This is a genomic window from Pyxidicoccus sp. MSG2 (assembly GCF_026626705.1).
Lineage (GTDB): Bacteria > Myxococcota > Myxococcia > Myxococcales > Myxococcaceae > Myxococcus.
In genome coordinates, this window is the sequence record NZ_JAPNKC010000001.1 from 452,779 (window position 1) to 509,788 (window position 57,010).

45 protein-coding genes (2 of these 45 running past the window's edge) are annotated in these 57,010 nt (G+C 70.0%); 24 read left to right on the forward strand and 21 right to left on the reverse strand.

Translation table 11 applies throughout. The annotated features are described in order from the left end of the window. On the reverse strand, nt 1-175 hold the 5' end (the start) of the coding sequence (locus tag OV427_RS01965) for an amidase (RefSeq protein ID WP_267854409.1). Its footprint begins 977 nt before the window's first position; the window shows 175 of its 1,152 coding nt (coding positions 1-175); it begins with the start codon at nt 173-175; its stop codon lies off the left edge, out of view. A gap of 602 nt (nt 176-777) precedes the next feature. After that, nucleotides 778-1,884: a hypothetical protein gene (locus tag OV427_RS01970; protein WP_267854410.1), complete on the reverse strand. Its 1,107-nt coding sequence runs from the start codon at nt 1,882-1,884 to the stop codon at nt 778-780. 353 nt (nt 1,885-2,237) lie between these two features. Here OV427_RS01970 and OV427_RS01975 point away from each other — a divergent pair, with 353 nt between their 5' ends. The 3 genes from OV427_RS01975 to OV427_RS01985 all read left to right on the forward strand — a co-directional run bounded on the left by OV427_RS01975 (nt 2,238) and on the right by OV427_RS01985 (nt 6,201). Beyond that, nucleotides 2,238-4,070, forward strand: coding sequence for a tetratricopeptide repeat protein (locus OV427_RS01975; RefSeq protein WP_267854411.1), 1,833 nt, complete (start codon nt 2,238-2,240; stop codon nt 4,068-4,070). Between the two features lie 415 nt (nt 4,071-4,485). Then, a complete protein-coding gene (locus OV427_RS01980) occupies nt 4,486-5,637 on the forward strand; it encodes a hypothetical protein (RefSeq protein WP_267854412.1) in 1,152 nt (383 codons plus the stop codon). A 102-nt stretch (nt 5,638-5,739) separates the two neighbouring features. After that, the gene (locus OV427_RS01985) at nt 5,740-6,201 is read left to right on the forward strand and encodes a hypothetical protein (protein WP_267854413.1); all 462 of its coding nucleotides are present in this window, start codon (nt 5,740-5,742) and stop codon (nt 6,199-6,201) included. 16 nt (nt 6,202-6,217) lie between these two features. Here the strand turns inward: OV427_RS01985 and OV427_RS01990 are convergent, their stop codons facing one another. Then, nucleotides 6,218-6,613, reverse strand: coding sequence for a type II toxin-antitoxin system PemK/MazF family toxin (locus OV427_RS01990; protein ID WP_267854414.1), 396 nt, complete (start codon nt 6,611-6,613; stop codon nt 6,218-6,220). Between the two features lie 467 nt (nt 6,614-7,080). On the opposite strand from OV427_RS01990, the gene OV427_RS01995 reads away from it, so the two are divergent. Both OV427_RS01995 and OV427_RS02000 read left to right on the forward strand, forming a co-directional pair. Then, the gene (locus OV427_RS01995; RefSeq protein WP_267854415.1) at nt 7,081-8,271 is read left to right on the forward strand and encodes a two-component regulator propeller domain-containing protein; all 1,191 of its coding nucleotides are present in this window, start codon (nt 7,081-7,083) and stop codon (nt 8,269-8,271) included. 193 nt (nt 8,272-8,464) lie between these two features. Then, nucleotides 8,465-9,397: an FG-GAP repeat domain-containing protein gene (locus OV427_RS02000; RefSeq protein WP_267854416.1), complete on the forward strand. Its 933-nt coding sequence runs from the start codon at nt 8,465-8,467 to the stop codon at nt 9,395-9,397. 70 nt (nt 9,398-9,467) lie between these two features. Here the strand turns inward: OV427_RS02000 and OV427_RS02005 are convergent, their stop codons facing one another. After that, complete coding sequence (locus tag OV427_RS02005; RefSeq protein WP_267854417.1) at nt 9,468-9,647, reverse strand: hypothetical protein; 180 nt, start codon at nt 9,645-9,647, stop codon at nt 9,468-9,470. A gap of 160 nt (nt 9,648-9,807) precedes the next feature. Here OV427_RS02005 and OV427_RS02010 point away from each other — a divergent pair, with 160 nt between their 5' ends. The 3 genes from OV427_RS02010 to OV427_RS02020 all read left to right on the forward strand — a co-directional run bounded on the left by OV427_RS02010 (nt 9,808) and on the right by OV427_RS02020 (nt 14,858). Then, complete coding sequence (locus tag OV427_RS02010; RefSeq protein ID WP_267854418.1) at nt 9,808-10,815, forward strand: CPBP family intramembrane glutamic endopeptidase; 1,008 nt, start codon at nt 9,808-9,810, stop codon at nt 10,813-10,815. Nucleotides 10,816-10,947: 132 nt separating this feature from the next. Further along, nucleotides 10,948-11,628: a MotA/TolQ/ExbB proton channel family protein gene (locus tag OV427_RS02015; protein WP_267854419.1), complete on the forward strand. Its 681-nt coding sequence runs from the start codon at nt 10,948-10,950 to the stop codon at nt 11,626-11,628. A gap of 116 nt (nt 11,629-11,744) precedes the next feature. Then, the gene (locus OV427_RS02020) at nt 11,745-14,858 is read left to right on the forward strand and encodes a PAS domain S-box protein (RefSeq protein ID WP_267854420.1); all 3,114 of its coding nucleotides are present in this window, start codon (nt 11,745-11,747) and stop codon (nt 14,856-14,858) included. 70 nt (nt 14,859-14,928) lie between these two features. On the opposite strand, the gene OV427_RS02025 is transcribed toward OV427_RS02020, so the two are convergent. From OV427_RS02025 to OV427_RS02035, 3 genes are all read right to left on the reverse strand, one after another. Next, nucleotides 14,929-16,866: a glycoside hydrolase family 15 protein gene (locus OV427_RS02025; RefSeq protein WP_267854421.1), complete on the reverse strand. Its 1,938-nt coding sequence runs from the start codon at nt 16,864-16,866 to the stop codon at nt 14,929-14,931. A gap of 92 nt (nt 16,867-16,958) precedes the next feature. Continuing rightward, on the reverse strand, nt 16,959-18,236 hold the full coding sequence (locus OV427_RS02030; protein ID WP_267854422.1) for a glycosyltransferase: 1,278 nt from the start codon (nt 18,234-18,236) through the stop codon (nt 16,959-16,961). A 266-nt stretch (nt 18,237-18,502) separates the two neighbouring features. Then, the gene (locus OV427_RS02035) at nt 18,503-19,648 is read right to left on the reverse strand and encodes an ATPase, T2SS/T4P/T4SS family (RefSeq protein WP_267854423.1); all 1,146 of its coding nucleotides are present in this window, start codon (nt 19,646-19,648) and stop codon (nt 18,503-18,505) included. A gap of 175 nt (nt 19,649-19,823) precedes the next feature. Here OV427_RS02035 and OV427_RS02040 point away from each other — a divergent pair, with 175 nt between their 5' ends. From OV427_RS02040 to OV427_RS02050, 3 genes are all read left to right on the forward strand, one after another. Beyond that, a complete protein-coding gene (locus OV427_RS02040) occupies nt 19,824-20,216 on the forward strand; it encodes a hypothetical protein (RefSeq protein ID WP_267854424.1) in 393 nt (130 codons plus the stop codon). An 85-nt stretch (nt 20,217-20,301) separates the two neighbouring features. Further along, nucleotides 20,302-21,069: a polysaccharide lyase gene (locus tag OV427_RS02045; RefSeq protein WP_267854425.1), complete on the forward strand. Its 768-nt coding sequence runs from the start codon at nt 20,302-20,304 to the stop codon at nt 21,067-21,069. Between the two features lie 157 nt (nt 21,070-21,226). Next, nucleotides 21,227-21,646, forward strand: a complete 420-nt coding sequence (locus OV427_RS02050; RefSeq protein ID WP_267854426.1) for a carbohydrate-binding protein — start codon at nt 21,227-21,229, stop codon at nt 21,644-21,646. Between the two features lie 24 nt (nt 21,647-21,670). On the opposite strand, the gene OV427_RS02055 is transcribed toward OV427_RS02050, so the two are convergent. Continuing rightward, complete coding sequence (locus OV427_RS02055) at nt 21,671-22,408, reverse strand: SDR family oxidoreductase (RefSeq protein ID WP_267854427.1); 738 nt, start codon at nt 22,406-22,408, stop codon at nt 21,671-21,673. A 115-nt stretch (nt 22,409-22,523) separates the two neighbouring features. Here OV427_RS02055 and OV427_RS02060 point away from each other — a divergent pair, with 115 nt between their 5' ends. Then, nucleotides 22,524-23,117, forward strand: a complete 594-nt coding sequence (locus OV427_RS02060) for a TetR/AcrR family transcriptional regulator (RefSeq protein ID WP_267854428.1) — start codon at nt 22,524-22,526, stop codon at nt 23,115-23,117. A gap of 145 nt (nt 23,118-23,262) precedes the next feature. On the opposite strand, the gene OV427_RS02065 is transcribed toward OV427_RS02060, so the two are convergent. Beyond that, nucleotides 23,263-25,344, reverse strand: a complete 2,082-nt coding sequence (locus tag OV427_RS02065) for a M36 family metallopeptidase (protein ID WP_267854429.1) — start codon at nt 25,342-25,344, stop codon at nt 23,263-23,265. Nucleotides 25,345-25,606: 262 nt separating this feature from the next. Between OV427_RS02065 and OV427_RS02070 the strand changes: the two genes are divergently transcribed. Further along, nucleotides 25,607-26,923 (forward strand): DUF418 domain-containing protein, encoded by a 1,317-nt coding sequence (locus OV427_RS02070; RefSeq protein ID WP_267854430.1) that lies wholly within the window; start codon nt 25,607-25,609, stop codon nt 26,921-26,923. Nucleotides 26,924-26,999: 76 nt separating this feature from the next. Here OV427_RS02070 and OV427_RS02075 read toward each other — a convergent pair whose 3' ends face one another. Beyond that, on the reverse strand, nt 27,000-27,356 hold the full coding sequence (locus tag OV427_RS02075) for a hypothetical protein (RefSeq protein ID WP_267854431.1): 357 nt from the start codon (nt 27,354-27,356) through the stop codon (nt 27,000-27,002). A gap of 123 nt (nt 27,357-27,479) precedes the next feature. On the opposite strand from OV427_RS02075, the gene OV427_RS02080 reads away from it, so the two are divergent. Together OV427_RS02080 and OV427_RS02085 are read left to right on the forward strand one after the other, a co-directional pair. Next, a complete protein-coding gene (locus OV427_RS02080) occupies nt 27,480-28,217 on the forward strand; it encodes a hypothetical protein (RefSeq protein WP_267854432.1) in 738 nt (245 codons plus the stop codon). Between the two features lie 511 nt (nt 28,218-28,728). After that, a complete protein-coding gene (locus OV427_RS02085) occupies nt 28,729-29,922 on the forward strand; it encodes a hypothetical protein (RefSeq protein WP_267854433.1) in 1,194 nt (397 codons plus the stop codon). On the opposite strand, the gene OV427_RS02090 is transcribed toward OV427_RS02085, so the two are convergent. After that, on the reverse strand, nt 29,919-32,999 hold the full coding sequence (locus OV427_RS02090) for an ATP-binding protein (RefSeq protein ID WP_267854434.1): 3,081 nt from the start codon (nt 32,997-32,999) through the stop codon (nt 29,919-29,921). The genes OV427_RS02085 and OV427_RS02090 overlap by 4 nt on opposite strands. 344 nt (nt 33,000-33,343) lie before the next feature. Between OV427_RS02090 and OV427_RS02095 the strand changes: the two genes are divergently transcribed. Beyond that, entirely contained in the window at nt 33,344-35,002 is a 1,659-nt protein-coding gene (locus OV427_RS02095; RefSeq protein ID WP_267854435.1) for a M14 family zinc carboxypeptidase, read from the forward strand. Nucleotides 35,003-35,069: 67 nt separating this feature from the next. On the opposite strand, the gene OV427_RS02100 is transcribed toward OV427_RS02095, so the two are convergent. Beyond that, nucleotides 35,070-36,017, reverse strand: coding sequence for a D-2-hydroxyacid dehydrogenase family protein (locus tag OV427_RS02100; RefSeq protein WP_267854436.1), 948 nt, complete (start codon nt 36,015-36,017; stop codon nt 35,070-35,072). A 97-nt stretch (nt 36,018-36,114) separates the two neighbouring features. Here OV427_RS02100 and OV427_RS02105 point away from each other — a divergent pair, with 97 nt between their 5' ends. Further along, on the forward strand, nt 36,115-37,764 hold the full coding sequence (locus OV427_RS02105; protein WP_267854437.1) for a serine/threonine-protein kinase: 1,650 nt from the start codon (nt 36,115-36,117) through the stop codon (nt 37,762-37,764). 15 nt (nt 37,765-37,779) lie between these two features. On the opposite strand, the gene OV427_RS02110 is transcribed toward OV427_RS02105, so the two are convergent. The 5 genes from OV427_RS02110 to OV427_RS02130 form a co-directional block, all read right to left on the reverse strand. Then, the gene (locus OV427_RS02110) at nt 37,780-38,361 is read right to left on the reverse strand and encodes a HupE/UreJ family protein (RefSeq protein ID WP_267854438.1); all 582 of its coding nucleotides are present in this window, start codon (nt 38,359-38,361) and stop codon (nt 37,780-37,782) included. Nucleotides 38,362-38,510: 149 nt separating this feature from the next. Next, nucleotides 38,511-39,566, reverse strand: coding sequence for an MBL fold metallo-hydrolase (locus OV427_RS02115; protein WP_267854439.1), 1,056 nt, complete (start codon nt 39,564-39,566; stop codon nt 38,511-38,513). A gap of 58 nt (nt 39,567-39,624) precedes the next feature. Then, on the reverse strand, nt 39,625-39,795 hold the full coding sequence (locus OV427_RS02120) for a hypothetical protein (RefSeq protein WP_267854440.1): 171 nt from the start codon (nt 39,793-39,795) through the stop codon (nt 39,625-39,627). A 133-nt stretch (nt 39,796-39,928) separates the two neighbouring features. Continuing rightward, nucleotides 39,929-42,298, reverse strand: coding sequence for an arylsulfatase (locus OV427_RS02125; RefSeq protein WP_267854441.1), 2,370 nt, complete (start codon nt 42,296-42,298; stop codon nt 39,929-39,931). 148 nt (nt 42,299-42,446) lie between these two features. After that, nucleotides 42,447-43,076 (reverse strand): peptidylprolyl isomerase, encoded by a 630-nt coding sequence (locus tag OV427_RS02130; RefSeq protein ID WP_267854442.1) that lies wholly within the window; start codon nt 43,074-43,076, stop codon nt 42,447-42,449. Between the two features lie 180 nt (nt 43,077-43,256). Between OV427_RS02130 and OV427_RS02135 the strand changes: the two genes are divergently transcribed. Further along, nucleotides 43,257-43,724, forward strand: a complete 468-nt coding sequence (locus OV427_RS02135) for a carbonic anhydrase (RefSeq protein ID WP_267854443.1) — start codon at nt 43,257-43,259, stop codon at nt 43,722-43,724. An 8-nt stretch (nt 43,725-43,732) separates the two neighbouring features. On the opposite strand, the gene OV427_RS02140 is transcribed toward OV427_RS02135, so the two are convergent. The 3 genes from OV427_RS02140 to OV427_RS02150 form a co-directional block, all read right to left on the reverse strand. Further along, nucleotides 43,733-45,214, reverse strand: coding sequence for an amino acid permease (locus OV427_RS02140; protein WP_267854444.1), 1,482 nt, complete (start codon nt 45,212-45,214; stop codon nt 43,733-43,735). 100 nt (nt 45,215-45,314) lie between these two features. Further along, the gene (locus OV427_RS02145; RefSeq protein WP_267854445.1) at nt 45,315-46,019 is read right to left on the reverse strand and encodes a hypothetical protein; all 705 of its coding nucleotides are present in this window, start codon (nt 46,017-46,019) and stop codon (nt 45,315-45,317) included. Nucleotides 46,020-46,238: 219 nt separating this feature from the next. Further along, the gene (locus tag OV427_RS02150; protein ID WP_267854446.1) at nt 46,239-48,611 is read right to left on the reverse strand and encodes a WD40/YVTN/BNR-like repeat-containing protein; all 2,373 of its coding nucleotides are present in this window, start codon (nt 48,609-48,611) and stop codon (nt 46,239-46,241) included. 179 nt (nt 48,612-48,790) lie between these two features. On the opposite strand from OV427_RS02150, the gene OV427_RS02155 reads away from it, so the two are divergent. Genes OV427_RS02155 through OV427_RS02180 form a run of 6 tightly spaced genes read left to right on the forward strand, consistent with a single transcriptional unit; the run spans nt 48,791 to nt 56,444 of the window. After that, nucleotides 48,791-49,981: a cysteine desulfurase-like protein gene (locus tag OV427_RS02155; protein WP_267854447.1), complete on the forward strand. Its 1,191-nt coding sequence runs from the start codon at nt 48,791-48,793 to the stop codon at nt 49,979-49,981. 10 nt (nt 49,982-49,991) lie between these two features. Next, complete coding sequence (locus OV427_RS02160; protein WP_267854448.1) at nt 49,992-50,867, forward strand: RNA polymerase subunit sigma-70; 876 nt, start codon at nt 49,992-49,994, stop codon at nt 50,865-50,867. Nucleotides 50,868-50,871: 4 nt separating this feature from the next. After that, a complete protein-coding gene (locus tag OV427_RS02165; RefSeq protein WP_267854449.1) occupies nt 50,872-54,012 on the forward strand; it encodes a serine/threonine-protein kinase in 3,141 nt (1,046 codons plus the stop codon). Continuing rightward, complete coding sequence (locus tag OV427_RS02170; protein WP_267854450.1) at nt 54,009-54,623, forward strand: hypothetical protein; 615 nt, start codon at nt 54,009-54,011, stop codon at nt 54,621-54,623. Before OV427_RS02165 ends, OV427_RS02170 begins: the two co-directional genes overlap by 4 nt. After that, nucleotides 54,620-55,636 (forward strand): DUF2071 domain-containing protein, encoded by a 1,017-nt coding sequence (locus tag OV427_RS02175; RefSeq protein WP_267854451.1) that lies wholly within the window; start codon nt 54,620-54,622, stop codon nt 55,634-55,636. The genes OV427_RS02170 and OV427_RS02175 overlap by 4 nt, the downstream gene beginning before the upstream one ends. Before the next feature lie 46 nt (nt 55,637-55,682). Then, nucleotides 55,683-56,444: a L,D-transpeptidase family protein gene (locus OV427_RS02180; RefSeq protein WP_267854452.1), complete on the forward strand. Its 762-nt coding sequence runs from the start codon at nt 55,683-55,685 to the stop codon at nt 56,442-56,444. A gap of 13 nt (nt 56,445-56,457) precedes the next feature. On the opposite strand, the gene OV427_RS02185 is transcribed toward OV427_RS02180, so the two are convergent. Beyond that, a protein-coding gene (locus tag OV427_RS02185) for a M57 family metalloprotease (RefSeq protein ID WP_267854453.1) crosses the window boundary here: on the reverse strand, nt 56,458-57,010 show its 3' portion. Its footprint extends 275 nt past the window's final position; 553 of the gene's 828 nt are visible here — the last part of the coding sequence; the start codon falls outside the window, past its right edge; the stop codon is at nt 56,458-56,460.

Sequence of the window (57,010 nt, forward strand, 5' to 3'; positions counted from 1 at the left end):
GTGGACTGTCACCCACTTCGGGAAGCACGGCCCGGGAGCTGCCCCGGAGCGGCCAGCCCGGCACGCCGTACAGGTCCTTCGCGCTGAACGTCAGTCCCGCGAGCGGCCCGTCCGCCGCCCCTCGAAGGGGGGCGGCCGGACGGTACGCCCAGGCCCCGTGAGCATCCATCGTCATGCCCGGAGTGTACCCCAGCGTCCGAGAGCGAGTACGGCTGGGTCACTGCGGTATGCAGCAAAGTACGCCACAGCAGGGATTGGAACCACAAATCCGGGTTCTACCACAAAGCATACAGCAGCTATCCAGCGCATTACTGCCATTGCCCATCGCATCGGCCCGTGCTGGCAGCACCGTCGCATCAAGCTTTGAGCACATTGAATCATCGGAGCCGCCTCTCAGGGAGGAGCCCTCACCGTCCTTGATAGCAGACACCGCAACCGTGGTGGCGCTCTGGCCATCCATGGAAACTGCGACTTCGCAGGCCTGGCCATCCTCCACCGAGGAGATAGATCCCTGAGTCTTGCCAGGGATTACGCCAAGCGTTGCCACCTCTCCTCCGGGCAAGGATATTGCGACTGTAGTCAATTCTGGGTTCCCCGTTCCTTCAGGGCCCATGCACGCCGCGCCTGCCGCTAGAAACCACATGCCAATACACAAAGCCTTGACTGTCTGCCTCATGGTCCTACTCCCAGGTATTCGCTTGACGCGCGCGAATACATAGCTCACACCCAAAGTATAGTCGACCAGTGCGCCGTTGGTGCGCTACCCGTAGCGCCCACTCAGAGCTTCTTCCTCCAGATGCTGCGGCCGTCCGTGAAGAAGATGCCAGCGTCGTTCACCGCCATGGAGCTGGGGTGGTGGCTCGTCAGCTGCTGGGTGGACTCGGTCCCGTTGAGCGCCCTGCTCCGGAAGCCTCGGCCCAGCCGGGTGCTGAAATAGAGCGTGCCCCTATGCGCCTGCATGTCGGTGATGTCGTCGGGGAGCGGCTCCAGGATGGTGGGGCTCGTCGCCCCGGCTCCAGGCTCGAGCGGCAGCAGGGCCAGCGTCGCGTTCCCGGGGTCCCCGAGGCCCGCGAAGATTCCCGCCGGGGTGAGGGCCACGGGGTTGCGCGAGCCGTCCGAGACGTTCAGGCGCACGTCATGGGGCCACGTGAGCACCATCTCGGGGGAGGCGGTCGGCGACGAGAGGGGCACGCGGAACAGCCCATTCCAGGTCCTGGGCGTTGTCTGCGGCTCGAAGCGCACCGCCAGCCAGTAGAGGTGGGTGGCGTTCGCCATCAGGTTGAGGGTGCTCGTGCCGGGCGCCGTGGCGAGTCGCTCGATGGGCCCGGTGCTGTCCGCCGTCGTCCGGTAGAGGGCCTGGGAGGACTGGTTCGGGGCGCGGTTCAGCCAGTACACGTGCGGGCCCACGAGGACCATGGCGCTGGAGATGGGCGCGAACAGTTCCAGGGACTCGGTGATTCGCTCCTTCGCGCCGCCTGCCTTGGGCACCCGCGAGAGCGCCCCCTGCCGCTGGGGACCCTGAGGGGTCTCCACCAGTTGACCGAGCTCGATGAAGTAGAGGTGGCTGGGCCCCACCACGAAGTCCGAGGCGTTGGTCTCCGCGAGGCGGGTGAGGCTCTCCTGGGGCTCCCGCGTGCTCGTGCGGTACAGGGCTTGCTGGATGGGCTGAGGCCCGGGCTCGGGGTTCGAGGGGTGGGTGGTCCCCAGGATATAGACCCCCTCCTCGTCTGCCTTGAGCAGGTCGGGGTTGAGCTCGAGGGGATACGAAGTCAGCTCCAGCGGGTCCGGCTCGGGCGGGGGACCCGGGGGCTGCTCCGAATCACCACAGCCCCACAGGCTCAGCGCCAACAGCGCCTGGGCACAGACACGTCGAGTCCACCGCATGGTTCAGCTCCCGGGAAACGGCCCTCGAAAGGGGCATGGGTTGTTGCAACGGCGGTACAACAGCGGCCCCCGCCCCGTGTCAAGGTCCCCGGGTCGGTCCTCGGCGAAGTGGTCCTCGGTCACCGTGCCGCCGTTGGAGGAGATAAGGGTTGCGGTGGTGGGCGGCTGTCAGATTTCGCATCCCACCTCCGTCGCAGGTGGGCCGTCCTTGGAAGAAAACAAGGACAGTACGTTCTGATGAATGGACGCCACAGCGCGGGGCCTCGGCCCGCCCGGCGTCCATCGTCCATGCCTTCGGGGGGAACCACATGGAGCGCTGCTCTGTCTCACGGACAGGTTGCCGTGGCGTCGTGATGTCCATCCTGCTCTTGCTCGTGGGCCTGGCCTGTGTGAAGCGGCCGGTGGACTACGAGCGCGAGTACGCGAAGCAGCTCGCCCCGAAGAAGCTGGAGGTTTCCTCCGCGCCCTCCTCCGGCCCTGTGCGCACGCTGCGCGTCCGGGTGTACGTCGACTCCGACTACCGGGACCAGGTGCTGCTCTGGAGGAGCAGCATCGTGAGCCAGCTCCAGCGCGCGAGCGCGGTGGTACGCGGGCCGCTCGGAGTGACGTTCGAGCTCGACTCGACGCACCCCTGGGAGCGGCGCAGCTCGGACAGCGAGCTCGACGCGACGCTGTCCGAGTTGGAGGCACTGGACCCCGGCGAGGACGTGGACCTCGTCATCGGGCTCGTGTCCCACCTCAAGGGCTTCACCGCGTCGCAGCACCACCTGGGAATGGCGCGGATGTTCGGCCGCCACTGTGTGCTGCGAGAGATGGGGAACGCGGAAGAGGTCGGCTACATCATGCGCGCGCTCACCCATCTGCCGGCGGACGAGCGCGATTCGCTCGCCCACGAGCTCAAGCTGCACAAGGAGACGTCCGTGCTGCTCCACGAGTGGGCGCACACCCTTGGCGCGATCCACGTCCAGAACTCCCACTGGATGATGTATCCGGAGTACGGGAAGAACCAGGCTGCCTTCGCCCCACAGACGATGGAGCTGCTCGCGGTCAGCCTGCGCCACCTGCCCCAGGCACGGCGTGATGCCGAGGCCCGACGGGCCTGGGCGCGCGAGCTGAAGGAGAAGCTCGCCTCCATCCAGTGGTCCGACTGGGACGGGCCCGAGAAGGACCAGGCCGTCGCGTGGCTCGACGGCATCGCGTCCGGACGCACGGCGCTGGAGCGCGGGCCCGTGCCGCTTCCGCCCGTGGACCGCCAGCGCATCGACGAGGTCCTCGCGCTCGACAAGCAGGGCCGCTTCGAGGTCGCCGCGCAGCAACTGGAGCCCGTTGCCCGCCGCCATCCGGACCACGAGGACGTGCAGGCGCTGGCGTGCTACGTGGCCACCCGGGCCGCGCCCGGCCTGCCCGCCACACGCGAGCGCTGCGAGGCCGCCGCCGCGCGCTTCCCCCGCCATCCCGGCCCGCTGATTTCCCTGGCCTCGCTCCGACTCCGCGAGGGGAAGCGGGCCGAGGCCCAGTCATACCTGGTCCAGGTCCGGCAGCGCGCCGAGGCCCGCCAGGAGACGAACCCCGACCAGTGGGCGGAGCTGGCGGTCCTCTTCAAGGAGACCGGGAGCGTTACCTGGGCCGAGCAGGTCGCGGCGAAGGCTTCTGGCGTGAAGGAGGTGGGCAAGGTGCTCACCTGGGCCACGCAGATGCGGCGCTGGATGGCGCTGCCGCCGGACCCGGAGACGAGCGGCGTGCCCGTGGAGCGCGAGGGAGACCTCATCCGCGCCGCGAAGGAGGTGGAGGCACAGCTCGACAAGGGGACGGCGACGAAGGCCGAGGCGAAGCTCCAATGGCTGACGCGCGAGTTCCCCCGCGCCGTGGTGGTGCAGGTCCTCCGGTGCGAGGTGCACCTGCGCGCCGGCCGCGTGGGGCCTGCGCGGGCGGAGTGCCGCAAGGCCGTGGCGGCGCATGACGAGGCCGTCAACGCGCACTTCATCCTCGGGTGGCTGGCGGTGAACGCGGGCTCGCGCCAGGAGGCGCGCACGCACCTGGAGCGCGTCATCGCGCTGGAGCCGCTCCACGCGGATGCATGGCGCCTGCTCGCGGAGCAGTACCGCGCCGCGGGGATGCGCGATGCGCTCATGGAACTGAAGGGGCGCTACCGCGTGCAGTTCGCGCGCGAGCTGCCTGTGGGGTGAAGCCGTGCGCCCAGGCCCTCCCTACGTGAGGGGCGTGCCCGCGCGCGTCGCGGCAGCGCACCTGGCGGGAGGAGCCCGCGGCCGTGGCCAGGTGGCGCGGCCTCCTCGGGTCCGCGTCGGTCGTGTGCCTGAGCACCTGGCTTGCGACGTTCCAGTTGTTCTCGTTCGCGCTGTGGCGGTGGTAGCGCGGCGCGACCACCGCCCGGACTCCGCTCTCCGGCGGGGGGCTCGACATCCCGAGGTTCTGACTGATTCACTCCGGAGGGTCCGTTATTCCAAAGAGGGCGGGGCAGACATGATTTCTTCCGGCCGTGGGCAGGCGTCTCAGCGGAGTGCAGCCCTGTATCGCTGGCGGTACGGTCGCGCTCTGGGGTCGGCGTGGGCCGTCGTCGCGCTCCTGGTGACTTCTGGCGCCGTGTCCTCGGGCTGTTTCGAGTCCATCGAGACCGAGCAGGAGCTCGGCGATGCCCGAGCGGAGCTGGTGCGGGTGGCCGTCACCGTTCCGATCGACCACTGCATGCTCCAGGGGATACCGGGAACGCCCTACTGGCAGACGCTGCAGTCGAACTGCGTCGGCAACGGCGCGTGCGGAAGCTCGGCGAACGCCGAGTGCCAGGCGGTGGGCGACGTCTACCTGTGTCCCTGTCAGATGCTGCCGGAGGGATGCGCGGTCTCCGAGCTGCTCCCTGGACTCGGCTCGCCCCAGTATGCCCAACGCGAAGCGGCTTCCGCGAAGCTCCTGAGCTGCTGCACGCACGACACGTATCTCGCCACAATCAGGGCGCAAGCGGCCTCCACCCCCGATGAGGAAGTCCGCGTGCGCCTGCAGCGTGGCGCGGAGGCCTGCTCGGCGGCGCTGCACCCATGCGGGACGAACTTCGTGGGTGGCATCAAGGAGCAAGAGGGGCGTTGCGTCTACCGCGTGCTGGTGGCTCCGGACACCACGAAGGCCGAGACGAACACGGCCGCGTGCGCGTACGACGCAGCCCGTGGCCTCTGGGTGCTGAAGGTGTCCATGCCGTGCAAGACGACGCAGGTGCAGCTGTCGAGCTTCAGTCCGAATACGAACGATACGCCCCCACCCACGGTGCTTGGCCCGTCCAACTGCGCCGCGACCGTCACGGTCCCCGCGAACATGCTGCCGTCGGGGCTGGCCGCGTATGCCATCTCGCCGCCCGTCGCCGAGAAGGTGGACGGAGTGAGCACGGCGCCAGAGCTGTGCGGTGACGAGATGCTCCGCGCGGAGGCCGCGGCGGACCTCGTCGCTGGCGGAGTGCCCGCCGACACGTGCACGAACGAGCCCATCGGCTACACGGACTGGAACCGCCAGCCACTGGCGCGAGCCATCACCTGCGGAGGAGTGACGCCCGGCTACTACTGGACGGATACGCCACCGGCCCCCGTCATGGACGCGGGCACCGACGGAGGCGGTACGGGTGGCCTGGACGGTGGCGCCCCGCCTCCTCCACCCATCCAAGACGCCGGCGCCCCGCCTCCTCCACTCTTCCAAGACGCCGGCGCCCCGCCTCCTCCACTCTTCCAAGACGCAGGCGCCCTCTTCCCCTGAAGCGGGGAGAGCCCGGTCGAAATGCAAAAGAATTCCCACGGGCGCTTCTCCTGGATGACCGGCGGACCGTATTTCCGCCGTCCCATTCCACCAGGAGTCTCCATGTTCCGGATTTCGTCCCTCTGCCTCTGCCTGTTCGCCTCGCTCGCCGTCGCGGACGACTCCTCTTCAAAACGGCTCACCGTGGCGCAGAAGAACGGCTGGGCGACCTACGAGAAGGACCTGAAGGCGAAGGAGGACGCAGTCAACAAGGCCTGCGGGACGGCCTTGAAGAGCAGCTACGACAAGGCGAGCTACCCCGCCTTCGACCCGCTGAAGGACCGGACCCAGAGCGCCTGCCAGGCCGCCGTGGGCACCGTGGTCGAGGTCTGCCGCACCGCCGAGGGCAAGGCGTCGGTGAAGGAGACACTCACCAAGACGGTCTGCCGCCTGTCGACGGAGGGAACCCGGGTCTCGGTGGACGCGGGCGTGCTGGTCATCCACATCGACCCGGACAAGAGCACCATCGTAGGCAAGCAGCCCGGCGGCTACAGCTGGAAGAGCGCGCTCGAGGAAGTGCTGTAGGCGCAGCAGCCGCTCGTCAGCGGTTGAAGAAGGAGGCCTGCTGGAACCTCATGCCGGCGAGTATCTGCTCCACCCGTTCGTCGGAGAGCGTCCCGATGTACTCGCCGAGCTGTGCCTTCTCGACCGAGGACACCTGCGACACCACCAGGACGCTCTGCCTCGGCAGGTTGCCCTCCCCCACTTCGAGCAGCACATTGCCGGGTTCGCCGGCCCGCTTCAGGTTCGACGTCATCGCGCAGACGACCACCGTGTGGATGCGCGAGCGATTGAAGACGTCGTCCTGAATCACCACGTACGGGTGGGGGATGGCGGGAACCGACCCCCGCTCTTCCTCTGGCACCACCCAGAAGATGTCACCTCGATGGATGGCCGCGGGGCCCCTGCCTGTTGGCGTCGCTGACTTCGTCTCCATGCGGGTGCCCACCGAATCGCGCTGACCGTCGTCATGCGTCCTACCTCAAAGCATCGCTCGGGGAACACCCTGCCCTTCCGCGCGCGCTCCCCAGTGGCGGGAGCGGTCGGCCCGGGTCTTGCGATGGAGCCTCCGTAACGGAGGAACGGATGGGCATACGCGCAGGCGCGGTAGGAGCAGGACTCGCGGTCATCTCTTTGTTCTCGGTGGGTTGCTCTGACGGAACCCCGACAGTCGACCCGCAGGGCGAGCAGCGGCCCGGTCCGCCCGACGGAAACGAAGTTCCCTCACCTACCCCTCCCGATGCCTCCTCGGACGCCGGCACACCCCCGACTGACGAAGATGGGGGCACGGCGCCCGACGCGGGTGAACCGCCAGACGCCGGGACGACACCCGATGCCGGCGAGCCGACAGACGGAGGGACGACGCCCGACGGTGGCGCGCCCGCGAACGCGGGGCCGTGGCCGGTGGACGCGGTGCTCGACTACACGCGCTCGTTCGGTGTCGGCAAACCCCAGAGCGTTGGACTCGATGAAGGGCTGAACGTCTGGCTCCTCGACGGCCGTCGCATTGGCGTGCTGCGCCCGGGGGATACGGCTCCGACGTGGACCACGGGCATCGGTCAGGCGCGCCAGGGTTTCGGCCCGGACTCGCTGGCCATCGACTCGACCGTCATCTGCGGCGGCGAGGCCGGGCGCGCGTACGTGGGGTATCACGCCAACGAGATGAAGCGCGCACCGGGCATCGAGCAGCGCACGTACATCCCCGGACCGGGCGAGGCGTACTACACGCCCGAGCGCTACGCCGAGTACCAGAAGGGAGACCTCGATGCGGTCCGCCTCCAGCCGGATGGGAGCGTCGCGCTCGAGGAGCACATCTGGCGCACCGTCAAATCGTCGAACAAGGACAAGCAGATTGGCATCCACAACACGAACGACTTCCACTACGAGGAGGACCGCTCCGTCCTCAACTGCGCTCGTGTGACGCGCGGCAGCCACCGCGGCGACCTCTACATCACGACGAACCACGGCGTGACGCGCATCCAGGGGCTCGTCTACAACAGCCACCGTCACCCGGGCTGGTATCTCTTCGAGGACGGCTCGGAGTGGGGCTCGCTGCAATGTCCTTACATGTACGGACTGGGCATCGCACCGAACGGAGACGTCCTCGTCGCGAATGAGCAGATGATCGGAGTGCTCGTGCCCAGCGGGAACCTCGAGGACTGGGACCGCGAGAACACCTGGGAGGGGCCCACGCCCTGGACCTTCAAGAGCTTCAACGAGAAGATCAACGGCCTGGCCTCCGATGACTACTGGCGAGCCTTCGAGCAGACCCCCTCGGGGCGCTACTACCTGGGGAGCGCGGAGTTCGGCGTCTGGGCGATGACGCCGAAGTCACGCTCGGCGGGAAACTGGTCGAAGCTCGAAGGGCTGCCGACGAATCGCATCCAGGCGCTCAAGGCGACGGACGATGGCGCGCTCTACATTGGCACGAATGGCTCGGGCCTCTGGCGGCTGGAGCCGGACGGCACGACGCTGAGCCAGGTGCGTCAGGTGTCCGGTCAACGCGTCCTGCAGCTCGTCTACGAGCCCACCGTGACGCCGAGCATGCTGCTCGTCCTCACCGACCAGGGGCTGAGCGTCCTCCGCGGGCCGTAGGGCGGCCGTCTCGCCCCTGCCCTCCACCATGAAGGCCGAGGCCGGAAGTCGCTGGAGACAGCGGCTCCCGGCCTCGGGTTGTTTCGGGCCGCATGAGGGCCACGCCCGCCCCGCGCCCCTTGTCCTCGAAATCGCGCGAAACATACACTCCTAGTGAAACCGTAAAAAGCGGTGTCACTCAAGGAGATGGAACATGAAGAGCCGGATGCTGGCGTTGTGTATCACCGGGCTGCTGGGGCAGGCCGGTTGTGGTGGCGCGGAGGGTGAAGCGACGGGCGCGGAGGCGCCCCTGGGCGAGGCCTCGCAAGCCATCCGCGGGAACATCGTCAGCTTCAATGGCGACGCGTCCTCGGACCTGCTGTGGAGGGACCAGTCCACGGGCAACATGGGCGCCTGGCTCATGAGCGGCCCGGTGCTGAGTGGAACGGCCACGCTGCCCGCCATCTCGCCCTCGCTGACGGTGCAGGCCGCCTCCGACTTCGGCGGCCCCACGGCGGACCCCGACCTCGTCTACCAGGCCCCGGCGACCGGGGAGAGTGTGCGCTTCCTCAACAGCACCTTCTCCGTCCTCGGGATGGCCTCCATCTCGCCCGTGCTCCCGTCGGCGAGCTGGTACATCGCCGCGTCCGGTGACTTCAACCTGGACGGGGAGACGGACCTCGTGGTGCACAACCGCGTCACGGGACAGTATTTCTACCGCTACCTGAACGGGACGACGTCCCTGGGGAACTCCCCCATCACCTCCCGCGCGCTGCCGTGGCACATCGTGGGCGCGGCGGACATGGACGGAGACGGCAGGACGGACATCCTCTGGAGGAACAAGAGCACGGGGCAGAATGAAATCGTGCGGATGAACAACACCGCCGTGCTCGGGACCGCCGTCCTGCCGATCATGTCGCTGGCCTTCTATGTCGGCGCCACCGCGGACTACACGGCGGATGGCCGCCGGGACATCGTCTGGCACAACCCCACCACCGGGCAGGTGGTGCTCTGGAGGATGGCTGGCACCAGCCTGGCGAGCGCCACCACCCTCGGCTCGATGAGCTCCGGCTGCCCGGCCTGGTTCTCACAGTCCACGCCCCCACCCGCCGTCTATAACTGCTGGTATCTCGTGGGCCCCCGGTAGCGGCCTCTTCCGCCCACCCGCAACGTGCCGCCAGGGCGTCCCGCCCCTGGCGGCACATCCTCCGTCCTCCCTAGAAGGGGACGTTGGGGATGACGGTGTTGTGGTCGCCCGGCAACCGGGGTGCGGCCTGCTTCGCGAGCTCCTCCTGCGCGAGGCAGGCCGACACGCCGGCGGTGAGCACGAGCAGCGCCAGGAAGAGTGCGCGTGGAAGGGAGGGACTGGCCGCCGGGGGTGGAGGGGAAACCAGCATGGGCTTGTCCTGGAAGGAGGCGGCTCGGCGCGCTCCACGTGCATAGGACAAACAGAGACGACCGGAGCCGTTCTTTCTTGAAATACATGTTAAGCATCGAGAGCGCCGTCTTTCGCCCTGCCAGTGGAAATGGACGCGCGAGGAAGGACGTAGGGTCGGCATGCGCCTCTCCCGCCTTCAGGAATCAGCGGTCTTCGTCTGTGTCACGTTGCTGGTGTCCTGGGGGATTGGAGCGCTCTGGCTCCAGGACGAGAGCCGCTACCTCCTGCTGCGCGTGCTGATGTGCGTGCCCGGCGTGGTCGGGCTCGCCTGCGCGTGGCTCTTCCGGCGTGAGACGCCCGCCGCGGCCGGCTTCGCATTCACCCGGCCCATCCACTGGGGCGTGGCGATGGGCATTCCACTCCTCTACGCGGTGGTGCTGGTGGCCATCGCGTACGCGCTGCGGCCGCTCCTCGGTGCGGACTTCATCCACTACACGCCGGAGGCCGTGCAGCGCGGCATGGACTGGCTCGGGCAGCACACCGGGCCCGCCGCGCTGGGCGTGATGCTGGTCATCCTGCTGTGGGTGTCGGCGCCATGGCTGCTGGTGGCGCTCGCGGTGCGCTTCCACTGGGTGCGAAGGGCGGGCGAAGCGCTCCCGGCCCCCGTCTCGGGGTTGAAGTGGGGCGTGGCGGGCCTGCTCGCGGCGCTCTTCGTGCCGTTCGGCCTGCCGGGAGAATTGGGCGAGGAGGTCGGCTGGCGCGGCTACCTCGTGCGGCGCTGGGAGGACCGGCCGCTCGTGGCGCTCGGGATTCTCTCGGTGGTGTGGCCGGCCTTCCACCTGCCCATCATCTTCTCCAGCACGCAGCGCGGGCATGTGGCGCAGAACATCACCTTCCTGCTGGCCATCGCCGCCGCGGCGGGCCTCTTCCAGGCGGTGTACCTGTGGACGCGCTCGGTGTGGCCGTGCGCCGTCCTTCACCTGGCCTGGAACCTCGTGAACCCGACGGTGCTGGGGAGCGTGTACTCGGGACGGCCCGGCCTCTTCAGCGGCAGCGTCTGGGTCTTCAATGGAGAGGGCCTCCTCGGCGCCGTCGTGATGGGAGCCGTGACGTTGGGACTGGTGTGGCGCTGGCGGGCCCGGAGTTCATTTCCCGGAGCCGAGGCCCCGGCAATGACAGAACGATGACCATCTCATGGACGGGAGCCCACCCTCTCCTCCGGGCGGCTGCGTACCTTGGACATCGGTACACCCCACCGTCGTTCCCTCACGGGGCCACGCCGTGGCTCCACGCGCGAGGAGGCGCGTCCCGTTCAAGCCATGAACTTCACTCTCTCGAGCATGTGGGGCCACATGGGCCCCGTCGCACAGCTCATCGTCATCGTGATGGGCATCATGTCGGTCGTCTCCCTCCTCATCCTCGCGGAGCGCGTGCTCGTCTTCCGCGCGTCCCGCCGTCACTCGCGCAGGTTCGCCGCGGAGATGGGCACGCTGCTCTCCAGTGGTGACTTCGAGTCCGCGGTCGACGCCAAGGCGGGCGTGGACGTGGGCTACCTCGGCCGGACCATCCGCGCGGGGCTGACCGCCTACCGCAGCTCCGCCACGGACAGCCGGGAGGAAGCCATGGAGTCGGTGGCGCGCGGCCTGGAGCGACAGGCCCAGCGCGAGGTGCAGAGCCTCAAGCGGGGTCTGGGCCATCTGGCCACCGTGGCCTCCACCGCCCCCTTCGTGGGCCTGCTCGGCACCACCATCGGCATCGTCACCGCGTTCCAGGAGATGGGCGCGGGCGGCGCGGGCGGCATCGGTACCATCTCGACGGGCATCTCCGAGGCGCTCGTCACCACGGCCTTCGGTCTGCTCGTCGCCATCCCCGCGGTGATGGGCTACAACTCACTGCAGAGCTGGGTGGATGCCCGCGCGGTGGACCTCTCCGAGGCGAGCAACGAGTTCCTCGACGCGGCGGGCCGCGCCCTCAAGCGCGCCCGCTCCGTCGCGGGGTGAGTCGGGCAACCCACCCGCCCAGGGGTTCCCCCGCCGCTCCCCCCAGTACGCCGGCCCCTTCGCCCACCCCTCCCGACCATCCTTAGAATCAAGAGAGGGAGAGCCAGGGGGCACGGATGATGATGGCCGAGGCCAGGACCGAAGAGAGCTCCTTCTCCGACTGGACCTCGCAGTTCGATGCCATCGCCTGGGCCGCCGACGCGGCGACGCTCCAGCTCACCCGCGTTAGCCCGAATGCCGCCGGGATTCTCGGCTACCCGGTGGAGCAGTGGTGGAGCGAGCCGGACTTCCTCGCCCGGCACCTCCACCCCGATGACCGTGACGCCGCGCTGGCGCTCTACCAGGACGGCCCCCGTCGTCGACCGAAGCGGAGCGGCGTGCATCGGTTCCTGTCCGCGAGCGGGCAGGCACTCCCCTTCCTGTCCAAGGTGCTCACGCTCGAGCGCGGCGAGGGCCGGGCGCCCGAGCTGCGGTGCTTGATGCTGCGCCTCGAAGAGGACACCCGCGCCGGCCAGGGACTGGAGCATTCACACTCCCTCCTGCGCGCCACGCTCGAGTCGACGGCGGATGGGCTCCTCGTCGTGGACACGCAGGGGCGCATCGTGGACTTCAACACGCAGTTCCTGGAGCTGTGGGGCATCCCGGAGGAGGTCATCGCCACGCGCGACGACAAGCGGGCCCTCGCGTACGTGCTCACCCGGCTCGTCGACCCCGCGGCGTTCCTCGCGAAGGTCGAGGCGCTCTATTCCACCCCCGAGGCCCGGAGCTTCGACGTCCTCGAGTTCAGGGATGGCAGGACGCTCGAGCGCTATTCGCAGCCGCAGCGGCTCGGGGACCGGATTGTCGGAAGGGTCTGGAGCTTCCGCGACGTGACGGACCGGAAGCGCTCCGAGCGGGAGCGGGACGTTCTCCTGCTCAAGGAGAAGGCCGCCCGGGCGCGGGCGGAGGCGCTGGCGGAGCAGCTCAAGGCGGGTGAGTCGCGCTTCCACCGCATCTTCGAATCCCACGTCATCGGGCTCGTGCTCAGCGACACCCACGGCCGCATCCTCCAGGCCAACGATGCCTTCCTGAACATCGTGGGCTACAGCCGCGAGGACCTGGCGGCGGGCCGCATCAACTTCCTGGCCATCACCGCCCCGGAGTTCCAGGCGGTGACGCGGCGGGCGGTGGAGGAGATCGAAGCCAGCGGCGTGGCGAGCACCTTCGAAAAGGAGTACGTGCGCAAGGACGGCCGTCGGGTGCCGGTCCTCCTGGGCAGCGTCCGCCTGCCCGAGCAGGACCAGAACGCCACCTTCGTGCTGGACCTGACCGAGCGCAAGGCGGCCATCGCGGAGCGCGAGCGCTTCTTCCGCCTGGCGCCGGACATCTTCTGCATCGCCGGCATGGACGGCACCTTCAAGCGGGTCAACCCGGCCTTCACGCGCGTCGTGGGCTGGAGCGAGGAAGAGCTCCTGTCCCGGCCGTTCCTGCAGCTCGTCCACCCGGCGGACCAGCAGGTGGCGCAAGAGACGCTGGACAACCTCACCCGGGGCATCCCCAACCCGGGCCGCATCCTCCGCTGCGCGTGCAAGGATGGCTCGTGGAAGTCGCTCGCCTGGACCGCCGTTCCCGTGATGGAGACGGGCCTCATCTACGCGTCCGCGCGGGACGTCACCTGGCAGGGGGAGGCCGAGGAGCGGCGCGTGTTGGCGGAGGAGCGGTTGCGGACCGTCATCAACAGCGCGCCGCTCGTGCTCGCCGTGCTCGACGCCGACGGCCGCGTCGTCCTGTCCGAGGGCAAGGGACTCCAGGGGCTCGGTCTTGCTCCGGGCCAGGCGGTGGGACAGTCCGCCTTCGAGTTCTACACGGACGTGCCCTCGGTGGTGGAGAACATGCGCCGGGGACTGAGAGGGGAGACCTTCTCCACGATGGCCAGTGTCTCGGGCCGCACCTTCGAGGTGTTCTACCAGCCACTCCTGGATGACGCGGGCCGCGTCACCAGCCTCAGCATCGCGGCGCTGGACGTGACGGAGCGCGTCCGGGTCGAAGCCGAGCGCGAGGAGCTCATCCGCCAGGTGACGAGCGAGCGGAGCATCCTCCAGGCCGTGTTGCAGCAACTGCCCCATGCCGTCTACATCGCGGAGGCGCCCAGCGGGAGAATCATCCTGGTCAACACGCAGGCGACGACACAGGTCCGCAGTCCCTACCACGCCGCCAGCAACATCGAGGAGTACCGCGGCTACCCGGGCTTCCATCCCGATGGGCGGCTGTACGAGCCGCACGAGTGGCCCCTGGCGCGCGCCGTCACCCATGGAGAGGTGGTGAAGAGCGAGACCATCGACGTGCTCCGGGACGACGGCCGCCGGGGCACCGTCGAGTACAGCGCGACACCCGTGCGCGACGCGCGGGGCCGCATCACCCACGGCGTGGTGGTGGGTGTGGACATCACCGCGCGAAGGGAGGCGGAGAAGGAGCGCGAGCGACTTCTCGAGGAGCTGAGGCTGGCGGTCAGCGCTCGCGACGAGTTCCTGGGCATCGCCAGCCATGAGCTCAAGACGCCGCTGACGCCCCTGGCCCTCAAGCTCGAGGCGCTCGCGCGCGCGGCCGGGGCCGAGCCGGAGTCGCCGTTGGCCCGACGCGTCGCGCCCCACGTGGAAGTCATGCGGCGGCAGGTGAAGCGGCTCGCCAGCCTGGTGAATGACCTGCTGGACGTGTCGAGCATCCGCGCGGGGCGGCTGGCGCTCACGCTCAAGCCCCAGGAGTGTGACCTCGCGGCGTTGGTGCGCGATGTGGCCAGCCGGTTCGACACCGAGGCGAAGCGAGCGGGCTGCGAGGTACACCTCCACGCCCCCGCGCCGGTGCAGGGCACGTGGGACGGCTCACGGCTGGAGCAGGTGGTGACGAACCTGCTCGCGAACGCCGTCAAGTACGGCCCCGGCCATCCGGTGACGCTGAGCGTGGAGGCCGTGGGCGGGCGCGCGAGGCTGACGGTCCGCGACGTGGGTATCGGCATCGCGCCGGAGAACCTCCAGCGCATCTGGGGCAAGTTCGAGCGCGCGGTGTCCGAGCGCCACTACGGAGGACTGGGCCTGGGGCTCTACATCTCCCGGCAGATTGTCGAGGCCCTGGGCGGCACGGTGCGGGCCGAGAGCGCGCTCGGCCAGGGCGCCACGTTCATCGTGGAGCTGCCCCTGGAGAGCACCGAGGCGGGCACACAGCTCGGTTGCCTGGCGCCCTCCCCTCCGGCGTGAGGCCTGCCCCGGACCTGCGCCCCCAGGGTGGAGCCGGGGCGGAGGGGTAACCCTCACCGGCGCTCCCGCGCTACTCGATGGGCGGCGGCTCGGGCTCGAGGAGGTGTGGCGGCTCCGTCTGTCCCTCGTCACGCAGCCGCAGCGCGCGGTCGATGCGCGCCGCGGCGCTGATGAGGCCGAGGTGGCTGAAGGCCTGCGGGAAGTTGCCCAGTTGCTCACGGGTCAGCGGGTGGATTTCCTCCGCCAGCAGGCCCAGGTGGTTCGACGCCTCGGCGTGCGCGACGAAGACGTCCTCGGCCTCCTCGATGCGGTTGGCCAGCGCTAGCGCCTCGGCCAGCCAGAAGCCGCAGAGGATGAAGCCGCCCTCGGGGCCACCCACCCCGTCATCCATCCGGTAGCGGCGCAGGAACGGGCCCGCTCCCAGCTCGCTGCGCAGCCAGTCGATGGTCCGGAGGATGAATGGGTCCTTCGCTCGAAAGCACCCGACGATGGGCAGGAGCAGCAGCGCGGCATCCGGCTCGTTCCCTCCGTAGAAGCCGACGAAGTGCTTGCGGGCCGGGTCCACGCCGTTGCGCAGGATGTCGGTCCGGATGACGTCCGCCAGGTCCGTACACGACTGCTCCAACTGCGTCTCCCCGAAGAGCCGGGACAGATGCTGCCCCCGGCGGAGCGCCAGCCAGCCCATGAGCTTCGAGTGGACGTTGTGGCGCATCTCCCGGCGCGGCTCCCAGATGCCGTGGTCGGGCTCGCACCAGCGGCGGGCGGTGGTCTGGATGACCGTGCGGAGCAGCCGCCAGGTCCGCAGCGGGAGCCGTCCGCCGAAGCGCTCGTAGAGGTACGCCGCGTCGAGCAGCGCGCCCGCGGTGTCGAACTGGAACTGGTCTCTGGCGCCGTTGCCGAGGCGCACCGGGCGCGAGCCCTGGAAGCCGGCGAGGTGTGGCAACTCCTGCTCCGGAGGCACGGGGCCGCCGTCCAGTGTGTACATCACCTGGAGCGGGTCGCCGCGCTGCAGGGTGTCGCGCACGAAGTAGAAGAACTCGCGCGACTCGCCCAGGAAGCCGAGGAGGTTGGTGGCACGCACGGCCATCGCCGAGTCGCGGACCCAGCTGAAGCGGTAGTCCCAGTTGCGAGGGCCACCCATCCACTCGGGGAGCGACGTGGTGGGCGCGGCCACCATGGCGCCGGTGGGGCCGTACATCAGCAGCTTCAGCACCAGCGCGGAGCGGAGGACGTGGTGCCGCCAGGGCCCCTCGTAGTGGAGGCGCTGGGACCACTCGCGCCAGGCCTGGCGGGTGTCGCGCAGGTGGTCGAAGGGGCGGTAGGCGGCGATGGGCTCCGGCCGGTCCGAGTCCCAGGAGAGAATCATCCAGCGCCGCTCGCCCGCGCCGAGCCGGATGCGCGTCTGGAGGCCCGCCTCGCCCCGGCACGGCTGCCCGTGGAGCTCACGGCAGGACCGCCAGTCCGCCTGCCCGCTGAGGACGGCGACCAGGCGCTCGCCCCGCGCCCCGCGTGCGACCAGGCCGTGCTCCTCGCGGTCCACCCGTGTCTCCGAGGCGCCGTACCCGAAGCGCGGGTCGAAGACGACGTTCAACTCCACCGCGCCCTCAAGGCACTCGATGCGCCGGTGGACTTCATGGACGGTGGACCTCGGGTCGTTCGTCCACGGCATGTAGTCGATGATGCGGACGACGCCCTTGCGCTCGAAGCGGAAGAGGGTCTCCAGGACGTTGGTGTCCGGGTCGTAGCGCTGCAGGCTCTCGAACGGCCAGACGACGGGGGTGATGCCGGTGATGCCACCCTTCTCGTCGTCGAGGATGCCGGCGAAGACGCTCGGGCTGTCGAAGCGGGGAAAGCAGAGCCAGTCGATGACGCCATCCGGCCGGACGAGGGCGCAGGTGATTCCGTCGCCAATCACCCCGCGGCCCGCCAATCCGATTTCCCGGTAGGAAGCCGGGTTGGAGAACCGGAAGGGGCGGGCCATTCGCTTCGCGGCGCTATAGAGGTCCATGAGCAGCCGAGTCGCGAGGGAAGACCGCGACCTCCCGTCCTCAAGGTAGGAACGGTGCGGGAAGCCGTCAGGCCCGGAGGGCCCGCCTCCCGTCAATGCGTGGCGTGCCGCTCCACACCGGCACCCTCCGGCATCAGCCGGTCCAGCGCCTCGGGACGCAGGCGGTAGCGGGCCTCGAAGCCGTCCATCAGGTCCAGGTACTGCTCCAGGTAGCGGGTCATCAGGAAGTTCTGCCGCACCTTCTCGTGCGCCGCCTCGCCCATGCGGCGGCGCAGCCCCTCGTCGGAGAGCAGGCGCACCATGCGGTCCGCAGCCTCCTCCACCGAGGACACCAGGAAGCCATTCTCCCCGTCGTCAATCTGGTAGCGGATGCCACCCACGTTGCCGCCGATGACGGGCGTGCGCTTCCACATGGCCTCGCTGACCGTCAGGCCGAAGCCTTCGCGCAGGGACTTCTGCATCACCACGGCGGCGCGACGCTGGAGGGCGTTCACGAACGACGTGTCCTCGCCGCTCATGATGAGGACCCGGTCCTCCTTCAAGCCCAGGAGCGACTCGTAGACCTGCGGCCCTTCGGGGTCATCCGTGGCCACGTTGCCCACGAGCACCAGCGTGCAGTCCACCTTCCGCCGCGCCAGTTGGAAGGCCTCGATGACGCCATGCGGGTCCTTCCAGCGGTCGAACCGGGAGACCTGGACCACCAGCGGCAGGTCCGTGGGGACGCCGTAGTGGCGCAGGCGCCGGTCCACCTCCCCTTCCGGCAGCTCGCGGTTGAGGATGCTGAACGGGTCGATGGCCGGCTGGAAGACGAGCTGCGGCACCCGCCAGGGCTGGCGGTACTCCACCGCGCTGCTGATGGCAGCGTCGTACTTCTCGATGTACCTGGTGAGGTAGTCGAAGATTTCCTGGCTGGGATTGGCCATGTCGACATGGCAGCGCCAGATCCACGGCCCGCGCTTGTGCGAGAACTCCACCAGCGGGAGCGGCTGCGGGTCATGCACCACGACGAAGTCATGGTCGAACCGGTTGCGAAGCGCGTTCTGGAAGGCGACGTCCTCGTAGATTTCCTTCTTGATGTCGGTGAGGCGGATGGGGGCGCCCTGAAGCGCGTTGTGCATCTTCTTGGTGATTCCGTAGAAGTCCGGCGGGCCCTGGATGGCGCGCCACTCGGCGTCGAGCCCCAGCGCGCGCATCAGCAGCGTCATCGAGGAGAGGATTTCCGCCACGCCACCGCCGAAGTAGGTCGAGTTCACATGGCAGACGCTGCGCCCTGCGAGCTGCTTGCCCTTGGCGAGAATCCGCTCCACCGCCTGCGAGCCGATGAAGGGCTCGTAGTCTTCCACCTTGGAAATCACATGTCGGCTCTGCATGCCGTCCTCCCTCGCGTTCATGGTCCGTCTGGCTCGGCATCCGCGGGCCCACGCGTGCGGCAAGGTGGCCGCCGAGCGAGACGCTGCCCGAGCGCGCCGGCACCACTTCGGCATCGGCAGGCGTGGGGGGGTGGGAGCATGCCCCAAAGCTGGGGACCCCTGTCCGCGGGTTCAAGCTCACGCGCGCACGGCCGACCCTGCGAGCGCCCCCCGAAAGGGCACGCTCACGGTCCCCGCGCCGACAGCGGCCTCCGGCCCCGGTGTCTTCAGACGGACGGCGTCCACGGCACGATGCGCGGCGCGCCGCCATCGTCCGTGGGCGTCGTTTCGTGGAGCGTCATCGCGAAGGCGCCCGTCGCCGCGTCGCGCGTGTGGTGCACGATGAGGGGCATCAGGGGCACGCCCGGCATCGCCTCGGTCAGCCACGCGTAGCCCTCCTCGGGACTCTTCGCCTCCAGGGTGCACGCGGTTCCATGCCCCGTGAGCGCGCCGTTGCAGAGAATCGTCACGTCCTCCAGCGTGCGCACCTCGTCCGCGAAGATGAAGTCCGGGTCCTGCCGCAGGAACGAGCGGACCGCCTGCGCCAGTGGCAGCGCCTGCCCTACCCTCACCATGCCAATGGCGCCGCCCGCGCCGGCCTTCGGCTCCTCCACCGCCGCCAGCGCGTGCACGTTGTCGGGCAGCGCGTCCATGAGGGCTCGCAGCGTGGTACTGCGGCCCGTTCCGGCGGCCCCCGTGAGCAACACCCACTGGCCGCGGAACAGCGCCTGGGCCGGCTGCCGGAAGTGCGCGTCCAGGAACGTCCCCGCCGACGCGGAGAGCGGCAGGCTCGTGATGCTCGGGAAGGCCTGCCGCGCCTCCCGGTCTCTCGCCCGCGCCGTGGTCCAGGTGCCCAGCGCGTCGTCACGGAACGTCACCCGGAACTCCAGGTCCGGGTCCGCCGCGCCCGGCGGGAAGGACACGCCGCCGCGCAGGGGAAACCTCGGGTCCGCGCCTCGCTTCGCGTACGCCGCCAGGGCCTGGCCCAGTGGCCGGTACAGCGCCTGGGCCATCGGCTGCCGCACCGGAACCCTCTCCGAACCGAGCAATCCCACCCGGTCCGCCGACGCGTCCGCGTTGAAGAAGAACGAGATGCCCGCGTTGACCTGCGTCGCGGGCCCGCCCTCCTCTGCCTCGGCTTCGTCACCGTCCCCGGAGACCTCGCGAGGGTCCTCGGCCGCCCAGACGGAGAACAGCGCCGCGCCCGTGCTCGCCGCGACGTCGAAGAGGGCCGCCGCCAGGGCCTCGGGCGTCAACGGTGAGGCGGGCGTCCGCGACGGTGCCCGCCCCACCTCGCCCAGCTGCTTCAGCAGGTGGGCGAACACGGCATCGGGCGTGGACGGCGGCTCGGGCGTCAGGTTCGAGGTGCTCATGGGACGCGGACGATGGCATGGGGCCCGTCCGCTGTCGTGTGGCACGGCGCGCCGACGCGATGCGGCTGGAGCGTCTGCCACGCCACAGTCCCGCCGGCTGGAATGCCTGCCCATTTCCTTCAATCCCTGTCCCTTGGTTATATTGAAAGTCTTCACGCAACAGGGGGCATGGTCCATGGGCAGTTCCATCGGTCAGTCTATCTTCCGCGCGGTCAAGGACACCTTCAGCAAGCCCGCGGGAAGCGCTCCGAGCACCGCGGCCAAGAACGCGACCGCCTCGGCTCCAGACGCGCCCTGGCGGAACACAGCCAACAACCTCCTGAAGGGGCTCGTCGGCGCCGGCTTCGTAAAGGGCCTCTCCGAATCCCAATTTGAGAGCCTCCAGAACAAGATCACCCAGGAGATGGAGTCCTTCGTCCGCGACAACCCCAAGGCCACTCCGGAGAAGCTGGACGAGCAGGCGAAGACCATCACCATGCGCCATGCAAGCATGGCGAGGTTCGACAAGCAGCGTGAGCAGAAGCTCAAGGAGCGGCTGGAGGAGCTCAAGAAGGACAGGTGGGGCTGAGCCCTCACCAATTCGTGCGCAATCAGGATTCTCTGACTATATGGACGAACGCGGGCCGAGCCCGCCCCTCCATCCCCTGAGAACCATGAAGACGCAAAACATCCGTATCGCTGTAGGCGCCTCGCTGCTGGCATTCGGTCTGGTCGCGGAAGCGGCGGTCATCTTCCACAACACGGGCACCGTGTCCGGCTGGAGCTCCATCAACCGGGAACACAACGGGTCGGTCAACGAGGTGACGAACGTCACCTACGAGGGGCCCACGGCCATCAAGGTGACGCAAGTCTATGACCCGTCGTACACGGGCCGCTACCACTCCGAGGTGGTGAAGAACAACGTGTACCGCCGTGGTGACACGGGCTTCTACGGCTTCGCGTTCCGGCTGCAGTCCGACTGGCAATTCCAGCCACAGTCCTACAACCTCGCCCAGTTCATCGCGGACTTCTCGGACACGGGCTGTGACGACTACATGCCGTCCAGCATGGTCTGGCTTTCGGGCAACCAGCTCTTCACGCGCGTGAAGCAGGGCACCGTCTGCAATCAGAAGACGGTGACGTTCGGCAACCTCGCCACCGTCACGGCGGGCGAGTGGCACAAGATTGTCATTCAGTCGAAGTGGGCGAGCGACGGCACCGGCTTCTACAAGCTCTGGTTCGACGGGACGAAGGTGCTCGAGCAGTACAACCTGAACACCACGGTCGCGGACGACCGGTACTTCCAGTTCCGCGTCGGCCTCTATGCGAATGGCTGGCACGACAGCGGCTACATGCAGGGCAGCCAGGGAACGCGCAGCATCTGGTTCGACGAGATTGGCGCGGGCACCACCTTCGCCGACGCCGACCCCGCGCAGTGGTAGTCCGGGCCGGAGCGCACCGGAGCAGCGGCGCCCAACGCGACAGGCGCGGAAGGAGAAGTCCCCTCCGCGCCGCCTGACATCACGAGCGAAATCCGAGGGGCTTGAGTTCCCGGCACGAGCGCTCCAAGGTGGGCGCTTCCACCGAAGGGAGCCCCTCATGAAGAAGCATCTCCGGAGCCTGTCCGCCGCCCTGTTCTTCCTCCTGCCCGCCGTGGCCGCCGCGGAGACGACGTGGGTCATGAACGCGAGCGTGCCCGTGGTGGGCGCGGGTGGGGGCTACGTCTTCTATCAATTCCAGCTCAACACCGGCGTGTGGCCGGTGGCGCCAGGGCACACCGTGGGCGTCGTCTACACCTGGGACCACTGGCAGACCGCCCAGTGGGGCACGCTCTCCTGGCAGAGCAACCAGTCCAACGCCTACGGCAGCCAGGACGAGGTGTGGAGGGGCGCCTTCAACATCCCTCCCAACCTCACCTTCACCACCGTCGAGTACGCCATCTACGTGGATGACGCGTCCGGCCACCGCACCTGGAACAACAACAACGGGCAGAACTTCAGCGTCACCAAGGCGAATTGACGAAGCCCCGTCCGCCCTGCGCGTCTACCAGGGCAGCCGGTCGTTCTCGTGGAAGAAGCCGCCGTTCGGACCATCCGCCGCCAGCGTGGCGAGGCGCACGCTGGTCCGGGCGCTGTCCGCCACGTCCATGGGGGCGTGAGGGCCACCCAGCTCGGTCTTCACCCATCCCGGATGCGCGGAGTTGACCTTCACGTGGGTGTCCTTCAGCTCGTCCGCCAGGTGCACCGTGAAGGCATTGAGCGCGGACTTGGAAGCGTTATAGGCAAACGCCTTCGCGGCGGAGATGGGTGAGCCCTCCGCCGAGTGCAGCCCCAACGAGCCCAGGATGCTCGAGACGTTGACGATGCGGCCCGCCGGAGCCTTCTTGAGCAACGGCAGCAGCGTCTGGGTCAGCCGCACCACGGCGAAGAGGTTGGTCTCGAACGTCTCGCGCAGGATGTCCTCCGGCACGGTCGACGCGTTCTTCGCCAGGAGCTCTTCACGAATCAGCCCGGCGTTGTTCACGAGCACGTCCAGGCGGCCGTACCTGTCCTCGAGGTACTTCTTCACGGACGCGTCCGTCTCGGGACGCCGGGCGTCGTAGAGCACGACCTCCGCCTTCACGCCGGCCGCACGGAGCTCCGCGAGCGCGGCCTCGCCCTTGCCCGGGTCGCGTGCGCCGATGATGACCTCGAAGCCGCTCTGCCCCAGCTCGCGCGCGGTCTGCAGCCCGATGCCACGGTTTCCACCCGTCACGAACGCAACCTTCTTCACGTCAGCCATCTCGACCTCCAGAGCGGAACCTCGTCCGCCTTTTTCTATACCGACCGGTACTGAATGCGGCCGCGGGCTGCTTTCGTCAAGTGAATTTCGTACCGTCCGGTATAGTTGTCGGGACATGGGACGAACCCGGAGCTTCGACGAAGAGGTCGCACTGGACCGTGCGATGCGGCTGTTCTGGCGGCAGGGCTACGAGGGGACTTCCCTCGAGGACCTGACGTCGACGCTCGGAATCGCGAAGCCCAGCCTCTATGCCGCGTTCGGGAACAAGCGCTCGCTCTTCTCGAAGGCCGTGGAGCGCTACACGCAGACCGTCCGCGAGAGCCTCCAGCGCGCTCTGGACGAGCCGAAGTCCGAGGACGTCGTCCGTCGCTTCCTGCGCCTGTACACCGAGCCCTGCGCGGACGCCCCGCCAGGGTGCTTCCTCGTCCAGGGCGCCCTCGCGTGCAGTCCCGAGTCAGCGGAGGTCCAACGAGAAGTCACGGAGCGCCGCCAGGAAGCCGAAGTCCTGCTCGCCCAGCGACTGGCTCGCGCCCAGAAGGAAGGCGACCTGCCGGCGGACGCACGGCCCAATGACCTGGCGCGGTACGTGTGCACGGTCGCCCAGGGACTCTCCGTACAGGCCACGGGTGGCGCCACCGCCCCACAGCTGCGGCGCGTGGCGGAGCTTGCGCTCATGAACTGGAACGCGCTGGGCAGCCCCAGGCGCTAGCGACAGGCCCTTTCACTTACAATTGACCGACTCTGATGCCGCGGCCCGTGACGCTGACGCTGACGCCAGCCGAGCGGGCAGCGCCGCTCGCCTTCCTCGCATCACTGGAAGGCGAGCGCGCCGGACCGCGGTGGAATGACTCCTCTTAGAGCGTCCTGCCCTCGCCGTCGACGGCCAGCCGGCACCCGGTGGGAACCGAGAAGCCGTTGGTCGGCGTGGTGCTGGCGGAGCCACCGGAGACGGCGTTGGAGCCCAGGCCGAAGGCGGCGAAGGCCGTCCACAGCCGGCAGACGTCCTCGCCGTTGTGCAGGGCGGTGGCGGCCTGGATGATGCCGTCACGCACCTGCGTGAAGGTCGGGCTGCACGGCGTGTTCTTCAGGCCCTGCGTGAAGTACAGCATCATGCGCTGGTTACCAGCGCTGCCCGTGGCGTTGTACAGGTTGGAGTTGAAGCCCCACTGGGTCACGAGCGCCCAGTACGCCTCCCACATCGCCTGCGTGAAGACCGAGCCCACGCCGTGCGGAACGGCCATGCCGTTGATGCTGGCGTAGGTCCACGTGTTGACGGAGGAGCTGGTGCTGTAGCGCTGGGTGCGGATGCCCACGCCGGTGGTGGCCTGGTTCAGCGCGTACGTGCCCACGCCACGGCCCTGCGCGGCCGTGTCCGTCGCCTTGGCGGTGTAGAAGAGCGAGAGGAAGTCGCTGATGCCCTCGCCCGGCTGCTGCCGGTTGCCGAGGCACGACACGTTGCTGGGGCCGCCGACGAGGCGGTTGGAGATGCCGTGGCCGTACTCGTGGACGATGATGCCCGAGTCCAGGTCTCCGTCCTTGTTCGGCGTCACCGTGTTCCACTTGTACATCTGCATGCGCGGGCGCTGGCCGTCCGGCGGAGTGGAGAAGTTGGCGTTGTTGGTGCCGCCGCCGTCCTGTGCCTCCGCGCGCACGTCGTCGTTGCCCGCGCCGCCGCGGCCGTAGTTGTTCACCTGGAAGTTGCCGGACACCTCGTCGAACCCGTACTGGTACTGGACGTCGTGGATGATGTTGTTCCAGTAGAACAGGTTGGTGACGGCCGCCGGGATGTACGTGGACGGCGCGCCCGTGAGGCTGAGCGTGAAGCTGCAGGCCAGCGTGGTGCCGCACGACGGCTCCGACGTGGGCGGCAGGCCGTCGTTGTTGCTGTCCTCGTACGCGTGGACGTTGTTGCCACGGGGAATGGTGTACTCGGCCCCGGTGACGCCGTTCGTGTCATGCCAGCCGTAGGGCGAGGCCAGCGCGTTGGCGGGGTTGGTGACCACCACGCGCCCGTCCGAGGGCGGCAGCGGCGAGGTGTGGTTGGGGCTCTCCACCGGCACCGGGTAGACCTTGTAGGTGTCGTCGGCCACCCAGTCGAAGCGCGTCCACACCTCGCCCGTCTGGGCGTCCACCGTCACGTCGTAGTCGTGCTGCTGGTCCGGGGTGTGGACCTGGAAGTGCCACACCAGGCGGGCCTCGCCCCGGCGCACGGGCAGCACCGCCAGCTCCGCGTCGATGGGCTCGCTCGAGAAGCCCTCCACCTCCACGCGCGTGCGCTGCTTCACGCCGGGCTCCGCCTTCAGCGCCCGGGGCACCCCCGCGAGCGACGCACCCAGGTGCTTCGCCAGGCTCGCCACCGCGTCGGCGGCGCCCAGGCGCGGCTCCACGCTGGCGAGGGCCGCGTCCACCGCGGGCAGGAAGTCGCTGTGCACGCCGAGGACGCGCCCGTCCCGGTCCACGTTGATTTGAAGCTGCGCGTTGTAGACGGGCAGCCCCTTGTGCGACTGGCGCAGGTACAGGTTGGTGATGCCGCTGACCTTCGAGTAGACGCGGTCCGTCACCTCCAACTGCGTCAGGTCCTCCAGCGCCAGCCCGAGCGCCTCGTGGTGCTTCTGGACGAAGTCCAGGCCGACGGCCAGCGCATCGCCGCTGCTGGGAGCGGAGAGCGCACCCAGGGGGTTGGTGAGCGAGCGCACCAGCCCGCGCGACTCGTCCACCTCCACGAGGAGGTCCGGCACGCTCTGGCGCAGCGCCGCCTCACCGGACTTCTGACTCACGGAGAAGCCGAAGCGGGCCTGCGCGTTGTACGTGTCGCGCGCGTCGTGGTTGCGGGCGCCGCCAGACTCCTGGGCGACTGCCATTGCCGAGGGGCCCGTGAGGGCCCCCATGAGAAACACCGCATGGAAGAGGCGCCTTCGGTAGGAACCAGTGGACATGTCGTGCTCCTGCGTTGCGGGGGACTGCCCCGGATGGGGCGGCTCCTTCATAAGCAAGGAAGTCAGCTTTCACACGTAAATCTTGAATATCTCGTTAGTGGCTGATTTTTACGACGGGAAGGAAACCCTCACGCACGCGGCCGTCGCGCCGCGCCATCCCATTGACGAGACGCGGCAATCCCGAGCCCGAACACGGACGCGCGGGGGAGCCCGTGCAGCGAATGGGACACGTCGGGCGTGCGGCTTGCAGTCCCTCGCGCGCATGACGTCCCCCGCCACTCCCGCGCCAGCCGTCCCGACGGAAGCCCACCCCATCGACGCGTCCGAGCGCCTGCCGCTGGTCGACACGCTGCGCGGCTTCGCGCTGTGCGGCGTCTTCATGGCCAACGTCTACCTCTGGTTCAGCGGGCGCATGTTCCTCTCCCGAGAGCAGTACGAGGTGGCCTACAAGGACCCGTCCTGGCTGGACACCGTCAGCAACTACCTGTTCGGCGTGCTGATTGGCGGCCGGTTCGTCGCCCTCTTCTCGTTCCTGTTCGGCCTGGGGTTCGCGGTGCAGCTCGGACGCGCGGAGCGGCGCGGAGCTTCAGTGGTGCCGGTATATGCGCGGCGACTCACGGTGATGCTGCTCCTGGGGCTCGCGCACCTGTTCCTGCTCTTCCAGGGCGACATCGTCAGCACCTACGCCCTGCTGGGCTTCACGCTGCTCGTGTTCCACCGGCGCGCGGACCGCACGCTGCTGGTGTGGGCGGCAGTGCTCATCTTCCTCGCGCCCGTGCTGGAGCACCTGGCGCTGCGGCTGCCGCAGTTGCTGGGCACACCGGGCGCCGCGGAGGCCGCGAAGGCGTCCGCGGACCGCTCCACGGCGCTCAAGGCCCAGGTGCTGGAGGCGTTCATGCACGGCTCGTGGCTGGACACGGTGCGGGTCGGCGCGGCGTACTACGTGGGAGACCTGGGGCGGATGCTCAGCATCTTCTTCCCCGTCATCGTCGGCCGCTTCCTGCTGGGCCTGTGGGCGGGCCGCCGCCGCCTCTTCCACGACGCGCCCCGGCACCTGCCCTTCTTCCGCCGGCTGCTCGCGTGGGGACTGGGGCTGGGGCTCCTCGCCAGCGGACTGGGCGTGCTCGTCGGGCAGCTCTTCTCCCGCAAGGTCCTCCAGCCGGACTCGCTGCCATGGCTGCCGTTCGCCATGGCGCCGGTGCGCCACCTGGGGGAGATGGGAATCGCGGCGGCCTACGTCGCCATCATCACCCTGCTCTTCCAGCGCGAGGCGTGGCGGCGCCGCCTGTCGGTGCTGGCGCCGGTGGGGCGCATGGCGCTGACGAACTACCTCCTGGAGTCGGTGCTGGGCGTGGCCCTCTTCTACGGGTACGGGCTGGGGCTGATGAACACGTTCGGCTCGGCGGCGCAGTTCGCGGTGGCCCTGGCGCTCTTCGCCCTCCAGATTGTCTTCAGCCACCTGTGGCTGGCGCGCTTCCGCTTCGGCCCCGCCGAGTGGGTGACGCGCTCGCTGACGTACGGCCGGGCGCAGCCGATGCGCCGCGGCTCCGTGCGGGAGGACACGGTGGTGAACGCCTGACCTCGTCCTCAGTCGCACAAGGTCATCGTGTACGAGGAGGACTGCTACCTGTGAGTCCGTGCCGGGCGCCGCGGGGCTACTGGATGGTCAGGCTGAGGTGTTCCCCCGCGGTGACCGGCAGTTCCTGATCGCCGTCGGAGACAGCGTCGGAGCCGATGGTCTCCGTCCGGAAGCGAATCCGGTCCGTGTCGCGAATCGTCTGGTGGGGGATGACGAAGTTGCGGGTCGACATCGCGGGGACGGTGCCCAGGCGGACCCGGCTTGCCCCGTTCATCACGTACACGAAGAGGTTGAAGTCGACGGTCTTCAGGTTGCGCACCTCGACCGTCGTATCCGGAGGCGGGGGCTTGGACGGGTCCTCCACCTTCTGGGCGCTGCTGCAGGAGACCGCGAGGACAAGCAGGGCGAACGGGACGACCTGGGTTGCACGCATGGCACCTCTCCATCCGTTGGAGGAGGCAGAAGCCTAACAGCTCCTCCGGACCGAGGGACTTGTCAGGACTTCGCAATGTCCGACGTCGGATGGGCCAACCAAAAACAAGATTGAAGAGACGTCATGACCAGGCTGAACCAGATCATCGCTGTCGAGAAGGGCGTCAAGAACCGCTCGCAGCAGGAACTCACGCAGGCGCACCACGACCTGCAGAAACCGCAGCTCCTCGCCGGAATCTCGCGCACCTATCAACCCCGTGACGAGGAGGGCGAGCGCTTTCCGCCCGAGTCCACGCGCGTCCAGGTGCGCACCGACGACGTGCTGAAGAAGACCCGCGAAATCCTTGCCCGGCTGTTCGATGTCACCGCCACCAAGGACCTCACCAACTGCCACGCCCGCGCTGACGTGAAGGTGGACGGCAAGGTGCTGCTCAAGGGGGCCCCCGCCACGTACCTCCTCTTCCTGGAGAAGCAGCTGGTGGACCTGCACACCTTCGTGCAGAAGCTCCCCACGCTGGACCCGTCGGAGAGCTGGGTGCCGGACCCCGCCCAGGGGCTGTGGGCGACCGAGCCGGTGCAGACGGCCAAGACGAAGAAGGTCCCTCGCAACCACGTGAAGTCCGAGGCCACGGAGAAGCACCCGGCCCAGGTGGAGGTGTATTACGAGGACATCGTCGTCGGGTACTGGAAGACGGTGAAGTTCTCCGGCGCCCTGCCCGCCATTCGCGTCAACGACATGCTGGAGCGCGTGGAGAAGCTGCAGCAGGCCGTGAAGTTCGCCCGCGAGGAGGCCAACGCCGTCGAGGTGGAGGAGCTCAAGGCCGGCGACGCGCTGCTCGGCTATCTCTTCGGCCAGGCTTAAGGCCCTAAAAGTTTTCGGAGTACAAACTCAAGCTCAGCAGCAGACTCACGCGGAACGCTCCCGGGTCGCCGTCAGTGCAGGTTCGAGTCCTGCCCCCGTCACCACTCCTCACGACGGGGTAGCCCAATTGGTAGAGGCACGCGACAGCCAGGGAGCGCGAAGCACCCCAGAATCAGACTCTGACTCCAGACTCAGCATTCGCTGTCGCAGGTCCGATCAACCGTTTCCGCTCGCCCCCTCGAGATGCTGGTGCAATTCCAGCCCGCCGCTCCATCCGCCTTGCGCGGCGGTCGTTCAATCGCAGGACGCGAGGTCTCAACCTGAAGCGGAGACTTCAAACGTGCGGACCTCATCCATGGCAGCACCCCGAGCCCGGTCAGGAGGACACCCTGGCCGGGCTCACCATTTTTCGCAGCCCGTGGCCGGCTGCCTGCCCGCACGAAGGGCGTGAATATCCGCGCGGGCTGTCCGTCCAGGGGGCGCAACGCTCCTTCCCCAAGGACTTCTCCCCATGCGCCGTCCCTCCCCCCGGGCGCACGCTGGCTTCGTGCTGGCTGCGACCCTGTTGCCCCTGTGCGTCTTCGCGTCCCCGCTGCGCCTCCAGCTCGCGCGCTTCGACAGCGCGGTGACCGACGTCCCCGACCTGAGCGCGCAGACCCTGCAGGACCGCACCGCCTACGGGCTCACGCAGGCCCTCGCGCTCGACAAGGGCCGGGCCACGCTGGTGGCTCCGGGCGCGCTGGAGGACGCGGACCTGCTGGTGGGAGGCAAGCTGGGGCGCAACGGGACGAAGTACCAGCTCGTGTACGTCCTCCAGACACGGGCCGAGCCGAGGCTCCGGACGCAGCTGTCCTACGAGTTCGTCAACCCGCGGCTCAGCGACCGGGGCGTCACGGTGATGGCGCAGGAGGTCCTCACCGAGGCCGTGAAGCTGGAGGAGGCCAGGAAGGCCCAGGCGGCGGCAGCGCCGCAACCCACGCCCGCGCCCGAGCCCGAGCCCAGGGTTGCGCGTGCCCCCGCGGCACCGCCTCCAGAGCCGGAGCGCGTGAGCAGCCCTCCCGTGCCCCAGGCGCCCCGTGAGCGTGAGCCCGTGGCGTCCCTGGAGCCGGAGGCCCCGTCCAATGTGTTCGAGGCCCGGCAGCAGCCGCTCGTCGTCATCCACACCGGGCTGACGGGCCTCTATGTCCCCGGCTCGGGAGCGGCGGGCTTCGGCGCCGCGGTCGAGCCGAAGTGGAACATCACCGACTCCCTCGCCGCGGGCTTCCGGTTCGACGGTGGCGTGACGATGGGCGGCAGCATCGCGGCGCGGGGGACCACGTCGTTCTCGGCAGGGGCTTCAGCGGCGACGCTCGTCAAAGGCGAGTTCCTCCTCGGCCGCCACGGGGTGCGCCCGTTCGTGGGCGTGGGCGCCGGCATGTACATGCTCGCGAATCAGAGCGTGGCCGCGAGCGTGGAGGGCGCGGGCCTCAACCAGTCCGGCGGCACGTTCTTCGGCGTGGCCCCGCAGTTCGGCGTCGACTTCGGCGGCGTCCGCCTGGGGCTGACGTACAACCACATCCTCGGCGCGGACGTCGTCGTCGAGCAGAACATCAACGCGGGCATCGAGGCGGAGCGCATCCACCGCAACTACCTCCAGGTGGAGATTGCGTTCCGCGTCGCCAGGTTCGGCACGCCGCGGCGCCCCGTCGGCGCCAGCCGCTACTAGGCCGTCCCGGGGCGCCGTCCCAGCGGCAGCCGCACCGTGAAGAGCGCGCCCTGCCCCAGCTCGCTGCGCACGTCGATGGTGCCGCCCATGGCCTCGACAATCTGCCGGGAGATGTAGAGCCCCAGGCCCAGGCCGCCGTAGTTGCGCTCGGAGACGCCCCGCTCGAAGCGGCCGAAGAGGCGGGGGAGCGTCTCGGCGGCGATGCCGATGCCCTCGTCGCGCACGCGCAGGCGGGCCTGGCCCTCGTCCAGGTCCACCTCGATGGAGACGGGCCTGCCGGCGCCGTACTTCGCCGCGTTGGAGAGGAGGTTCACCACCACCTGCTCCAGCCGGGAGCCATCCCACTGCCCACGCACCTCCGTCCCCAGCGACAGGTGCACCTCACATTCCGCCTGGGCGAACACCGCTTCCAGCCGCTCGTGGGCGTCCCTCACCACCTGCGACAGGTCCACCTCCGACAGCTCCAGCGCGAGCTTGCCCAGCGACAGCCGGCTCACGTCCAGCAGGCTGTCCACCAGCGAGGCGAGCCGGTCCACCTGCCGCGAGGCCGCCGCCATCCTCACGCGGACCTTGTCGGCCACCCCCTCCTCCACGGCCCGCTGGATGAGCGTGTGCTGCAGGCGCAGCGACGTGAGCGGCGTCTTCAGCTCATGGCTCGCCACCGAGAGGAACTCGTCGCGCAGGCGGACCGCCGCCTGGGCGGCCCGGTACAGCTCCGCGCGCTCCAGCGCCTGGGCGCACTGCCGCGTGAGCGCCACCAGGAAGGCCTTCTCCTGCGGCCGGAAGGCCCGTGACTCCGTCCAGCGCAGCGCGATGAGCCCGAGCACCCGGTGCTCCGTCGCCAGCGGCAGCAGGGCCCGCGCACCCTCGCCGAGCTCCTCGGCGGTGGCGTCCACCTCCGGCACGCTGGCCATGTACTCCTCGCGAGTGGAGCACCACAGGGGCACCCGATCCCTCACCACCGCGGCCAGCCCCGCGGACTGCTCCAGCACCCTCGGCTTCATGGTGGCGATGAGCACGTCGTTGTAGCCGAAGTGGCGCACCCAGCGCAGCGTGCCGTCCCGCAGTTGCAGGAAGGCGCCCCGCTGGGCCTGCGTGGACTGGAGTCCCTCGTGGATGATGACCTCCGCCATCTCCTCCTCCGACGCGGCCCGCGACAGCGCGGCGGTGATGCCCTGCAGCCGCTCGGTGCGCGCCTGGGCCTCCTTCGACTCCCGGAACAGGAGGGCATTGTCCAGGCAGAGGCTCGCGCGGCGGGCGAGCTCGCGCGCCAGCTCCAGGTCCCTGGGCCCGTAGCGCCGGGGGCCCGACTCGATGGTGAGCGAGAAGGCCCCCAGCACCCGGCCTCGCGCCTGGAGGGGCACGCTGAGGCTGGAGCGAAGGCCGAGCTTCCGGCTCAGGGCCAGGTGCTCCTCGCCGCGCGCGAGCGCCGGCAGGGCCTCGTCCGGAATCTCCGGGAGGCACAGGGGCTCGCCCGTCCGCAGCACCTCGGCGATGCCGCCGTGGGCGCTCACGTCGATGGGCCAGCGGCGGGCAACCTCGAAGGCCAGCGCCACCTTCTCCGGGTCCTTGTGCACCACCACCCGCCGCTCCACGGTGCCCCGCTCCGTGAGCATGTCCACCGCGCACCAGTCCGCGAGCCGCGGCACCGCGAGCTCCGCGAGGCGCTGGAGCACCGTCCCCTCGTCCAGCGAGGACGCCAGCACCTCGCCGGCCCGCGCGAGGAGGGCGAAGCGGTCCTCGGACTCCTTGCGCTCGGTCAGGTCCTGGAAGCTCGCGGCCCGGTAGGTGACGTGGCCGTGCTCGTCCTTCAGCGCCACCCCGTCCACGAGGATGGGGACGCGGCTGCCGTCCCTGCGGACGTGGACGTTCTCGTAGGTATGGTGGCCCTGCTCGAGGGTCCGCTCCAGCTCGGCGCGATAGCTGGCGAAGGAGTCGGGGGCGACAATCTCCTGGACGTGCACTCCGAGCAGCTGCTCGGGGCCGTCGTACCCGTGCATGCGGGCGAAGGCGGGGTTGGCCGCGTTGATGCGCCAGGTCTCCGGGTCCGTGCTCGCGATGCCCCAGCCCGCGTGGTGGAAGAGCTGGTCCCACCGCGCCAGTTGCTCCGAGTTGCGCTTCAAGTCCCTCGCGAGCGACTCGGCGCGGTGGCGGGCACGCACCTGCTCCGTCACGTCCACGGAGAACGTGATGAGGCCGTCCACCTTCCCCCGGGCGTCCCACGTGGGTTGATAGGTGAGGTTGAAGAAGGACTCCTCCAGCTCGCCGGTGCCATGGCGGTCCAGCAGCACCGTGAACTCCGTGCCCACGAAGGGCTCCCCCGACTCCAGCACGCGGCGCAGCGCCGACATCACCGTGGGCTGCGAGAGGACCTCCGGCGCCACTTCCGAGAGGGGGCTGCCGAGCGGAACGCGGCGGCCGATGAGCTTCTCGTAGAGGGGGTTGGCGAACTCGAAGACGAAGTCGGGGCCCCGGGTGATGGCGATGGCCGCCGACGACTGCTGCATGAAGATGCGGTGCAGGTGCTCCTGGTGGGAGCGCTCCAGCAGCTCTCGCTCCCGGGCCTGGAACAGCACCGCCTGCCGCCGGATGTCCTGGCGGGCACGATACAGCTCGATGAAGACAGCCACCTTCGCGCAGAGCACCTGGGGCACGAAGGGCTTGGTGAGGAAGTCCACCGCGCCGGAGCCGTAGGCCGCGAGCACCTCCTGCTGCGTCCACGTGTGTGCGGTGATGAAGATGATGGGCACCTCGCGGGAGCGCTCGCGCTGCTTGATGAGCGCGGCCGTCTCCAGGCCGCTCAGCCCCTCCATCTGCACGTCCAGGAGGATGACGGCGTAGTCCTCCCGCATCAGGTGGCGCAGCGCCTCGCGGCCCGAAGCGGCCTTGTGCAGCCGAACCTGCAATGGGGCGAGGACGACCTCCAGCGCCAGGAGGTTGGCCGGGTTGTCGTCCACCAGGAGGACCGCGGGGGGCGCGACGTCGGGCCCCTCCCCCGCGGGGCCCGGCTCCTCGGCCTCCGCCGTCTCCCGTTCAGGCGCTGGAGGCAGCAGGGGTGAACGGGGAGCAGAGGACATGACTCCTCCGACTTAACGGTTGGCGCGTCCGAGAACAATCCGTGGTTTCCCAGGGCGGACCGTCACCGGCGCGGAGGTCTGCGCCCCGGCCTCGGGCATGCGTCCTCCGAGCAACACGAGCAACGTCGACAACCCGAACAACGCACGGACGTGGAGCATGGTGAGAGCCAAATTCCTCACTCCCACTGTCCTGCCAACCCCGTGGGCCGAGCGCTCTGTGCACCAGTGACAACATGCGTCCAGGGAGGCCGGCGCGTGGCGCGAAGCGTCAGGCACGGTGGGCCGGCGCCACCGCGCGCAAGTGCTTGACGTGATGTGCGGGGAGGACTCGGATGCGCGCCCATATGACTGAGCTGCTCACCCGCGCCGAAGCCTCGAAGTACACGCAGACCTCGCGTCACTCGGATGTGCTCGCCTTCGTGGACGAGCTGTGCCGCCGCACGAAGCTCGCGCGGCGCGTGGACTTCGGGAAGAGCGGCGAGGGACAGCCCCTGGTGTCACTCATCGTGAGCGACCGCAACTGCTTCACGCCCGAGCTGGCGCGCAAGCAGAAGAAGGTCATCGTGCTGGTGGAGGCCAACATCCACGCGGGTGAAGTGGAGGGCAAGGAGGCGCTGCTCGCCCTCGCCCGGGACCTCACGCTCACGAAGCTGGGCAAGAAGCTGCTGGACCGGCTGTGCCTCGTGCTCGTTCCGAACTTCAACCCGGATGGCAATGACCGCATCAGCCCCAACAACCGCAAGCTCAACCTGAAGGACCTCGAGGGACAGGTGAACCCCGAGGGCGGCGTGGGCATGCGCTACACGGGCGAGGGCTGGAACCTCAACCGCGACAGCATGAAGCAGGAGGCGCCGGAGACTCGCGCGCTCGCGGCGTTCCACCAGACGTGGTGGCCGCACGTGTTCATCGACTGCCACACCACCGACGGCAGCATCCACGCCTGCGACCTCACCTTCGACACCTCGCACTCCAACGAGCCGCTCTTCACGGAGCTGCGCGAGTTCAACCGCGGCATGCTGGAGCGCGTGGCGAAGGCGGTGAAGAAGGGCCACGACTTCGACAGCTACTGGTACGGCAACTACAAGGTGGAGGGCGACCCGAAGTCGGGCTGGCACACGTACCCGGCGCTGCCCCGCTTCGGCAGCCACTACCGGGGCCTGCTGGGCCGCATCGACGTGCTGCTGGAGACATACAGCTACATCGACTTCCCGCGCCGCTGCGCGGTGGCGCGGGCGTGGCTGCTGGAGTTGCTGCGTGACGCCGCGAAGCACGCCACCGCCTACCGCGCCATCACCGCCGCCGAGGAGGAGCGCATCGTCGCGCGCGGCGAGTCGCCAGACCCGCAGGCGCTCGTGGGCATCAACTACGGCGTCGCCACGCGTGACGACCAGGGCGCGCTCGTCTTCGAGTACCCCGCCCACGCGAAGCCCGGCGACGTGGCCCCCGTCCTCGCCTACGACGAGGCGAGCATCGCCGCGCGCCGCTACCCGGGAAAGAAGAAGAAGACCTACCGCATCCCCCACCACCGGACGTTCATCCCCACGCAGGCGGTGAGCACCCCGACGGCGTACCTGGTCCCGGCGGAGCTGGCCGCGCGCCTGGAGGGACACGGCATCCGCTTCGAGCGCCTGTCCGAGGCGAAGCGCTTCACGGTGGACAGCTACCGCATCGCCCGGCGCGAGGAGACCTTCAGCCCCGACGTGGCGGCGAACGTGCCTCCGCCCGGCGAGGCGGAGGTGCCCCTCAGCCAGAAGCCCAAGCCCGTGCGCTTCGAGACCGTGCTCACCGTGGCCCCCGAGCGCGGCACGCGCGAGTTCCCCGCGGGGACACTGCACGTGCCCACCGCGCAGCGCACCGGCACGCTCGCGGTGTACCTGCTGGAGCCGCACTCCGATGACGGCCTGTGCCGCTGGCAGTTCCTCGACGGAATGCTCACCACCGGAGAGCTGTACCCCATCCACCGCGTGGTGGAGTCCGCCGCCGCGCCGAAGAAGGCGGAGTGACGGCGTCGGGCCCTCACCTTCGAGGGCCCGGCGCCCAGCGCGCGGTGGAGGCCGCCACCGCGCCGACTCAGGTGAGCAGCCGCACCGGCGCGCCAGCGTGCCAGGCGAGGATGTCCTCCAGCGCGTCGCGGTAGAAGACGGCGTAGTTCTCCCGCGTCACGTAGCCCAGGTGCGGCGTCAGCACGACGTTGGACAGCGCGAGCAGTGGGTGGCCCGCCGGCAGCGGCTCCACCGAGAAGACATCCAGCCCGGCCCCGGCGATGCGCTGCTGCCCCAGCACGGACAGCAGCGCCGCATCGTCCACCAGCCCCGCGCGAGCGGTGTTGATGAACCAGGCCGTGCGCTTCATGGCGCCCAGCTCCGTCGCCCCCACCACGCCTCGCGTCCGCTCCCCGAGGACGAGGTGCAGGCTGACGACGTCGGCCGTGGAGAACAATTCCTGCTTCTCCACGCGCCTCGCGCCCACCTCCGCCGCGCGCGCGTCGGTGAGATTCTGACTCCAGGCCACCACCTCCATGCCGAAGGCCGCACCCACCCTCGCCATCTGTCCGCCGAGCTTCCCCAGCCCGAGCAGTCCCAGTCGCTTTCCAGCCAGGCCTTCCGTGAGCCCGGTCTGCCAGGTGCCGGCGCGCAGTGCGCGGTCCTCCGTGGGGATGCGCTTCACCAGCGCGAGGATGAGCCCCCAGGCCAGCTCCGCCGTCGGCGCGCCCACGTTGCCCGTGCCGCACACGGGGATGCCGCGCGCCCGGCACGCCTCCAAGTCGATGGCCGCGTTGCGCCCACCCGTGGTGACAAGCAGCCGCAGCTTCGGCAGCCGCTCGAGGAGCGCGGCGGGGAACGGCGTGCGCTCGCGCATGAGGACGATGACGTCGAAGGGCTGGAGCGCCGCCACCAACGCCTCGGGGTCCGCGAGGTGCCGCTCGAAGACGTGGAGCCCACTTCCCGCCGGTAGCCGCGCCCAATCCGCGAGGCCCAGGGCCACGCCCTGGTAGTCATCCAGGATGGCGATGTTCATTGGCATACCCCTCGCCTACCCCACCCACCGGCCCGGCGCATAGGCGAACCCTGCTGTCTGGAGTATCGTGTTTTGCGGTCTCCACATGGAACGCTCCATGCGCCCATCGCGGTCCACTCCCATCGCGCCCAAGCTGCTCCAGGAACACCTGCGGCAGGGCGCGGCCTCGCGAGAGGCGACGCTGGCCCGGTTCATCAGCCGGGTGGCCGCCGCGTGTGTCCTGTCCACGTTGGGCTTCGGGCTGCTCCTGGGCTGGCGCCATGCCACGACGCTCGCGGCCGTCGTCGCGGGCTTCGCCGCCTATTACGCGTGGGTCCACCGCCGGTTGCGGAAGACGGAGCCGTCGGCCGCGCTCCTGTGGCTCAACGTCGCCATCGAGAACTCGCTGGTCGGCATCTTGTTCCTGGTGGACATCGCCTTCGCGGGCCCGGACATGGCGCTGTCCAGTCCCAACCTCGTCATCGCCTCGGCCGCCATCATGGCGTCGGCCCTCCGCTCGGACGCGCGCTTTCCTCTCTTCGCGGCGGGGCTCACCGCCGCGGAGCTGGTGCTGCTCTACGTCTTCGTCGCGTACCCGCTCCTGCCCACGCCGATACCGCTGATGCTGTCGCCCCCCATGATCCTGCTGCGGGCCATCTACATCGTGGTGGTGGGCTGGCTCGCCTGGCTCTTCGCCGCCCAGTTCCGGGCCATGGCCGAGGAGGCGCTGCGCGCCATCCGCCAGCAGGAATTGCTGGGCCGCTACTTCCTCCACGAGCGCCTGGGCGCCGGAGGCATGGCGGAGGTCTTCCGGGCGACGTACAGCCCCGAGGGCGGCATCGAGAAGACGGTGGCCGTGAAGCGCATCCTCCCGGCCTATGCGGAGGACCCGCAGTTCATCGCCCTGTTCCGCCGGGAGGCCGAGCTGGGCTCCCTCCTCCAGCACCCCAACATCGTCCAGGTGCTGGACGTGGGCCGCCTGGACAACACGCACTTCATCGCCATGGAGCACGTGGATGGGCTGTCGCTGCGCCAGCTCATCAAGCAATACGGGCCGCTCCCCGTGGCCGCCGTCATGTACCTGGGCTCGGAGCTGGCGTCGGCGCTCGACTACGTGCACCGGCGCACCTCGCGCGAGGGCCTGCCGCTCAACCTCGTCCACCGCGACATCAACCCGCCCAACGTCCTGCTGTCCCGCATCGGCGACGTGAAGCTCAGCGACTTCGGCATCGCCCGGGCCGTCACCCACGCGCCCGTCACCCGCCTGGGCCACGTGCGCGGGAAGACGGACTACATGGCGCCCGAGCAGCTCTCGGGCGAAGCGCTCGACGGACGCGTGGACCTGTTCGCGCTGGGACTGACGCTGCATGAGGCCCTGACGGGGCGCCGCACCCTGCGGGGCACGGAGCACGTGACGCGAACCGCGCTCATGGAGGCGGTGAGGAGCCTGCCGCCTCCCTCCAAGATGCGCCGGGAGGTCCCCCCGGAGGTGGATGCCGTCGTCATGGCGCTGCTCCAGGCCCTCCCGGAGGACCGCCCCCAGCGCGGCAGCCACGTGGAAGACCTGCTCCGCGCGCTGCCCGCGCCCGTGGCACCCTACCCCCAGGGACAGACCGCGCTGGCCCACGCCATCCGCGACGTGCTGGCGCGCAGACCCGACGACGCGCCCACGCCCGCCATGCCCCTCCCCGTGGAGGACGCCGACGCGGAGACACAGGAGTCGGACGCCACCGCGAAGACCCGCCCGAGCCGGCGCCATGGCACCTGAGCGCGGCGGGGTCTCTCACAGGCTGCCGACCATCCAGGCGCTCCCCAGGACGATGGAGAGGGCGGACGCCAGCTTCGGCACCCGCGCGCTCACCGCCGCGGAGAACCGGCGCTTCAGCGAGAAGCTGGCGATGCCGGCCGTGAGCCCCGCCATGGCCACGGTGCTGCCGACGGAGAAGCCTCCCAGGTAGAGCACCTGGTCCGCGCGCGAGCCGGACACCGCCGCGGGCAGGATGAGCAGCAGCGCCGCCGCGCCCGTGAGGCCGTGCACCAGTCCCACCGTGAGCACGTTGCGCGTCTCGGCCCCGGAAGGCCCGGTGAGCGCGCGCCGCTTCAGGCCCCAGAGGCCCATGCCCATCAGGGCGAGGGCGGCCACCCGCTCGGCCCAGCGCTCGACCCCTTGCAGGTGCACCGTGGAGAGGACCAGGAGCAGCACCGCCGACGCGGCGAGCGTCCCCAGCCCATGGCCGATGCCCCAGAGCAGGCCGACCCGCCACGCCCCCTGGCGCCGTCCCACCGACAGCGGCGCGAGGCTGAGCAGATGGTCCGGCCCCGAGAGCGCGTGGAGTGCACCTGAACCCAGACCTGCCAGCGCCATGACCATCGGGACGGCTCCTTTCCCACCGGGGAACAGGGAAAGGATGCGGCCCGGGGCTGATATCCGCCAAGACATCGTTTGGATGGTCTTGATAGTGCCGGCCTATCAGCCAACCGGGAGCCCCCGGGGCCCGGCGGGAATGGAGCGCCCTACCCGCCCGTCGCGGGCCGCATCGCCAGCTCCACCGGGGCCACCTCGCGCCACCACGGCGTCGCCAGCTCCACGTGGGCGGGCTCGACGGCGGAGCCCAGGCGCGGCGTGAAGAGGCGCACCTGCTGCTCGGACGCGAGGCGCAGCAGCGTCTCCGCCGGCTCGTCCCAGGCGTGCAGCGCCAGGTTGAAGGTGCCCCAGTGCACCGGCATCAGCGTGCCGCCGCCGAGCATGGCGTGCGCCTTGAGCGCGTTCTCCGGGCCCAGGTGGATGCCGCCCCAGCTCGGGTGGAAGGCGCCCACCTCCAGCATCACCAGGTCGAAGGGGCCGTGACGGCGGCCAATCTCCTCGAACTCCGACGTCAGCCCGGTGTCGCCGCTGAAGAAGACGCGGTGCTTGTCGGTGGTCAGCACCCAGGAAGCCCAGAGCGTCGTGTTCCTGTCTCCCAGGCCACGGCCGGAGAAGTGCTGCGAAGGGGCGGCGGTGAAGCCCACCGGGCCCACGCGAGTCTCCTCCCACCAGTCCAGCTCGGTGATGAGCTCCGGGGCCACGCCGTACGCCTCCAGGCGCGCGCCCACGCCCAGCGCGGTGACGAAGGGCACGCGCAGCTTCGCCAGCGCGGTGATGGTGGCGCGGCACAGGTGGTCGTAGTGGTCGTGCGACACCAGCACCGCGTCCAGCTTCGGCAGGGCCTCCAGCGGCACCGGCGCGGGGTGGAAGCGCCTGGGCCCGGCGAAGGACATGGGCGAGGCGCGCTCGCCCCAGACGGGGTCCGTCAGGATGCGCGCGCCGTCCAGTTCCAGGAGCATGGTGCTGTGGCCCAGCCACGTCACCCGGAAGCCGCTGTCCGGCTTGCGCGTCCATGCGTCCAGCGGGCTCTCCAGTGGCAGGGGCGCGGGGGGCGTGCGCTGGGCGCCGCCGAAGAAGTACTCGCCGAGCAGCGGCAGCGGGTTGCCCTGGAGGCCCGCGCCCACGGGCGCGGTGTTGCGGAAGAGGCCATCCGCGAACTGCCGGGAGGCACGCGCCCGCTCGAGTCGGAGTCCTGAGAGAGACATGACGCGTGTCTAACGGCTCGCGCGGTGCCTGGCTAGACGGCCTGTGTAAAGAAGTGTGTTACCGGCTGTCCTTGCGCTTCTGCTGGCGGGCCTGCTCCGCCCGCAGCGCGCCCCCAATCCGCCTCCCCGCCACCTTCGTCATCTTCGAGACCGGGTTGCCCCGCCGCTTCGGCCAGGGCGGCTGCCAGCTCGACGTCGACGGCCTGCCGGGGAAGCTCTTGTTCTTCATGGGCTGGCTCCTCATGGGGTGGCGCTCACACCCACCCGCATCATGTGCATGTAGGGACATGCCCGAAGCCCGGCGGCCGGCCCGCCGTGCGCCCGCGAGCCTTCACGGTGCACGGCGGACCTGGAGCCCTGCGTCAGTCCAGTTTCACGTGCTGCGCCAGCCGCTCATTCGGCGTCAGCTCGCGGTTGGCCACCTCCAGGTCGAAGTCGAAGGTGACATGCTCAATCCGCCCCGTGAAGGCGAAGGGCATGAGGTGCCGGTAGGCCGGGCTGACGGGGGCGCGGTTGTCCATGCCGACATCCAGGCACTCGACGCTGAAGCGCCCGCGGCACTGCCTGGGGATGCGGACCTGCCCCACGTCCTCACCGTTGATGAACAGCCGCACCGTCGCGGGTCCCCCCAGGATGTCCGTCTCGTTGAGGAACACCGCCCGCAGCTCCACGCGGCCCGCCGGCACCTCGATGGACGAGACGGCCTCGTGCCGCTCCACGTCGAAGAAGTTGTAGTGGTACACGAGCCGACGGTCCTTCACGTACAGCGACCAGCCGCCCACGTCTCCGCCCTCGCAGACCAGCACGCCCTCCGCGCCACCCTCCGGAATCTCCGCCCCCACGGTGATGGTGTGCGTCACGTTGTTCAGCTTGGGCGCGCTGCCCTCCGGGAGGAACGTCATGCCCGGGTAGAACGTCACGCGCTTGCGCCCGTAGAACCAGCTCGGCCGGAGCGTGACGTCCGCGCGCTCGATGAACCGGTCATCGAGGGGCAGGACGTTGTACTTCGCCGCCTCCACCATGAAGAGGTCCTGGAGCTCGCGGAGCTTGTCCGGGTGCTGGTCCGCCAGGTCCTCCGCCTGGCTGAAGTCGTTGCGGACGTCGTACAGCTCCCAGCGGTCCTCGGAGAAGTCCTTCGAGCCGACGTTCTCCCAGGGCAGCCGCCCATGGCGGCACGAGGCCATCCAGCCATCGTGGTACAGCGCCCGGTTGCCGAACATCTCGAAGTACTGGGTGACGCGGGGGCTCGGCGCGTCCGTGGCCTCCGGCGCGAAGGTGTACGCCAGGCTCACGCCTTCAATGGGCTTCTGGGGCACGCCCTTCACCTGGGTGGGCTCGCTGATGCCCACCACCTCCAGGACGGTGGGCAGGATGTCGATGGCGTGGTGGAACTGGAAGCGCGTGCCTCCCGCGTCCGAAATCTCCTTCGGCCACGAGACAATCATCGGGTTGCGCGTACCTCCGAAGTGCGAGGCCACCTGCTTGGTCCACTGGAACGGCGTGTCCCCCGCCCAGGCCCAGCCGACGGGGTAGTGCGGCGACGTCCCGGGCAGCCCGATGTCGTCGATGCGGGAGAGGCTCTGTTCGGGGTCGGGCTGGTAGCCGCCCAGGGTCAGCATCTCGTTGATGGTGCCCGTCAGCGTGCCCTCCGCGCTCGAGCCGTTGTCCCCGATGATGTAGAGGACGAGGGTGTTCTCCAACTGGCCCAGGTCATCCAGCGCCTGGACGACCCGGCCCACCTCGTGGTCCGCGTGGGAGAGGAAGTCCGCGTAGTTCTCCATCATCCGCGTGAAGAGCCGCTGCGGGTCCGCGTCGAACGAGTCCCACGCGGGAATCTCCGCCGGGCGCTCGGTGAGCTTCGTACCCGGGGGGATGACGCCCAGCTCGAGCTGCCGCTGGTGCACCTCGCGGCGGTACGCATCCCAGCCCATGTCGAACTTCCCCTGGTGGCGGCCCCGCCAGTCGAGCGGCGGCTGGTGCGGCGCATGGGCGGCGCCGGGCGCGAAGTAGAGGAACAGCGGACGCTGGGGCGCAATCGACTTCTGCTGGCGCATCCAGGAGATGCAGTCGTCGGCCAGGTCGCGCGTGAGGTGGTAGCCCTCCTCTGCCGTGCGGTCCGCCTCCACGGGCTCGGTGCCCCGGTAGAGCGCCGGGTAGAACTGGTCCGTCTCGCCACCGATGAAGCCGTAGAAGTAGTCGAACCCCCGCTGCGTGGGCCAGTTGTCGAAGGGGCCGGCCGCACTCGTCTGGTTGTCGGGGACGTTGTGGTTCTTCCCCCACCAGCCGCAGCCATAGCCATTCTCGTGCAGCAATTCGGCGATGGTGGCGGTGCTCTTCGGGATGATGCCGGTGTAGCCGGGGAAGCCCGTGGCCAGCTCGCCGATGTTGCCCGAGGAGGCGCTGTGGTGGTTGCGGCCCGTGAGCAGCGCCGCGCGAGTAGGCGAACACAGCGCCGTGGTGTGGAACTGGCAGTACTTGAGACCGCCCCGCGCCAGGCGCTCGGCGACGGGCATCTCCACCCGCCCGCCGAAGGCGCTCGACCAGCCGTAGCCCACGTCGTCCAAAAGGACGACGAGCACGTTGGGCGCGCCCTCCGGAGCCTCGGGCGGCATGGGGAAGTCCGCCTTCGAGTCCTTGTAGGTCAGGCCGATGCGGACGTTGGGAAAACGGTACTCCGGGCGCGGGTAGACGTTGCGGTCAATCTTCCTGGGGAACCGGGGCTTCCTGGCCATCTCACGAACCTCGCGGTGCCCGCCGCGGGGAATGCGGCTGGCGGGCATGAAGGAAGAGATGGGCGTCAGTCCCGTGCCTCACAAGGCGGGCGGTGGCAACGGGCTGGCTGTTGCCACCCCGTTTCCCCCGCCCCCCGGGGAGGGGCGTTCAGCCCTTCGTGGGCGTCGCCAGGCGCGTGGCCTTGAGAATCCTCACCGGCGGCGTGAGCTTCTGCTCGGTGCGCGGCGACTTCTGGATGGCGCGCACCACGTCCATGCCCTTCACCACCCTTCCGAACGCGGCGAAGCCCTGCCCGTCCGGGTTGCGCTTGCCACCGAAGTCCAGCTCCGGCTGGTCACCGAGACAGATGAAGAAGTCCGACGTCGCGGTGTCCGGCGTGTCACGCGCCATGGAGAGGGCGCCGTCCACGTGCTTCAGGCCGGTGTCCTTCGTGCGCTCCAGTGGAATGGGCGCCTTGTCCTCGGACTGGCGCGCGGGGTTGATGCCGGCCTGGATGACTTCAATCTTCACCGGGCTGTTCGGCTGGTTGTCCGGCGTCACCGTGCGGTGGAACACGCCGCCCTCGTAGAGGCCCGCGTCCAGGTACATGAGGAAGTTGCGCACCGTCTTCGGCGCGCGGGCCTCGTCGAGCTCGATTTCGATGTCGCCCTTCTCCGTCTGCAGCAACACCCGCACCGACTTGGGGGCTTGAGGCTTGCCGCCCTTCTTCGGCGCGGCGAGCGCGGCGGCGGGAAGGGTGAGCAACACGGCGAGACAGGCGGAGGCAAACGTCTTCATGGGCGGCACCAGGGCAGGAGGACGGGCCCGCGTACGATGCCCGCCGGAGGAGGCGAAGGGCCAGGAAATCCCCCTCCCCGCGTATCCTTCCCAGCAGTCCCGGCACGCCGCGGCTCATGCCGCACCCTTCATGAGCGGGATTGTTTATCTCGTGACCTGAAGCTCTTTAGAGTGGGTGGCATGTCCGAAGAAACGACCTTCGTCTCCCGCGTCCCCTACGAGCACACGCACCCGACGGTGCTGGCCGTCTACTGCTCCGACGGACGCTTCACGGATGCCGTCGAGGACCTCGCGCAGCACCTGGGGCACGAGCGCATCGACACGCTGACGATTCCCGGAGGCCCCGGCCTGCTCAACCGCTGGGTGGCGGACTACCTGGAGAGCGATGTCGTCACCCGCGCCGCGCGCTTCCTCATCGAGGGCCACCACATCACCGAGGTGCTGCTGTTGGCCCACGCGGGCTGCGGCTACTACGGGGCCCGGCACGGCAGCATGGGCCCGGACTTCATCGCGGAGCAGCAGCTCACGGACCTGCGCCACGCCGCCGAGGAACTGCAGAAGGCCTACCCCGGCATCCACGTGCGCCTCTACTTCACCCGCCCCCACGACACGCGCATCCACTTCGAGCCCGTGTCGCTGAAGGCGTAGCGGGCGCGCTAGAGCCGGCCGCCCGGCGGCGCGGCGGCGCGCTCCGCATGGCCGATGCGCGAGTGCTTGCGGCCATACCCGAAGTAGATGGCGAGGCCGATGGCCAGCCACACCACCAGGCGCAGCCACGTGTCCAGCCCCAGCCCCACCATCAGCGCCACGCAGATGAGGATGCCCAGCACCGGCACCACCGGGACGAACGGCGTGCGGAAGGGCCGGGGCAGCTCCGGGCTGCGGTAGCGCAACACCAGCACGCCGCCGCAGACGATGACGAAGGCGAACAGCGTGCCGATGGAGACGAGACGCCCCAGCAGGCCGATGGGGAAAAGCCCCGCCACCGCCATGGACACCGCGCCCGTCAGCAGCGTGGCCGCGTACGGCGTCTTGAAGCGCGGGTGCACGTGGGAGAAGAAGGGCGGCAGGAGGCCGTCGCGCGACATGGCGTAGAAGATGCGCGGCTGGCCCATCAACATGACGAGCACCACCGAGGCCAGGCCGGCGATGGCCCCCAGGCTGACGATGGGCCGCAGCCAGTTGAGCGCCGGGCCCGCCTTGGAGATGGCCAGATACACGGGCTCCGGTACGTTGAGGGTGCTGTAGTGCGCCAGCCCCGTCATCACCCCCGACATCAGCACGTACAGCACCGTGCAGATGGCGAGCGAGCCCAGGATTCCCACCGGCAGGTCCTTCTGCGGGTTGCGCGTCTCCTGCGCGGCGGTGGACACGGCGTCGAAGCCGATGAAGGCGAAGAAGATGACGCCCGCACCCGCCAGCACGCCGCTCCAGCCGTACTCACCGAAGTGGCCCGTGTTCTCCGGGATGAAGGGCGTCCAGTTGGCGGGCTCCACGTAGAAGGCCCCGAAGCCGATGACCAGCAGCACCACCGCCACCTTCACGACGACGATGATGTTGTTGACCCGCGCGGACTCCTGCACGCCCACGCAGAGCATCACCGTCAGCAGCCCCACCAGCAGCGCCGCCGGCAGGTTGACGATGGCGCCGGTGAGGTGCGGCACGTGCGAGCCCGCCGCCACCTCGAAGGGCGCGGAGATGAACGCCGCCGGCAGGTCCACGTGCAGGTAGTCGCGCAGGAACGACGTGAGGTAGCCGGCCCAGCCCACCGCCACCGCGGAGGAGGCGAAGAGGTACTCGAGGATGAGGTCCCAGCCGATGACCCAGGCCACCAACTCGCCCATCGTGGCGTAGCCGTAGGTGTAGGCGCTGCCGGCGACGGGAATCATCGCCGCGAACTCCGCGTAGCACAGCCCCGCGAAGAGGCAGCCCACGCCCGCGAGGATGAAGGCCAGGGTGATGGCCGGCCCGGAGTGCTGGGCCGCCGCCGTCCCCGTCACCACGAAGATGCCCGAGCCGATGATGGCGCCCACGCCCAGCAGCGCCAGATGGACGCCCGTGAGGGTGCGGCGCAGCTCGTGCCCCTCGCCATCCTGGCCCTGGAGCTGGGCGATGCTCTTCTTCGACCAGATACCCATGCGCGGCAGTCAACACCGGCGCCTCTCCCAGCGGAAGCGCCGTGTGCGGCCGTCACGGGCGAGTGTCAAACGAGGGGGCGCCTTTCGGGCTTCCCGGTGACTACCCGCGGCGCCAGTCCTGGCGCGGGGCCACCTGGGTGCGGCGGTCCTCGCGCCGCTCGTGGCGGTCCTCCCGCTGCTCACGCCGGTCCTCGCGCAGCTCCTGCCGCCCCTGGTTCAGCTCCTGCTGTCCCAGCTCGATGAGCTCCACGATGAGAGCGCGCTTGTGGTTGAGCGCCCCACCCCGCCGCTGCCCCTCCAGCTGGGCCAGCTCCCGGGCAATCACCTGGCGCGAGCGCAGCGCGGCGGCCTCCACCCGCGCGTCGCGGCGGTCATCACGCACGTCGCGGCGGTCATCGCGCACGTCGCGGCGGTCATTCCGGTACGCCGCGCTCCGGCGCCACCCGGCGTCGTCCCGCGCCTCCCACTGCTCGGAGCGCAGCTCGCGCTCGCTGCGGCGCGCCTCGCGCACGTCCGACGCCAGCTCCGCGTGGCTCTCCGCCAGCTCCGCCCGCAGCAGCCCGCGCAGCGTGTTCTCCACCGCGACCATGTCCCGCTCGCTCCGTCGCGCCCACGCGGCGTCGAAGCGCGCGAGCACGGCCTGCAGCTCCTGCACGTCGCGCTTGTCGTCCCGCTGCTCGCGGCGGTCCTGTCGCAGCTCCTGGTGGTCCTGGGCGCGCTCCGTGCGGTTGCGGCGGGAGTCGGCGGCCTGGGCACTGCCGGCAAGGAGGAGGGCGGCGACCAGTGCGGAAGAGAAGCGGTTCATGGGGTGTGTCCTCGGGGGCGCTAGGGCCCGTTGTCGCGTTCGGGAAGATGGACGGGAGCAGCCCTACTTTATTCGCATCCCCGGCCTGGTCATTCGAGGGCCCAGGAGTGCGCTCCCACGGCCCGTGAAGTCGCAAGACCTACACAGCCCCCACGAAGAAGGGGCCCGGACGTTTCGCGGTCCGGGCCCCCAGGGACTTCCGTCAGGACTCACCGGGGACTACGGCTGCAGCTCCCAGACGGAGCGGCCGAACGTGGCGGCGCGCACCAGGCTGGAGTCCGGGAGCACCTGCACGTCCGTCACCTCGACGAGCGGCATGCCGGCGCCGAAGCGCGTCCACGAGGCGCCCGCGTCGGTGGAGCGGTACACGCCCAGGTGCGTGGCGGCGTACAGCGTGGCGCTGCTGCCGGGGTCCACGGTGACGGTATTCACCGGCACGCCCGCGGGCAGGCCGTTCTCGATGGCCGTCCAGCTGGCGCCGAAGTCCGTGGACTTCCACAGGTGGTTCTTCGTCCCGTCCGGGGCCACCGAGCCCACGTAGAGGATGTTGTGGTCGGCCGGGTCGAAGGTGATGTCGCTCAGGCTCAGGCCGTTGTTGGGCAGCGCCGCGGGCGTCGTCCAGGTGGAGCCGCCGTTGCTCGACAGGAACACGCGGCCGCCGCTGGCGACCACGCCGACGACGCTCGCGTTGGACTTCGCCGCGGCCACGTTGCGGATGAACAGGTTGGTGGTGGGCAGGCCGCTGACGCCGAGCGCCGTCCACGCGCTGCCGAAGTTCGTGGACTTGTACACCTTGGTGTTCGAGTGCGTGTAGACGGTGTTGCCCGTGGCGTCCGCGAGCCCCAGGGCCAGGCGGGTGGTGAACGGCGCGGTGCTGCTGTTGTTGCACTCGGTGATGCCGCTGCACGCGGACACCCAGTTGAGGCCGCCGTCGGTGCTGCGCTGGATGCGCGCGTAGTACAGCGAGCCGAGCATCAGGTTCCCGTTGGTGGGGTGGATTTCGCAGTCGAACCCGTCGCCGCCAATCTCCTGGTTGTAGACGGCGGTGTTGCTGACGCGCACGCGGGTGCCGTTGTCCTGCAGGCCCGCGATGACGGCGTTGCGGTTCGCCCCGGAGATGCCGATGTCGTAGATGAGGTGCGAGGCGATGCCCACGTTCATCGAGTCGCTGAAGGTGGCGCCGCCGTCGGTGGAGAAGAAGATGCCGCCGTCATTGCCGATGTAGAGCTTCGTGCCCGTGGGGTCGAAGGTCGCCGCGTGGAAGTCCGCGTGCACGTACGGCAGGGAGAACTGCCCCAGCCAGTTGGAGACCTGGGAGTACGTCGAGCCACCGTCGGTGGTCTTCGCCAGGTGCAGCGCGCCGCCGAAGAACACGAGGTTCGGGTTCGTGGGGCTGACGATGAGCAACTGGTCGTACCAGCCCTGGGTATTGAAGAGGGTGCTGACGGTGCGCCCCTCCGCGTTGCCATTCTTGTAGCGCTTGGCACCGGCGGACAGCGCGGTCCACGTGGTGCCGCCGTTGGTGGACTTGAAGATGTCCGCCAGGTCGCCGCTGGGGTTGGCGGCCAGCGCGTAGACGGTGTTCCGGTTGGACGGCGCCGCGGCGACGGTGATGCGCTCCAGGCCCGCGCTGGCCGTCACGCCCGTGGCGCGCGTCCACGTGGCCCCGTTGTCGCTGGAGGCCCAGATCTGCCCCTGGTACGTGCCGCTGGCGGCGAGCGGGTCCGCGTCGACGCTGGCGACGAACTTCGTGCCGCCGGTCCACTCAATCGACCAGCCGTAGGGCGCCCCGGCGAAGCCGGTGCTCATGGAGATGGAGGACCAGGTGGCGCCCGCGTCCACCGAGCGGAACAGGCCCGCGCTGGTGGCCGCCAGGACGACGTTGCTGTCGCCCGGCGCGACGATGAGGTCGGCAATCTCCGTGGCGGCGCCCAGATACACCGGCGTGAACCAGGTGTTCCCGCCGTCGGTGGACTTCACCAGGCCCAGGCCCGTGCCGTCGAACGGGTCGCCGAGGCCCAGGTACAGGGTGTTGCTGTTGTTCGGGTCGATGGCCAGCGAGCCCGTGGACAGGCTGCCCAGCGTCTCCGACCTGGGAGTCCAGGTGGTGCCACCGTCGGTGGTCTTCCAGACGCCGCCGCCAGAGAAGGCCACATAGATGATGGAGGGGTTGTTCTTGTCGACGATGATGTCGCGCACGCGGCCCGCGTCCGTCTTGTTCAGGCTGGTGCTGCCGTTCTGCATGTAGTTGGCCTTGGTGGGGCCGATGTTCACCCACGTCGTGCCCGTGGCGGCGATGGACGCCGTCGGGTCACCCGACGCGGTGATGCTCGTGCTGGTGCCCGGCAGCAGGGAGGCGTACTTCGCGCGCTCCTTCGCCGCCGCGTCATTCATGAACTTGCGGAACGAGGGCGACCACGGGCCCCCCTTGCGCAGCCCCTTGCCGTGCGGCTTCGCGTAGGACTCGTTGTACCACTCGTCCATCGCCCGCTTGCGCGCGTTGGGGTCGTCCTTCTCCCCCGCCAACGACGCGCCACTCATGACCACCACCGCTGCCGCAACCAACCGCTGCCATTTCTTGAGCTGGGACATCCGTGCTCCTGCGAGGTGAAGAGGTCGCCGTGCGGCCCGGGGGGAGTCCGTGATGTAGGGCTTTTCGGCTTATTGGGACCAGGGGTTGAACACCCGGATTCCCCGTTCCGGCCTGGGAGACTCCATCCACCCCCGAGCGGCCACTTCACACTCGCAGCACGATTATGCTGCCCACCGACATGACCTCTTCGCTCGCCGCGCACTTCCCCGCCCTGCGCTCTGGCTTCAGCTACCTGGACAATGCCGCCGGGGCCCAGGTGCCCTCGCACACCATCGACGCCATCTCCCAATTCCTCTCCGGCGGGAGCTGCAACGTGGGTCAGCCCTACCCTGCCTCGGTGGCGGCGACGGAATTGAAGGCGCGGGCGCGGGCGGCCACGGCGGAGTTCCTCCACTGCCAGCCCGAGGAGGTGATGCTGGGCACCAGCGCCACCTCGCTCACCTTCCAGCTCGGGCGCGCCTTCTCACGCCTGTTCCGGGCGGGCGACGAGGTGGTCATCTCCGAGCTGGAGCATGAGTCCAACGCGACGCCCTGGCGGATGCTGGAAGCGCAGGGCGTGGGCGTGAAGACCTGGCGCGCGCGCTGGCCCGAAGGGCGCCTGGAGCCGGCGGACCTGCGGGCGCTGCTCACGCCGCGCACGCGGCTGGTGGCGGTGACGGCGGCGGCCAACTCGGTGGGGGCCACTCCGGACCTGGCTGCCGCGGCGGAACTGGCGCACGGCGTGGGCGCGTGGCTCATCGTGGACGCGGTGCACTCCAGCCCGCACCACCTGCCTGACGTGAAGGGCTGGGGCGCGGACTTCGCCACCTTCTCCCAGTACAAGGTGTTCGGCCCGCACCTGGGCTGCCTGTACGTGCGGCGCGAACTGCTGGCGGGGCTGCCCGCGGACAAGCTCTGGTTCGTGCCGGACGACAGCCCGCAGAAGTTCGAGCCGGGCACCGCCAACCATGAGGCCCTGGCCGGCTGGCTGGGCTCGCTGGCCTACCTGCGCGAGGTGCTTGGAGGAGGACAGCCAGGGCGCGCCGGGCTGGAGACGGCATTCCGGCGCATCGAGTCCCTGGAGCGTCCGCTGCTGGAGTCCACGCTGGAGCGGCTGCTCGCCAACCCACGCGTGCGGCTGTATGGCCCGCGCGAGCCCCGGGGACGCGTGGCCACCTTCTGCTTCAACGTGCAGGGTGTGCCGCCGCGCGCGGTGGCGGAGCACCTGGCGGCACGGGGCGTGGGCGTGGCCGCGGGCCACTACTACGCCACCCTGGCCGCCCAGGCGCTGGGCCTCATGCCCGACGGCGCCGTGCGCGCCTCGCTGCTGCACTACAACACCGCCGAGGACGTGGACCGGCTCATCGCCGGACTGGACTCGCTGCGCTGACGGCCCCGCCATGAAGCTCCTGCGGTCCTTCCTGGAGGGCGCGGCGCGCCCCGCGGCCCCCGAAGAGGCGGACGAGCTCGCCCGCCAGCTCGCTGACGCCCTGGCCCGCGCCCGCGAGGCGTGGCCCGGCGTGGAGGTGGCCGCGGAGGACTTCGCGCGACACCTGGGAGCGCGCGTGGCGCGGGAGGCCTCGCTGACGGACGGGCTGCGCGCCCTGGCCGTGGAGGACCTCTACCTGGCGCGGGCGTGCCTCGCGGGGGACAGGGTGGCGCTCGACGGCCTCCAGCGCGCGGTGCTGGTGCCGGTGTCGCGGGCGGTGCGACGGGTGGACGCGTCAGACGCCTTCGTGGACGAGGTGCTCCAGCTCACGCGCATGAAGCTGCTGGTGGGCGGGGCGCGCCAGGAGCCGCGCCTGGCGGAGTATGCCGGACGGGGCGCGCTGCGGCGCTGGACGGAGGCCGTGGCGCTGGGCGTGGCGGTGGGACTCAAGCGCGGGGCGGTGAAGGCCCTGCCGCTGGACGACGCGCCGCTCGTGTCGGAGCTGCACACCGCGGACCCGGAGCTGGCGCTGATGCAGGAGCGCTACCGCCCCGCCTTCCGGGCCGCCTTCGCGGAGGCGCTGTCCGGCTTGTCGCCCAGGGACAGGAACCTCCTGCGGCTGAGCCTGGTGCAGAACCTGGGCGTGGAGTCGCTGGGCACGCTCCACCAGGTGCACGCCTCCACCATCTCCCGCTGGCTCGCGAAGGCCCGCCAGTCCCTCCTCGAGGACACCCGCGCCGCGCTCGCACGGAGGCTGGCGCTCACGACGTCGCAGCTCGACAGCCTGCTGCGCGTCATGGACGCCAGCCTGGCGGTGAGCCTGTCCTCGCTGCTGGACGAAGGATGAACGCATGAGCCCGCCTCCCCTCCCCGGCTGCCTCGACGAGTCGCAATTGCTCGACCTGGCCGACGGCGTGGCGCCGGAGGCCCTGCGCGTGAGCGCCGAGGCCCACGTGGATGGCTGCGCCGCCTGCCGCGAGCTGCTCGCAGGCTTCCTCCAGGCCCGGGCCCCGGCCGCGTCCGCAGGCGGGCCCGCCGAGGTGCCCACCCAGGCCGTCACCACCCTCCTCCAGGACACCCGTGTCTCCTCCGCACTGCGCCCGCGCGCGCTGGAGCGGGGCACGCTGCTGGGGCGCTACGTGGTGCTCGAGCGGCTGGGCGCCGGGGGCATGGGCGTGGTGTATGCGGCGTATGACCCGGGCATCGACCGGCGCATCGGCCTGAAGCTCGTGCAGGCCCCGTCCGGCGTGGAGGGCGCCACCGAGCGGCTGCTGGACGAGGCCCGCGCGGCGGCGCGCACCCAGCACCCGCACGTCGTCGCCGTGCATGACGTGGGCGTCGTCGGCAACCTCGTCTTCATCGCCCTGGAGCTGGTGGACGGGGGCACGCTGCGCCAGCACCTCGCGGCCCGCCACCCGGGCTGGCGCGAGGTGGTGCGCCTGTACCTCCAGGCCGGACGGGGGCTGGCGGCCGCGCACGCGGCGGGCGTCGTCCACCGCGACTTCAAGCCGGACAACGTCCTGATGGACCGCGCGGGGCGGGCGCGGGTGACGGACTTCGGGCTGGCGCGCTTCGCTTCCTCCACGGAGCCCGCCCTCGCCTCCTCTGGAACTCCTGACAGCGGCCCAGGCAGCGGCAAAGCCGGAGTGGCCACGTCGGTGGCGGGCACGCCGGGCTACATCGCCCCGGAGGCGCTCGCGGGCGGGCTCGTGGACGCGCACTCGGACCAGTACAGCTTCTGCGTGGCGCTTTACGAGGGGCTCTACGGGACGAGGCCCGGTGCCCCCGGGGAGCGCGCGGCGCAGGAGCGCGCCTCAGTACCCCGCGCGGTGCACACCGCCGTGGAGCGGGGCCTGGCCCCGGTGCCGGAGGAGCGGCACGCGTCGATGGACGCCCTCCTCAGCGCGCTGGAACGGGCGGTGTCCCCGCGCGCGGCCCGCTTCGCCGGAGGGCTGGGCGCGGGCATCGGCGTGGCGGCCGCGATTGCCGCCGTCTTCGTGGCTCGCGGGCCGCGGCCCTGCACGGACAGCCTTCAACGGCTCCAGGGTGCCTGGGACACGGCGCGCGGCGCGGCGCTGCGGCGCACCTTCCTCGGCTCGGGGGCCCCGGGCGCGGCGTCGCTGCATTCGGCCGTTCATCAGACGCTGGAGGCGTACGCAGCTGCCTGGGCAGGCGCGCACCAGGATGCGTGCGAGGCGACGCGGGTGCGGGGCGAGCAGTCCGAGGCGGCGTTGGACCTGCGCATGCACTGCCTGGAGCGGCGCAAGCGCGAGCTGGGGGCCACGGTGGAACTGCTCCTCGCCGCGGACCCGGACGCGGTGCTGAGCGCGCCCCAGACGGTGCGCGGACTGGAGCCGGTGTCCGACTGCGCCGACATGGAGGCGCTCGCCCGTCCCATGCCGCGGCCCACGCGGGGGCCCGAGGCCGTGCGTGTCCGCGCCGCGTACGACAGGCTGGCGGAGGCGATGGCGCGCGACAACGCGGGGCGCTGGAAGGAGGCCGCGGAGATTGCGGCCACGGTGGCCGCCGAGGCGGAGGCCGTCGGGTACAAGCCGCTGCTCGGCGAGGCGCTGCTCACGCAAGGGCGCTCCCTCCAGCACCAGCGCCAGGAGAAGGAAGCGGCGGTGCGCCTGCGGCGGGCGGCCCTGGCGTCGCAGGCCGGCCGCGACGACGTGCACGCCGCGGAGGCCTTCATCAACCTCGTCTTCGTGGAGGGCGAGCTGGCGGAGCGCCCGGAGCAGGCGGAGCTGTGGCGGGAGCTGGCGCAGTCGCTGCTGGAGCGCATCGGCGGTGATGACCGGCTGGAGGGAAACCTGGCCTTCCAACAGGGACTCGTGCTGGTGCGCCAGGGCCGCGCGGCCGAGGCCATTCCCCTGCTGCGCAAATGCCTCGCCATGCGCGAGCGGGCCTTCGGGAAGGACCATGCCTACCTCGTGGACGCGATGCTCACGCTGGGCACCGCGCTGCGGAGCGTGGGTCAGATGGAGGAAGCCCTCGCCGCCCAGCAGCGGACCCGGACGCTCATCGTGCGCAACTTCGGACCGGACCACCCCTACGTCGCGATGACTCTCAACAACATCGCGGGCACGTACGCCGCCATGCACCGGTACGACGAGGCACTCGCGGCCTTCGCGGAGAGCCTGGCCACGTTCGAGCGGGCCTCTGGGCCCGGGCAGCCCGTGCCCTATGTCCTCGGCCTCTACGGCAACATGGGCGCGGTGCACCTGGGCCGCGGAGACTTCGAGCAGGCGCGGCGCACGCTGGAGCAGGGCTGGCGGCTGGCCTTGGAGCACCGGCCGCCCGGCCACCCGGACCGCGCCTCGCTGGCGGGCCCGCTGGCGCTGGCGCTCACGAACCTGGGACGCACCGACGAGGCGCTGCGCCTGGTGCAGTCCGTGCGCGGGGAGCTGGACGCGGCGGAGGCGGACGGGCGCAACAGCGTGCGCAGCGCCGAGCTGCTGCAACAGGAGGCGGAGGTGCTGCTGCGCGTGGGCCGCTTCGAGCCGGCCGCGAGCGCCGCGCGCCGGGCCGCTGTGATGCTGCGCACGCTGGGGGCCCAGGACGAGCTGGCGGGCGCCCTCTCCACACTGGGCCTGGCGCTGCTCGGCGGGGGCCGCCTCCCCGAGGCGGAGCGCGTGGCGCGAGAGGCGCTGGAGCTGCGGCTGAAGCTGGCGGAGCCCCAGCCGTCCAAGCTGTCGGAGCCCCGGGCCGTGCTCGGCCGGGTGCTGCTGGCGCGAGGGGACGCGGCGGGCGCGAGAGTCCAGCTGGAGCAGGCCGTGGCGGGCTGGGAGGAGGACGGCGCGAGCCCGCTCGAGCTGGCCACCACCCGCTTCGCGCTCGCCCGGGCCCTGCGGCAAGACGGGGGTGATTCCGCCCGAGCCCGGACCCTGGCGCTCGCCGTCCGCGACGCGGTGGCCCCCACCGCCGAGCCGCGCCTCGTGCCGCTCGACGAGGTGGACGCGTTTCTTGGCGTACACTCGGCCGCACGATGAACCGCGAAGAAGCGAACCAGGCCCTGGACCTCATCCGCCGCGTCGTCTCCCAGGCGAAGGATGACTCGGCGCTGCAGAACTGGGGCGTCATCTGGATGCTCCATGCCTTCGTCAACGCCGCGGGCTTCGCGGCGACGGACTGGCTGTGGACGGCGGGACACCACACCCCCGGCCCCTATGCCCTGCTGTGGGCCGGAGTGCTGGCCTTCAACATCGTCAGCATCTTCGTGCTCAAGCGAGGGCAGACGGCGGGGGCGCGCTCGTTCGTCGAGCGGCAGATCTGGGCCATCTGGACCACCTTCATCGCCGGCATGTTGCTGGTGGCCGTCCTCAACTGGCTGCTCGGGCTGGACAGGCTCTTCATGCCCGCGGTGGCATGCGTCCTCTTCGGCACGGCCTTCGCCATGATGGGCGCGCTGATGGGCCGCGTCTGGTACGCGGTGGCCGCGGGCCTCGCACTGGCCGCGCTGGGGATGACGCAGGTACCGGACCACGCCTTCGGCCTCCTGGGCGTGGTGTGGTTCGCCACGCAGTTCAGCGGAGGCTTCGCGCTGCACCGGGCCCGACGCCGCAGGCTGGCCGCCGGGGGCGCCGGGGCGCGGCTGGTATGAATCCCGAGCTGCTCGCCGCCCTGGTGGCCATCGCCGCGGAGCCGCTCGGGCTGGGCGGGGCCGAGCTGCGCCGGCGGCTGAGGGAGGCCGGGGTGAAGGTGCCGAGCCAGGCCCTCCAGGACCTGGCCTCCGCCGGCCTGGTGCACGCGCAACGCGAGGTGTGGTTCCTGACGCCCGCGGGGCACCAGGCGCTGCGCGACGTGGAGGCCGCGCTCGCCGGGGCGCATGACCCGAGCCCCACGTCCCCCGGCATGGAGGAGTGCCCGTCGGTGCCCTGGCTCACCCAGGTGCAGACGCACTGGGTGGAGGCGGTGTCCCTCAACTACGCGGTGGAGCCGGAGCGGCTGGCCCGGCTGCTGCCCGCCTCGCTGGAGCCGGAGGTGTTCCACGGCACCGCGTGGGTGCAGGTGCTGATGTCGTCGCTGCGGGACATGCGGCCCCAGGGCATCAGCCCGCTGCTGGGCGTGTGTTTCTACCAGGTGAGCTACCGCGCGGCGGTGCGCTACCGGAACGCGAAGGGCGACTGGCGGCGCGGCGGCTACTTCGTGCGCAGCGAGACGAACGACCCGGTGATGCGCCGCGTGGGCAACGCGCTGAAGGAGTTCAAGTTCCACGAGTTCGGCGAGGCGCACATGGTGATGGCGCGCGAGGGGGACTTGCTCACCGCCGCGGTGGACCCGGAGCCGGAGTTCCACGGAGGCAAGCTGGTGGGTGTCTTCGACACGCGCCCGAGCGTCCACCCTCCCCCTGGCAGCGTGTGGAAGGGGCTGGAAGACCTGCACGAGCCGCTGGTGGAGTGCTACGACGCGCTCGGCGTGGCGGACGGGTATGTCTACGTGCTCACCATCGACCGCGAGCCGTGGAACGCGCGCTTCGTCACGCCAGTGCAGCTCTACTGCGAGTACTTCGCCGAGGGCCCGCTGGCCCCGGGCGCGAGGCTGGACTCGGTGCTGCACCTCACCGAGTGCGCCTACCGTTGGAGGCCGCTGAGGAGGGAGCAACATGCGCGCTGAGCGACGTCACGGGAACGGATGGGGCGGCCGCGGTGTCCCAGGCCGCATGAGGACTCTCGCCGCCTGTCTGCTGCTGTTCACCGCGCTCTCCGCGAATGCGGAGGACTCCCGGGTCGCCGCCGCGCGCAAGGCCCGGGCGCCCGTGGTCGCCGCGCTGTTCAAGGACGCGGGGGTGGCCTGGCCGCCGGAGCAGCTGTACGTGCGCGCCTTCAAGCACGAGCGCGAGCTGGAGGTCTGGGCGGGGCCTAAGGCGGGGCCGCTGGTGAAGGTGAAGACGTATCCCTTCTGCGCGGCCTCGGGGGAGCTCGGCCCGAAGCGGCAGCAGGGCGACCTGCAGGTGCCCGAGGGCTTCTACGACATCGACCTGTTCAACCCCTACAGCAACTACCACCTGTCCATGCGGGTCAGCTATCCGAACGCGGCGGACAGGCGCCACACCCCGCCAGGCACGGACCCGGGCGGGCAGATCTTCGTCCACGGCAACTGCGTGAGCATTGGCTGCATCGCCATCCAGGACGAGCCGATTGAAGAGCTGTACCTGATGGTGCTGGACACGCGCGCGAAGACGAAGCGCAACGTCCCCATCCACATCTTCCCGCGCAGGTTGGATGCCGCGGGCCTGAAGGCATTGGAGACGGGCCGCGAGGCGACGGACCCGCTCGTCACCTTCTGGCGCAGCCTCCAGCCGGCCTACAGCCTCTTCGAGGAGGCCCGGTACATTCCCATCACGTCGGTGGATGCGAAGACGGGCGCCTACGTGGTGAAGCCGGCGCGCCAGGCCCGGACCGCGGACAGCGCGCGCCGGTAGGGCCCACCAGCCGCTACGGGTACATCAGCCGGGCGCCCTGCTTGTCGAGCGCGGTCAGGACCAGGTCTCCCGCCTGCCCGCCGCCGCACTGCGGATAGTTCATGATGGAGTTGGGGTCATAGGCAGTCAGCCGGCACGTGACAGGGCCCTCGTAGCAGCTGGACCCTTCCGGATAATCGTGGCGGAAGCCGAGCGCGTGTCCCAGCTCGTGCCGCAGCACCCCGGTCAGCGTCCAGGGCGCGATGTTTCCGAACGCGCTCGTGCTGATGAGGACGTTGCGACCCGAGCGGGAGGTGTTCGGAAAGAACGAGCGCGCCAGATACGAAGTGGTGGTGGTCTGGCGCACGTCGAAGACGACGCCGGTCTGAGAGGCTGTGCAGTTGCCGTCGAACTGGCTCAGGTGCTTGAAGTTGACGTTGGCCGTCGCTTCCCAGGCGGCGGTCGCGGAGTTCATCGCGCTCACCACCGTGGCGTAGCGGCTGCCGAAGCTGGTGCTGCTGATGCAGTAGGTCAGGTTCTGCGCGGCGGTGGCGGACCACTTGATGGGCATGCCCATGCTGTCGCAA

Bases quoted from the DNA above. Each gene is read 5' to 3' on its own strand.
- OV427_RS02090 (WP_267854434.1), bottom strand. From the start codon at position 32,999: ATGTCCTCTGCTCCCCGTTCACCCCTGCTGCCTCCAGCGCCTGAACGG.
- OV427_RS02130 (WP_267854442.1), bottom strand. From the start codon at position 43,076: ATGAAGACGTTTGCCTCCGCCTGTCTCGCCGTGTTGCTCACCCTTCCC.
- OV427_RS02010 (WP_267854418.1), top strand. From the start codon at position 9,808: ATGCGCCTCTCCCGCCTTCAGGAATCAGCGGTCTTCGTCTGTGTCACG.
- OV427_RS02125 (WP_267854441.1), bottom strand. From the start codon at position 42,298: ATGGCCAGGAAGCCCCGGTTCCCCAGGAAGATTGACCGCAACGTCTAC.
- OV427_RS02145 (WP_267854445.1), bottom strand. From the start codon at position 46,019: ATGAACCGCTTCTCTTCCGCACTGGTCGCCGCCCTCCTCCTTGCCGGC.
- OV427_RS02095 (WP_267854435.1), top strand. From the start codon at position 33,344: ATGACTGAGCTGCTCACCCGCGCCGAAGCCTCGAAGTACACGCAGACC.
- OV427_RS02150 (WP_267854446.1), bottom strand. From the start codon at position 48,611: ATGTCCCAGCTCAAGAAATGGCAGCGGTTGGTTGCGGCAGCGGTGGTG.
- OV427_RS02155 (WP_267854447.1), top strand. From the start codon at position 48,791: ATGACCTCTTCGCTCGCCGCGCACTTCCCCGCCCTGCGCTCTGGCTTC.
- OV427_RS02085 (WP_267854433.1), top strand. From the start codon at position 28,729: ATGCGCCGTCCCTCCCCCCGGGCGCACGCTGGCTTCGTGCTGGCTGCG.
- OV427_RS02020 (WP_267854420.1), top strand. From the start codon at position 11,745: ATGATGATGGCCGAGGCCAGGACCGAAGAGAGCTCCTTCTCCGACTGG.
- OV427_RS02080 (WP_267854432.1), top strand. From the start codon at position 27,480: ATGACCAGGCTGAACCAGATCATCGCTGTCGAGAAGGGCGTCAAGAAC.
- OV427_RS02105 (WP_267854437.1), top strand. From the start codon at position 36,115: ATGCGCCCATCGCGGTCCACTCCCATCGCGCCCAAGCTGCTCCAGGAA.
- OV427_RS02135 (WP_267854443.1), top strand. From the start codon at position 43,257: ATGTCCGAAGAAACGACCTTCGTCTCCCGCGTCCCCTACGAGCACACG.
- OV427_RS02030 (WP_267854422.1), bottom strand. From the start codon at position 18,236: ATGCAGAGCCGACATGTGATTTCCAAGGTGGAAGACTACGAGCCCTTC.
- OV427_RS01985 (WP_267854413.1), top strand. From the start codon at position 5,740: ATGTTCCGGATTTCGTCCCTCTGCCTCTGCCTGTTCGCCTCGCTCGCC.
- OV427_RS02050 (WP_267854426.1), top strand. From the start codon at position 21,227: ATGAAGAAGCATCTCCGGAGCCTGTCCGCCGCCCTGTTCTTCCTCCTG.
- OV427_RS02160 (WP_267854448.1), top strand. From the start codon at position 49,992: ATGAAGCTCCTGCGGTCCTTCCTGGAGGGCGCGGCGCGCCCCGCGGCC.
- OV427_RS02025 (WP_267854421.1), bottom strand. From the start codon at position 16,866: ATGGACCTCTATAGCGCCGCGAAGCGAATGGCCCGCCCCTTCCGGTTC.
- OV427_RS02175 (WP_267854451.1), top strand. From the start codon at position 54,620: ATGAATCCCGAGCTGCTCGCCGCCCTGGTGGCCATCGCCGCGGAGCCG.
- OV427_RS02070 (WP_267854430.1), top strand. From the start codon at position 25,607: ATGACGTCCCCCGCCACTCCCGCGCCAGCCGTCCCGACGGAAGCCCAC.
- OV427_RS02045 (WP_267854425.1), top strand. From the start codon at position 20,302: ATGAAGACGCAAAACATCCGTATCGCTGTAGGCGCCTCGCTGCTGGCA.
- OV427_RS02035 (WP_267854423.1), bottom strand. From the start codon at position 19,648: ATGAGCACCTCGAACCTGACGCCCGAGCCGCCGTCCACGCCCGATGCC.
- OV427_RS02015 (WP_267854419.1), top strand. From the start codon at position 10,948: ATGAACTTCACTCTCTCGAGCATGTGGGGCCACATGGGCCCCGTCGCA.
- OV427_RS02065 (WP_267854429.1), bottom strand. From the start codon at position 25,344: ATGTCCACTGGTTCCTACCGAAGGCGCCTCTTCCATGCGGTGTTTCTC.
- OV427_RS02005 (WP_267854417.1), bottom strand. From the start codon at position 9,647: ATGCTGGTTTCCCCTCCACCCCCGGCGGCCAGTCCCTCCCTTCCACGC.
- OV427_RS02000 (WP_267854416.1), top strand. From the start codon at position 8,465: ATGAAGAGCCGGATGCTGGCGTTGTGTATCACCGGGCTGCTGGGGCAG.
- OV427_RS02055 (WP_267854427.1), bottom strand. From the start codon at position 22,408: ATGGCTGACGTGAAGAAGGTTGCGTTCGTGACGGGTGGAAACCGTGGC.
- OV427_RS01970 (WP_267854410.1), bottom strand. From the start codon at position 1,884: ATGCGGTGGACTCGACGTGTCTGTGCCCAGGCGCTGTTGGCGCTGAGC.
- OV427_RS01975 (WP_267854411.1), top strand. From the start codon at position 2,238: ATGTCCATCCTGCTCTTGCTCGTGGGCCTGGCCTGTGTGAAGCGGCCG.
- OV427_RS02170 (WP_267854450.1), top strand. From the start codon at position 54,009: ATGAACCGCGAAGAAGCGAACCAGGCCCTGGACCTCATCCGCCGCGTC.
- OV427_RS02120 (WP_267854440.1), bottom strand. From the start codon at position 39,795: ATGAAGAACAAGAGCTTCCCCGGCAGGCCGTCGACGTCGAGCTGGCAG.
- OV427_RS02110 (WP_267854438.1), bottom strand. From the start codon at position 38,361: ATGGCGCTGGCAGGTCTGGGTTCAGGTGCACTCCACGCGCTCTCGGGG.
- OV427_RS02100 (WP_267854436.1), bottom strand. From the start codon at position 36,017: ATGAACATCGCCATCCTGGATGACTACCAGGGCGTGGCCCTGGGCCTC.
- OV427_RS02040 (WP_267854424.1), top strand. From the start codon at position 19,824: ATGGGCAGTTCCATCGGTCAGTCTATCTTCCGCGCGGTCAAGGACACC.
- OV427_RS02060 (WP_267854428.1), top strand. From the start codon at position 22,524: ATGGGACGAACCCGGAGCTTCGACGAAGAGGTCGCACTGGACCGTGCG.
- OV427_RS02140 (WP_267854444.1), bottom strand. From the start codon at position 45,214: ATGGGTATCTGGTCGAAGAAGAGCATCGCCCAGCTCCAGGGCCAGGAT.
- OV427_RS02180 (WP_267854452.1), top strand. From the start codon at position 55,683: ATGAGGACTCTCGCCGCCTGTCTGCTGCTGTTCACCGCGCTCTCCGCG.
- OV427_RS02165 (WP_267854449.1), top strand. From the start codon at position 50,872: ATGAGCCCGCCTCCCCTCCCCGGCTGCCTCGACGAGTCGCAATTGCTC.
- OV427_RS02115 (WP_267854439.1), bottom strand. From the start codon at position 39,566: ATGTCTCTCTCAGGACTCCGACTCGAGCGGGCGCGTGCCTCCCGGCAG.
- OV427_RS01990 (WP_267854414.1), bottom strand. From the start codon at position 6,613: ATGGAGACGAAGTCAGCGACGCCAACAGGCAGGGGCCCCGCGGCCATC.
- OV427_RS02075 (WP_267854431.1), bottom strand. From the start codon at position 27,356: ATGCGTGCAACCCAGGTCGTCCCGTTCGCCCTGCTTGTCCTCGCGGTC.